50 protein-coding genes (2 of these 50 only partly in view) are annotated in these 57,671 nt (G+C 66.2%); 36 read left to right on the plus strand and 14 right to left on the minus strand.

Annotation, left to right across the window (positions count from 1 at the left end):
• The 4 genes from MPARV_RS0118110 to MPARV_RS0118125 form a co-directional block, all read left to right on the plus strand.
• Positions 1–653 carry the 3' portion of a PQQ-dependent sugar dehydrogenase gene (locus MPARV_RS0118110; RefSeq protein WP_020379257.1) on the plus strand. Its footprint begins 550 nt before the window's first position, so 653 of the gene's 1,203 nt are visible here — the last part of the coding sequence; the start codon falls outside the window, past its left edge; it ends in the stop codon at positions 651–653.
• A 230-nt stretch (positions 654–883) separates the two neighbouring features.
• Positions 884–2,563, plus strand: a complete 1,680-nt coding sequence (leuA, locus tag MPARV_RS0118115) for a 2-isopropylmalate synthase (protein WP_031279222.1) — start codon at positions 884–886, stop codon at positions 2,561–2,563.
• 59 nt (positions 2,564–2,622) lie between these two features.
• Positions 2,623–3,423, plus strand: coding sequence for a VIT1/CCC1 transporter family protein (locus MPARV_RS0118120; RefSeq protein ID WP_012228982.1), 801 nt, complete (start codon positions 2,623–2,625; stop codon positions 3,421–3,423).
• A 28-nt stretch (positions 3,424–3,451) separates the two neighbouring features.
• Entirely contained in the window at positions 3,452–8,101 is a 4,650-nt protein-coding gene (locus MPARV_RS0118125; protein WP_020379259.1) for a DEAD/DEAH box helicase, read from the plus strand.
• A 231-nt stretch (positions 8,102–8,332) separates the two neighbouring features.
• On the opposite strand, the gene MPARV_RS23115 is transcribed toward MPARV_RS0118125, so the two are convergent.
• Together MPARV_RS23115 and MPARV_RS0118135 are read right to left on the minus strand one after the other, a co-directional pair.
• Positions 8,333–8,752, minus strand: a complete 420-nt coding sequence (locus tag MPARV_RS23115) for a helix-turn-helix domain-containing protein (protein ID WP_020379260.1) — start codon at positions 8,750–8,752, stop codon at positions 8,333–8,335.
• A gap of 86 nt (positions 8,753–8,838) precedes the next feature.
• Complete coding sequence (locus tag MPARV_RS0118135; RefSeq protein ID WP_012228978.1) at positions 8,839–9,135, minus strand: Dabb family protein; 297 nt, start codon at positions 9,133–9,135, stop codon at positions 8,839–8,841.
• A gap of 14 nt (positions 9,136–9,149) precedes the next feature.
• Between MPARV_RS0118135 and MPARV_RS0118140 the strand changes: the two genes are divergently transcribed.
• Positions 9,150–9,665, plus strand: a complete 516-nt coding sequence (locus MPARV_RS0118140; RefSeq protein WP_012228977.1) for a YbaK/EbsC family protein — start codon at positions 9,150–9,152, stop codon at positions 9,663–9,665.
• 14 nt (positions 9,666–9,679) lie between these two features.
• Positions 9,680–10,093 carry an NYN domain-containing protein gene (locus tag MPARV_RS0118145; protein ID WP_051012054.1) on the plus strand — a complete coding sequence of 138 codons (414 nt, stop codon included), beginning with the start codon at positions 9,680–9,682 and terminating at the stop codon, positions 10,091–10,093.
• Between the two features lie 24 nt (positions 10,094–10,117).
• Here the strand turns inward: MPARV_RS0118145 and MPARV_RS0118150 are convergent, their stop codons facing one another.
• Positions 10,118–10,666: a DUF4916 domain-containing protein gene (locus MPARV_RS0118150; protein ID WP_202948862.1), complete on the minus strand. Its 549-nt coding sequence runs from the start codon at positions 10,664–10,666 to the stop codon at positions 10,118–10,120.
• A 47-nt stretch (positions 10,667–10,713) separates the two neighbouring features.
• Entirely contained in the window at positions 10,714–11,166 is a 453-nt protein-coding gene (locus MPARV_RS0118155) for a hypothetical protein (RefSeq protein ID WP_020379262.1), read from the minus strand.
• Positions 11,167–11,291: 125 nt separating this feature from the next.
• On the opposite strand from MPARV_RS0118155, the gene MPARV_RS0118160 reads away from it, so the two are divergent.
• The 5 genes from MPARV_RS0118160 to MPARV_RS0118180 all read left to right on the plus strand — a co-directional run bounded on the left by MPARV_RS0118160 (position 11,292) and on the right by MPARV_RS0118180 (position 16,504).
• Positions 11,292–12,077 (plus strand): DNA-formamidopyrimidine glycosylase family protein, encoded by a 786-nt coding sequence (locus MPARV_RS0118160; RefSeq protein ID WP_012228972.1) that lies wholly within the window; start codon positions 11,292–11,294, stop codon positions 12,075–12,077.
• Positions 12,078–12,102: 25 nt separating this feature from the next.
• Entirely contained in the window at positions 12,103–12,387 is a 285-nt protein-coding gene (locus tag MPARV_RS0118165) for a hypothetical protein (RefSeq protein WP_031279233.1), read from the plus strand.
• Positions 12,388–12,462: 75 nt separating this feature from the next.
• Positions 12,463–12,678: a TlpA family protein disulfide reductase gene (locus MPARV_RS0118170; protein ID WP_155852530.1), complete on the plus strand. Its 216-nt coding sequence runs from the start codon at positions 12,463–12,465 to the stop codon at positions 12,676–12,678.
• A gap of 193 nt (positions 12,679–12,871) precedes the next feature.
• Positions 12,872–14,347, plus strand: a complete 1,476-nt coding sequence (locus MPARV_RS0118175; protein ID WP_012228968.1) for a sugar transferase — start codon at positions 12,872–12,874, stop codon at positions 14,345–14,347.
• 21 nt (positions 14,348–14,368) lie between these two features.
• Positions 14,369–16,504, plus strand: coding sequence for an alpha-galactosidase (locus MPARV_RS0118180; RefSeq protein ID WP_020379264.1), 2,136 nt, complete (start codon positions 14,369–14,371; stop codon positions 16,502–16,504).
• On the opposite strand, the gene MPARV_RS0118185 is transcribed toward MPARV_RS0118180, so the two are convergent.
• Both MPARV_RS0118185 and MPARV_RS0118190 read right to left on the minus strand, forming a co-directional pair.
• Positions 16,485–17,837, minus strand: coding sequence for a geranylgeranyl reductase family protein (locus tag MPARV_RS0118185; RefSeq protein ID WP_012228965.1), 1,353 nt, complete (start codon positions 17,835–17,837; stop codon positions 16,485–16,487). The two genes, MPARV_RS0118180 and MPARV_RS0118185, sit on opposite strands and share 20 nt — an antisense overlap.
• 59 nt (positions 17,838–17,896) lie before the next feature.
• Positions 17,897–18,643, minus strand: coding sequence for a c-type cytochrome (locus MPARV_RS0118190; RefSeq protein WP_020379266.1), 747 nt, complete (start codon positions 18,641–18,643; stop codon positions 17,897–17,899).
• 273 nt (positions 18,644–18,916) lie between these two features.
• On the opposite strand from MPARV_RS0118190, the gene MPARV_RS0118195 reads away from it, so the two are divergent.
• The 11 genes from MPARV_RS0118195 to MPARV_RS0118245 all read left to right on the plus strand — a co-directional run bounded on the left by MPARV_RS0118195 (position 18,917) and on the right by MPARV_RS0118245 (position 27,556).
• Positions 18,917–19,342, plus strand: a complete 426-nt coding sequence (locus tag MPARV_RS0118195; RefSeq protein ID WP_012228961.1) for a hypothetical protein — start codon at positions 18,917–18,919, stop codon at positions 19,340–19,342.
• A gap of 4 nt (positions 19,343–19,346) precedes the next feature.
• Positions 19,347–19,763: a 4Fe-4S binding protein gene (locus MPARV_RS0118200; protein WP_012228960.1), complete on the plus strand. Its 417-nt coding sequence runs from the start codon at positions 19,347–19,349 to the stop codon at positions 19,761–19,763.
• A gap of 81 nt (positions 19,764–19,844) precedes the next feature.
• Positions 19,845–20,582: a selenite/tellurite reduction operon b-type cytochrome ExtP gene (extP, locus tag MPARV_RS0118205; RefSeq protein ID WP_051012058.1), complete on the plus strand. Its 738-nt coding sequence runs from the start codon at positions 19,845–19,847 to the stop codon at positions 20,580–20,582.
• 15 nt (positions 20,583–20,597) lie between these two features.
• Positions 20,598–21,365, plus strand: coding sequence for a cytochrome b family protein (locus tag MPARV_RS0118210; protein WP_020379268.1), 768 nt, complete (start codon positions 20,598–20,600; stop codon positions 21,363–21,365).
• A gap of 56 nt (positions 21,366–21,421) precedes the next feature.
• Complete coding sequence (locus tag MPARV_RS23120; protein ID WP_020379269.1) at positions 21,422–22,279, plus strand: QcrA and Rieske domain-containing protein; 858 nt, start codon at positions 21,422–21,424, stop codon at positions 22,277–22,279.
• A 70-nt stretch (positions 22,280–22,349) separates the two neighbouring features.
• Positions 22,350–23,732, plus strand: a complete 1,383-nt coding sequence (locus MPARV_RS0118220) for a c-type cytochrome (protein ID WP_081582428.1) — start codon at positions 22,350–22,352, stop codon at positions 23,730–23,732.
• A gap of 3 nt (positions 23,733–23,735) precedes the next feature.
• Positions 23,736–24,725, plus strand: coding sequence for a hypothetical protein (locus MPARV_RS0118225; RefSeq protein ID WP_012228952.1), 990 nt, complete (start codon positions 23,736–23,738; stop codon positions 24,723–24,725).
• A gap of 2 nt (positions 24,726–24,727) precedes the next feature.
• Positions 24,728–25,180, plus strand: a complete 453-nt coding sequence (locus MPARV_RS21675; protein ID WP_012228950.1) for an NADH-quinone oxidoreductase subunit A — start codon at positions 24,728–24,730, stop codon at positions 25,178–25,180.
• On the plus strand, positions 25,177–25,758 hold the full coding sequence (locus MPARV_RS0118235) for an NADH-quinone oxidoreductase subunit B (protein WP_012228948.1): 582 nt from the start codon (positions 25,177–25,179) through the stop codon (positions 25,756–25,758). The genes MPARV_RS21675 and MPARV_RS0118235 overlap by 4 nt, the downstream gene beginning before the upstream one ends.
• A 68-nt stretch (positions 25,759–25,826) precedes the next feature.
• Positions 25,827–26,234, plus strand: a complete 408-nt coding sequence (locus MPARV_RS0118240) for an NADH-quinone oxidoreductase subunit C (protein WP_235045356.1) — start codon at positions 25,827–25,829, stop codon at positions 26,232–26,234.
• Entirely contained in the window at positions 26,234–27,556 is a 1,323-nt protein-coding gene (locus tag MPARV_RS0118245; protein WP_020379272.1) for an NADH-quinone oxidoreductase subunit D, read from the plus strand. Before MPARV_RS0118240 ends, MPARV_RS0118245 begins: the two co-directional genes overlap by 1 nt.
• 105 nt (positions 27,557–27,661) lie before the next feature.
• Here the strand turns inward: MPARV_RS0118245 and MPARV_RS24200 are convergent, their stop codons facing one another.
• Both MPARV_RS24200 and MPARV_RS23125 read right to left on the minus strand, forming a co-directional pair.
• A complete protein-coding gene (locus MPARV_RS24200) occupies positions 27,662–29,218 on the minus strand; it encodes a hypothetical protein (protein WP_031279251.1) in 1,557 nt (518 codons plus the stop codon).
• Between the two features lie 249 nt (positions 29,219–29,467).
• Positions 29,468–29,659 carry an LPXTG cell wall anchor domain-containing protein gene (locus tag MPARV_RS23125; RefSeq protein WP_012225080.1) on the minus strand — a complete coding sequence of 64 codons (192 nt, stop codon included), beginning with the start codon at positions 29,657–29,659 and terminating at the stop codon, positions 29,468–29,470.
• Between the two features lie 49 nt (positions 29,660–29,708).
• On the opposite strand from MPARV_RS23125, the gene MPARV_RS24995 reads away from it, so the two are divergent.
• Both MPARV_RS24995 and MPARV_RS0118270 read left to right on the plus strand, forming a co-directional pair.
• A complete protein-coding gene (locus MPARV_RS24995; RefSeq protein ID WP_020379274.1) occupies positions 29,709–30,275 on the plus strand; it encodes a hypothetical protein in 567 nt (188 codons plus the stop codon).
• Positions 30,276–30,743: 468 nt separating this feature from the next.
• Positions 30,744–31,103: a hypothetical protein gene (locus tag MPARV_RS0118270; protein ID WP_020379275.1), complete on the plus strand. Its 360-nt coding sequence runs from the start codon at positions 30,744–30,746 to the stop codon at positions 31,101–31,103.
• Positions 31,104–31,279: 176 nt separating this feature from the next.
• On the opposite strand, the gene MPARV_RS0118275 is transcribed toward MPARV_RS0118270, so the two are convergent.
• On the minus strand, positions 31,280–32,224 hold the full coding sequence (locus MPARV_RS0118275) for a DMT family transporter (protein ID WP_100221366.1): 945 nt from the start codon (positions 32,222–32,224) through the stop codon (positions 31,280–31,282).
• Positions 32,225–32,305: 81 nt separating this feature from the next.
• Between MPARV_RS0118275 and MPARV_RS0118280 the strand changes: the two genes are divergently transcribed.
• The 12 genes from MPARV_RS0118280 to MPARV_RS0118335 all read left to right on the plus strand — a co-directional run bounded on the left by MPARV_RS0118280 (position 32,306) and on the right by MPARV_RS0118335 (position 49,011).
• Positions 32,306–33,877, plus strand: a complete 1,572-nt coding sequence (locus MPARV_RS0118280) for a glycoside hydrolase family 5 protein (RefSeq protein WP_020379277.1) — start codon at positions 32,306–32,308, stop codon at positions 33,875–33,877.
• A gap of 142 nt (positions 33,878–34,019) precedes the next feature.
• Complete coding sequence (locus tag MPARV_RS0118285) at positions 34,020–34,661, plus strand: NADH-quinone oxidoreductase subunit NuoE family protein (protein WP_157789718.1); 642 nt, start codon at positions 34,020–34,022, stop codon at positions 34,659–34,661.
• A complete protein-coding gene (nuoF, locus tag MPARV_RS0118290; RefSeq protein WP_020379279.1) occupies positions 34,661–36,067 on the plus strand; it encodes an NADH-quinone oxidoreductase subunit NuoF in 1,407 nt (468 codons plus the stop codon). The genes MPARV_RS0118285 and nuoF overlap by 1 nt, the downstream gene beginning before the upstream one ends.
• Entirely contained in the window at positions 36,060–38,687 is a 2,628-nt protein-coding gene (nuoG, locus tag MPARV_RS0118295) for an NADH-quinone oxidoreductase subunit NuoG (protein WP_155852371.1), read from the plus strand. Before nuoF ends, nuoG begins: the two co-directional genes overlap by 8 nt.
• Positions 38,687–39,976 (plus strand): complex I subunit 1/NuoH family protein, encoded by a 1,290-nt coding sequence (locus MPARV_RS0118300; protein ID WP_020379280.1) that lies wholly within the window; start codon positions 38,687–38,689, stop codon positions 39,974–39,976. Before nuoG ends, MPARV_RS0118300 begins: the two co-directional genes overlap by 1 nt.
• Positions 39,976–40,665, plus strand: a complete 690-nt coding sequence (nuoI, locus tag MPARV_RS0118305; protein ID WP_012225094.1) for an NADH-quinone oxidoreductase subunit NuoI — start codon at positions 39,976–39,978, stop codon at positions 40,663–40,665. Before MPARV_RS0118300 ends, nuoI begins: the two co-directional genes overlap by 1 nt.
• A complete protein-coding gene (locus MPARV_RS0118310) occupies positions 40,665–41,336 on the plus strand; it encodes an NADH-quinone oxidoreductase subunit J (RefSeq protein ID WP_020379281.1) in 672 nt (223 codons plus the stop codon). The genes nuoI and MPARV_RS0118310 overlap by 1 nt, the downstream gene beginning before the upstream one ends.
• A complete protein-coding gene (gene nuoK / locus MPARV_RS0118315; protein ID WP_012225099.1) occupies positions 41,333–41,659 on the plus strand; it encodes an NADH-quinone oxidoreductase subunit NuoK in 327 nt (108 codons plus the stop codon). The genes MPARV_RS0118310 and nuoK overlap by 4 nt, the downstream gene beginning before the upstream one ends.
• Before the next feature lie 4 nt (positions 41,660–41,663).
• The gene (gene nuoL / locus MPARV_RS0118320; protein ID WP_020379282.1) at positions 41,664–43,745 is read left to right on the plus strand and encodes an NADH-quinone oxidoreductase subunit L; all 2,082 of its coding nucleotides are present in this window, start codon (positions 41,664–41,666) and stop codon (positions 43,743–43,745) included.
• A complete protein-coding gene (locus MPARV_RS0118325) occupies positions 43,745–45,358 on the plus strand; it encodes a complex I subunit 4 family protein (protein WP_012225102.1) in 1,614 nt (537 codons plus the stop codon). Before nuoL ends, MPARV_RS0118325 begins: the two co-directional genes overlap by 1 nt.
• Positions 45,355–46,917, plus strand: a complete 1,563-nt coding sequence (locus MPARV_RS0118330; RefSeq protein ID WP_012225104.1) for an NADH-quinone oxidoreductase subunit N — start codon at positions 45,355–45,357, stop codon at positions 46,915–46,917. Before MPARV_RS0118325 ends, MPARV_RS0118330 begins: the two co-directional genes overlap by 4 nt.
• Positions 46,918–47,127: 210 nt before the next feature.
• Positions 47,128–49,011 carry an FHA domain-containing protein gene (locus MPARV_RS0118335; protein ID WP_020379283.1) on the plus strand — a complete coding sequence of 628 codons (1,884 nt, stop codon included), beginning with the start codon at positions 47,128–47,130 and terminating at the stop codon, positions 49,009–49,011.
• A gap of 106 nt (positions 49,012–49,117) precedes the next feature.
• Here the strand turns inward: MPARV_RS0118335 and MPARV_RS0118340 are convergent, their stop codons facing one another.
• The 5 genes from MPARV_RS0118340 to MPARV_RS0118365 all read right to left on the minus strand — a co-directional run.
• Positions 49,118–51,295, minus strand: coding sequence for a protein kinase domain-containing protein (locus MPARV_RS0118340; RefSeq protein WP_081582431.1), 2,178 nt, complete (start codon positions 51,293–51,295; stop codon positions 49,118–49,120).
• A 128-nt stretch (positions 51,296–51,423) separates the two neighbouring features.
• Positions 51,424–52,026, minus strand: a complete 603-nt coding sequence (locus MPARV_RS0118345; protein WP_020379284.1) for a hypothetical protein — start codon at positions 52,024–52,026, stop codon at positions 51,424–51,426.
• On the minus strand, positions 52,023–52,826 hold the full coding sequence (locus MPARV_RS21690) for a hypothetical protein (RefSeq protein WP_012225110.1): 804 nt from the start codon (positions 52,824–52,826) through the stop codon (positions 52,023–52,025). The genes MPARV_RS0118345 and MPARV_RS21690 overlap by 4 nt, the downstream gene beginning before the upstream one ends.
• Before the next feature lie 163 nt (positions 52,827–52,989).
• Positions 52,990–57,288, minus strand: a complete 4,299-nt coding sequence (locus MPARV_RS0118355) for an FtsK/SpoIIIE domain-containing protein (RefSeq protein WP_012225111.1) — start codon at positions 57,286–57,288, stop codon at positions 52,990–52,992.
• Between the two features lie 183 nt (positions 57,289–57,471).
• Positions 57,472–57,671 carry the 3' portion of a VOC family protein gene (locus tag MPARV_RS0118365; protein ID WP_031279269.1) on the minus strand. Its footprint extends 196 nt past the window's final position, so the window shows 200 of its 396 coding nt (coding positions 197–396); the start codon falls outside the window, past its right edge — the gene reads right to left on this strand; the stop codon is at positions 57,472–57,474.

The following is a 57,671-nucleotide window of genomic DNA, read 5'->3' on the forward strand; positions in this document are numbered from 1 at the left end:
GCGCCAAGAATGGTCAGGATCCGGCAACATTCCTTGGGTCGATGATCCGTATCCGTCCCACCCTCGGCGGTGATGCGCCGTACGAGGTTCCCGATGACAATCCGTTCGTGGACGGCGTCACCCCGGACGGCTCGCGTGCGGCGCCCGAAGTGTGGATGTACGGCATGCGCAACCCGTGGCGCTTCGACTTCGACCCCGAGTCCGGTGACCTGTGGGTTGCAGACGTGGGAAAGGAGGACTCCGAAGAGATCAACCTGCTGCCGGCGGATGAGGGTTTGGGGAAGGGAAAGAACCTCGGCTGGGATCTTCGGGAGGGCACCTTGCCGGTGGCTGACGGCGGTAGTGACGATCCACCCGTCGACCTGGTCGATCCCGTCTTCGAGTACGCCCACGATGAAGACCGATGCGCCGTGATCGGGGGTCTGTCGGTGCATGATGCTCCGAGTCTCCCCGACTTGAACCGCGTTTTCCTTTGGGGTGACTGGTGTGAGGGGCGACTCTTTGGGCTCGCCAACAACAAAGGCACGGTGAACGAACTGGACTTGGAGGCCTCGATTCCGAAGATCACCAGCTTTGGCCGCGGGGTCGACGGCGAGATCTATGCGGCGTCGGAGCGCAAGGACCTCGTCTGGCGACTGCAACAGGTCGGGTGAGGTTCCATTGCGCCGGCGATGTGCCTAGACTGATGGTCGTGAACACGCTCACGGGACTGCTCCTTAGTTAAGGCGGGATCTTCCAAGAGCGCGCCCGCCCGCACCCCCCGCCCTCCAGGTCGGGGGGTTTGTTGTTTTTGGCAACGTCTCCCCCCGGCCTCGTGAATTCCACCCCGAGCAACGATCCAGCCACGAGACCGCACCCGAACCCACCGCCAAGGAACCCAGCTATGCCCCCAGTAAACGTCACCCCAAAGAAGATGGCATTCGACAAGTACGAGCCGTGGATCCCCGTGCAGCTCGCCGACCGCACCTGGCCCGATCAGCGAATCGAACGGGCCCCGATCTGGTGCTCGGTCGACCTGCGCGACGGCAACCAGGCGCTGATCGACCCGATGGATCCGGTGCGCAAACTGGCCATGTTCAACGAGTTGGTCAACATGGGCTTCAAAGAGATCGAGGTTGGCTTTCCGTCGGCATCTCAGCCCGACTACGACTTCGTTCGGCAGCTGATCGAAGATGACCTGATCCCCGATGACGTCACCATCCAGGTTTTGGTGCAGTGCCGCGCCGACCTGTTGGAGCGCACATACGAATGCCTGGAGGGGGCCCCACGGGCCATCGTCCACTTCTACAACTCGACCAATCCGCTGCAACGCGAGGTGGTGTTTGGGCTGGATCAGGCCGGCATTATCGATGTGGCCACCACGGCGGCACGTATGGCCCGCAAGCTCGAGGACCGCATCCCCGACACGCAGGTGAGCTACGAGTACTCGCCGGAGAGCTTCACCCTGACCGAGCCCGACTTCGCCATCGAGATCTGCGAGGCGGTGATGGAGGTCATCGAGCCGACGCCCGAGCGGCCCATCATCCTGAACCTGCCCGCCACCGTCGAATGCTTTACCGCGAACGTGTACGGCGACTTCATCGAGTGGTTCGGCCGCACCATTTCCCGGCGTGACTCGGTGGTCATCTCGCTACACCCCCACAATGATCGGGGCACCGGCGTGGCCGCAGCCGAGTTTGGGCTGATGGCCGGTGCCGACCGTCTGGAGGGCACGCTGTTCGGTAACGGCGAGCGCACCGGAAACCTCGACCTGGTCAACGTGGCGATGAACATGTTCGCCACCGGCGTCGACCCCGAGTTGGACATCACCGACATCGACAAGCTGCGCCGCACGGCCGAGTACGCCAACCGGCTGCCGGTGCACCCTCGGCATCCCTATGCGGGCGACCTGGTGTACACGTCGTTCTCCGGCAGTCACCAGGATGCGATCAAGAAAGGCTTCGCTGCGCTGCCCGACGACTACGAAACCTGGGGTGTTCCGTACCTGCCGATCGACCCTCACCACGTTGGCCGCACCTACGAGGCGGTCATTCGGGTCAACAGTCAAAGCGGCAAGGGCGGCGTTGCCTACGTGATGTCCGAAGAACACGGGTTCAACCTGCCCCGGCGCATGCAGGTGGAGTTCTCGAAGACCATCCAGAACATCACCGAAGACTCGGGCACCGAGATTGATCCTGCGACGATGTGGGAGGCGTTCGAGCGCGAATACCTGCCGACGCAGCCCTTCTTTCAGCTGGTGAGCCACGAATTGCACACCAAGGAAGGCGTCACCAAGGTGACCGCCCAGGTGCGTCGCAACGGCGATCATCACACGGTTGTTGGTGAGGGCTCAGGCCCGGTGGGGGCGTTGGTGAAGGGGCTGCGTGCCGAGTTCGAGGTGGACCTCGATGTCGTCGACTATGCCGAGCACGCCATCGGTGCCGGATCCGGCGCACGGGCCGCCGCCTACGTCGAGTCGATAGGTGAATCCGGCCGGCCTCGATGGGGGATCGGGGTCGACGCCAACATCACCACCGCTTCGTTCAAGGCGGTACTTGGTGCCCTGGAGCGCCAGCTGCGCTGATCCGGACGGCCTGGTTAGCCTGCGGTGACAGGTGGTCAACTGACGCGTTTGGAGCATGTATGACTGCGCAACCCGCCGCACACGCACCCTCAGGTGATTCACCCGAGCACTCCGATCATCACTCCCACGCACCCGCCACCCGCTCCTCGGGACGTTCCGGGACCAACTGGCAGGTGCATCACCACCGCGACGTCTCCGGCGGCGCAGCAAGGGCGGCGGTGTTCGGCATTTCTGATGGACTGGTCTCCAATACGGCGCTCATCCTTGGCGTGGCAGGCGCCAACCCGCCCGCTAACACGGTGTTGGTGGCCGGCTTGGCCGGGTTGGTCGCAGGGGCGGTGTCGATGGCAGCCGGCGAGTATGTGTCGATGCAGGCACAGAAGGAGCTCATCCAGCGGGAGCTGAGCGTCGAGGCGGCGGCGATCAAAAACCATCCCGAGAGCGAACACCGTGAGCTGGTGAGGTTGTACCGGTCGCGTGGGGTCGATCGTCAGACCGCCGAGCGAATGTCGACCCAGGTCATGGCCGACCCCGAGCTGGCTCTTGAGGTGCACGCCATGGAGGAGTTGGGTCTGCATGCGGAGTCGATCGGCTCGCCATGGCAGGCGGCCGGGTCGTCGTTTGTCGCCTTCACGGTTGGCGCCATCGTGCCGCTGGTGCCGTGGATCATCGGCTCGGGTACGGGCGCCATCGTGGCGTCGGTGCTGGCGGCCGTGGTCTTGTCAGCAGTGGTCGGCGGGTTGCTGGCGAGGTTTACCGAGCGATCGGTGGTGCTGTCCGGCCTGCGGCAGGTGCTGATCACCGCATTCTCGTGCCTCATCACCTTCGGTATCGGCTCGGCGGTCGGTGCCAACGTCTAAGGGCCGCGACGCCCAGGGTGTTGCACCGGTGCCGTTTTCTCCGCCGGTTCGCTCCTGGTTCGAGGCTGCTTTTCCCGAACCGACGTTGGCGCAGGCTCGGGCCTGGCCGTCGATTGCCGCCGGCGAACACACGTTGTTGTGTGCCCCGACCGGGTCGGGCAAAACCCTCGCCGCGTTTCTCTGGGCCATCGACCGCATCGGATCGGCCCCGAGCCGGGAAGCCGGTGGCACCCGGGTGGTGTACCTGTCGCCCCTGCGGGCCTTGGCCGTCGACATTGAAAAGAACCTTCGCAGCCCGATCCGCGGCATCGAACTGGCGGCCCAGCGGGTGGGTGGGTCATTTGTCGCCCCTTCGGTGGGGTTGCGCACCGGCGACACGTCGCCGGAGGAACGACGCAAGATGGCCAAGCGGCCTCCCGACATTCTGGTCACCACCCCCGAGTCGCTCTACCTGCTGTTGACCTCGGCGGCGCGGGATGGCCTGGCGTCGGTGGAGACGGTGATCGTCGACGAGATCCACGCGCTGGCCCCCACCAAGCGCGGCGCCCACATGGCGCTCAGCCTGGAACGCCTTCACACCTGGGTCACGGCCCACGGGTACCCGACCCCCCAACGCATCGGCCTCTCGGCCACCCAGCGTCCGCTGGAGACCGTGGCCGACTTTCTGGGCGGGCGCGACGTGGACGGGGCGGTGTCCAAACCACGGCCGGTGCGCATCGTCGACGCGGGTATCACCAAGGAACTCGACCTGGAGGTTCGGGTCCCGGTCGAGGACATGGCGTCGCTCGGCACCATCGTCGAAGAACCCCAGGCGGGCGCTGCGGCGGCCGGACCCCAGCGGCGCAGCATCTGGCCCTCGATGCATCCGGCCTTGCTTGAACTGGTGGAGCAGCACAGATCGACGCTGATCTTCGTGAACGCTCGGCGTATGGCCGAGCGCCTGTCAAGCCGCCTCAACGAACTCCACGACGAGGCGATCGCATTGAAAGCCGAAGCGACGGATGGAACGACGGGGTCGCTTCAGCCTTCTCGGTCAGACGTGGTTGCCGCCGGGGCCGAGTCGATCGGCACGTCCAACCCGGACGGTGTCGAGCTGGTGAAGGCCCACCACGGGTCGCTGTCGCGTGAGCGTCGGCTGATGATCGAGGACGAGCTGAAACGGGGCACCCTCGCCGGGCTGGTTGCCACCTCCAGCCTGGAGCTGGGGATCGATATGGGGGCGGTCGACCTGGTGATCCAGGTGGCCTCACCAGGCTCGGTGGCCGCCGGCCTGCAACGCATCGGCCGGGCGGGCCACCAGGTGGGTGTTCCATCGCGGGGACGCATCTTTCCTCGCCATCGTGCCGACCTGCTCGAGACGGCGGTGGTGGCCGAGCGCATGCACTCCGGTGAAATCGAGCACACCAAAATCGTTCGCAACCCGTTGGACGTGCTTGCCCAGCAGTTGGTGGCCACGGTGGCGTTGGAAGACGTCAGCGTCGAAGGTTTGTACGCATTGGCTCGGGGCACGGCCAACTTTGCCGAACTTTCGGAGGTCCAGTTTCGCAACACGCTGGACCTGGTGTCGGGTCGCTACCCGGCCGAGGAGTTTGGGGGGCTGTCCCCGCGGGTGGTGTGGGACCGTACCGACGACGTGGTGCGGGCCCGGCGGGGCACCCAACGAATCGCCGTCACCTCCGGCGGCACGATCCCCGACCGTGGTCTGTTCGCCGTCGTGCTGCCCGACGGCACCCGGGTGGGTGAACTCGACGAGGAGATGGTGTACGAGAGTCGGGTTGGCGAGACCTTCCTCCTTGGTGCCACCACCTGGCGGATCGAGGACATCACGTTCCAGAAGGTCGTGGTCACGCCTTCGCCCGGAGTGCCGGGCAAAATGCCTTTTTGGCATGGTGATGGTCCAGGCCGCCCCGCGGAGCTGGGTCGGGCGGTCGGTGCGTTCGTGCGCGAGCTGCGCTCAAGTACCGAGTCTGAGGCCTCGACTCGTCTGCACGCGGCGGGGTTGGACCCGTGGGCCACCGACAACCTCCTTGGTTATCTTCGTGAACAGGCCGAGGCCACCGATGTGGTGCCCGACGACCGCACCATTGTGGTTGAGCGGTTTCGCGACGAGATTGGCGACTGGCGCGTCTGCGTGCTGTCGCCTTTCGGCGGTCGGGTGCACGCACCCTGGGCGGTGGCATTGCGTCAACGCCTGGCCGACCGCTGGGACTCAGAGCTGGGTGAGGGCGCCGTCGAGGTGATGTGGGCCGATGATGGCATCGTCATCCGACTGCCCGAGTCGGTGGACGAGCTTCCGCTTGAGGAACTGATGATCGACCCGGACGAGGCCGAGGCCCTGGTGGTGGCGGCGTTACCGTCCACTGCTGCATTCGCCTCGGCCTTCCGCGAATCTGCGGCTCGCTCGCTGCTGTTGCCCAAGCGTCGTCCAGATCGACGCACCCCGTTGTGGCAGCAGCGCCAACGGGCCGCCGACCTGTTGGGGGTTGCCGCCAAGTATCCGCAGTTTCCCATCCTGTTGGAGGCCACCCGAGAACTGTTGGAGGATCACTTCGATCTCCCGGCGCTGCGCACATTGTTGGGCGATCTGGCGCAGCGACGAACCCGCCTGGTGGCCGTCGACACCGACAGCGCCTCGCCGTTTGCTCAGTCACTCGTGTTCGGGTGGGTGGCGGTGTACCTGTACGAGGGTGACGCCCCGTTGGCCGAGCGTCGGGCCGCGGCATTGGCCCTCGACCGAGACCTACTCGCCGACCTGCTGGGCTCGGAGGAACTGCGGTCGTTGTTGGATGCCGACGTGGTGGCCGCCGTCGAGCTGGAGCGTCAGCGGTTGGCCGACGGCCGGCGCGCACGCGACGGCGACGAGGCCCACGACCTGCTGCGAGCCCTCGGGCCGCTGGCGGCCGGCGACGTCGAGGTTCGCAGCCAGGGGGATGCCGCCACGGTCGCCACGTGGATCGACGAGTTGGTGACCGCCCGACGCGTCTATGAGGTGAACGTTGCCGGCGAGGCACGCCTCGCTGCGGCCGAGGATGCGGGGCGGCTGCGCGACGCGCTCGGCGTGCCGGTGCCGCTGGGGCTACCCACTGAGTTCACCGAGGCGGGCCCCACGCCGGTGCGTGACCTGGTCGGCCGCTACGCCCGCACCCATGGGCCTTTCACCGCCGTTGAATTGGCCGCCTGGTTTGGCTTTCCACTCGACGTGGTTCGGGTCACCCTGGAGGCGCTGGCATCCGACGGCGTCGTCACCTCGGGCGAGTTTCGCCCGGGGGGTGCAGGCACCGAGTGGGTTGACTCCGAGGTGCTCCGCCAGCTGCGCCGCCGCAGCTTGGCGGCCCTGCGGCGCGAGATCGAGCCGGTCGACGGCGACGCGCTGGCTCGTTTCCTGCCCGCCTGGCAACACGTCGGCAGCCGCCGAACCGGCGCCGATGCGGTGGCCGATGCCGTCGAGACGCTGGAGGGCGCCGCCCTGGCCGTCTCGATCCTTGACGCCGACCTGCTGGGCGTGCGCGTGCGCGACTACAGCCCGTCGATGCTCGACGAGCTGTGCACGTCGGGTGAGGTGGTCTGGGCTGGTGCCGGGTCGCTGGGTGCCAGCGACGGGCGTATCAGGCTGGCGTTCCGCGACCGGGCGGCGCTGCTGTTGCCCGACCCGATCGAGGTACCCGACGAGCCCCATCACGTCGCAATCACCAATCACCTGGCCGCCTCGGGGGCGTCGTTCTGGAGCGATCTGAAAGCCGCCATCGCCACCGCCGAGTTGCCCTACGACGACCCGACCGTGCTGGAAGCGCTGTGGGATCTGGTGTGGGCAGGCGCCGTCACCAACGACTCGCTTGCGCCGGTCCGGTCGCGCGTGGCCGCCGGGCCGCGTCGCCGGGCCGCGGGCGGCGGGGCCGGGAAACGTGGTGGTCGAGCCGGGCGTCGGGGCGCTGGTCGCCCTCGGGCCGGACGCATCTCCAGGCTTGGTCCACCCGCGGCTGCGGGCCGCTGGTCGCTGGTGGCGGGGTTGACCGGCGGCGCCCGGGCAGCGGCCGGGTCGAGTTCCGTGGAGGTGCGCACCGCCCGGGCGATGAGCCTGCTCGACCGCTACGGGGTGCTCACGCGGGAGATGGCGCTGGCCGAGGGTGCCGAGGGTGGCTTCGCCGGCGTGTACCCGGTGCTCAAGTTGTTGGAGGAGCGGGGCGAGGTGCGCCGCGGCTACTTCGTCGCCGGCCTGGGGGCTGCTCAGTTCGCTCACGAGGGTGCCGCCGAACGACTGCGCACTGAACGCGAGTCGGTCCCGACCGAACCTCAGGTGCACACGCTGGCGGCGGTCGACACCGCCCAGCCCTACGGCGCAGCTCTGGCCTGGCCCGACTCGTCCGGCAGCCCGACCCGCACCGTGGGTGCCCACGTGGTGCTCATCGATGGTTTGCTTGCTGCGTATCTCGACCGTGGCGGCCGCACCCTGATCACCTTCCAGAGCGGCGACGGAAACGACAGCAGCGACAGCCGTGGGAACGCCGCTGCCCGAACCGAGCTGTGGGTGCCCGCCCTGGCCCGGTTGGTCAACGATGGCCGGGTCGCCAGGATCGAGTTGGGCACCATCGATGGCGAGCCGTCGTCGTCGCACCCGCTCGCCAACACCTTCAAAGCGGCTGGCTTCCAGACCGGCTATCGGGGCCTCACCCTCCGCTGATACGTCAGGTTGGTCAGTGTGGTGGCCGATCTGGGTTGGCTCTGCGTCCAAGAGTTGCCTCCAGGAGTGCCCACATGGGGGGCTCAGAGCTGCCTGCCCGGGCTCCAACGAGGTCGGTGTGATTTCAAGCCAAGTGCGCCTCCTCAGGAACAAGTTGTGCCACCCCTGTTTCCATCGATCAGGCGTGACACGGCATCGTCAACGGAGACGGCAGACCGGATGGAGGTCGCATCAGGATTCCGGTGAAGCCATGATCGTACCGCTTCGAATCGCCGTTGGACCTTGGCAGCGCCAGATCAGGTCGATCAGCGGTGACGTTTCGCTGGGCTCGGTGAGGATCACGTCGCTGACGACCGGCCGCCCAAGTAGTTGTGTCGAACTGGCGGTCAGCATGAAGTCACCTACCCGGATCGGGTAGAGCGCATCAGCGGTCGCAGCGAGTTCGTCGGGTGCTTGGCGACACCGGACGATGTCGGCGCGCAGGTAGCTGAGTGCAGCGACGCGAGAGACCCGACGGTGACCGTGAGCGCCCTGCGTCCGCCGAAACGGGATCTCGCCACTCTTGAGGAGCCGAATCAGGGTCGGCCTCGACCCACCGATCAGGCGCGCGGCCTCCTCGGCCGTGAGGCCATCGCGGCGGTCTTCCGACAAGAGGACTGCCCTCCAGGCCGCAGTAGACCGACAGCTTCGGAGAGGTTCGATGGGTCGAAGGTGGTCAACCCCTTCGGGGGACAGGATCAGTCGGCGATGAACTGGACCGATTGACGGGCGGCCACCACCGGTTCGACGTGCTCGGTAACCACCGCACGGTGTGCGGGGTGTGCAAGGTAGGTGCGCCACGCGCGCTCGTCGGCGAACTCTCCGACCAGCGCCAGGGTGGCGTTGTCGTCGCGCAGGCCGAGGTCCTCGCCCACCCGATACGAGAGAATCTCAGGAATCTGGGCGGGGAGCCCACGTAGGGCCTCGACCAGGCCCTTGACCTCGGCCGGGCGGGCGTCGGGGCGGACCGTCATCAACAGCACGTGGCGGAACATGGGAACATCCTTCCATGACCAACGAAACCTCTGCGACCGCCGACGCGTCTGGAACTGCGACGTCAGGCAGCCTTGCTCGGGTGGCACGGGCTCTTGAGGCTGCCGGTATCGACGCCGAAGTTCGGCACTTCGACGAATCGACACGCACCGCAGCGGATGCTGCCGCGGCGCTCGGAGTGCATCAGGCCCAAATTGCCAAGACACTGGTGTTTTTGGCCGACGGTGAACCCATGGTGGTGGTGATGGGCGGGGATGATCGGGTGGATACTGCGGCGTTGGGCACGGTGCTGAACGGGGCGATGATCGGCCGGGCGGACGCGGACGCTGTGCGCCGCGGCACCGGCTTCGCCATTGGTGGGGTGAGCCCTGCCGGACTGCCCGGTGGCCTCACCGTGCTGGTCGACCGCTCGTTGAGCGACATCGGGGAGATCTGGGCGGCCGCGGGCACCCCAACGAGCGTGTACCGCACCAGTTTCACCGAACTGCTGATGGTGACCCGCGGGCGAGAGGTGTCGGTGGCCCAGCAATGACCGAAGGCCCAGCAATGATTGATGATCCGGTGAGCGCAGCGGTGCCGCTGTGGGTGATCGACGGCAACAACGTGATGGGTTCGGCCGCCGACGGCTGGTGGAACGACCCTGCCGCTGCTGCGGCACGGCTGGCCGAACGGGTTGGGCGCTGGGCCCGGTCGACCGACGCCTCGCTGGTGCTGGTGTTCGACGGGGCACCCAACGACGCGATCTCTGCAGCGGCCGGCGGCAACCTGGAGGTGCTGTTTGCCCGCCGGAAGGGTCGTGATGCGGCCGATGACCGCATCGTCGAGGAGGTGGCGGCCCGCTACGCCGAACATCCCCAGACCACCGTGGTCACGTCCGATCGCGGGCTGATTGCCCGTCTGCCCCCCGGCGTGATCACTGCGGGTGCCGGGCGGTTTTTGCGTTCGCTCACCGAGTTGTAGGTACTCGTAGAGGTCGGTACGGCTTCAGGGAAGAGCGGCACCGAAGGCCAGTGCCATTCGAACCAGGCGTCCTTGACCGCCCGTCATTTCTCCACCGAGTGCCACCGAGATCGCCTCCTCCGGGGTCACCCACGCAAGGTCGAGCGCGTCCTGAGATGGCGAGCACGGCCCGTCGACCGGAACGACGTAGGCCAGGCTGACTGCGTGCTGGCGAGGATCGTGAAACCCGGTGATCTCGTGGTCGGGGAAATACTCGACCACCGTGAAGGGCACCACCGACACCGGTAGCAGCGGCTCTGCGTCCGGGCCCAGGTCCTTGGCCAGATGCCGCAACAGTGCGTCTCGCACCCGTTCGCCGAAGAGCACCCGGCCCGACACCACGGCGCGGCTCATCGAACCGTCGGGCAGCATGCGCAGCAGCAGGCCCACCTCGACCACCTCGCCCACTGGGTTCACCCGCACGGGCACCGCGTCGACGTACACCATGGGCACCGAATCGCGCGCCGCACCCAAACGTTCCGGGCTGAGCCACCCCGACTCGGCCAACGGGCTGCCATGAGCCGAGGGGTGGATCACATCCACCTCCTTGAACGAACCGCCGTCACGAACCGCACCTTCGTTCACAGCTCCGGGGAGTCCTCGAAGACCTGATCCCGGTCCTCCTCGATGAGTTCCAAAACCTCCTCGTCGGCGGGCATGACCGCCGGTGCGGCTTGCTGGTGCGGTTCGACTGCATCTTGCGCCAAAAGGTCGGGCACCTCGGTCAGGCCCAGTTCCTCCCGAACAGAACGCACCACCTCGGCGTCGTCGAGGAGTCCGGGCTCGAAGTCGTCCTCCAAGACGAAGTACTCGACTGCACCACGCAGAAGTGCACGTTGGTCGTCGTCGAGCTCCTCGGCGTGATCCAGCAGCGCAGAGATCTGCTTGGCCAACCGGTGGGCACGCGCCGACTCCGGGCTGGCCTCCAATTCGGCCAGTCTGGTGGCGACGCGTTCGCGCAGTTCGGGGATCTGGGAGACCATCAGGTCATCGGCCAACATCCTGGCTCGGGCGAGTGCAACTTCGGTGGGCATGGGTGCTCCTGAGTCGGGCCACGCGCTGGCCTCAGTGGTACCCGCAGTGCGTCCAGCGCATACGGAGATCTCCAGTTTGTCACGACCGAGGTGGCACGCGTCGCTGTTGCGGGCAGTCTGTTGGGATGCCTGAGGGTGACACTCTGTACAAGGCGGCTGCGCGCCTCGCCCCGGCACTCGTCGGTCGGGAACTGACGCGGTTCGAGGCCCCCCGGCTGCAGGGCCTTCGGCCGCGTCCGGGCGAACGGATTGAGTGGGTGAGGTCTCGGGGTAAGCACCTGCTCATCGCATGCGCCGGGGGGCTGGTGGTGGAAACCCACCTGCAGATGGCAGGGACGTGGCAGCTGGTGCGCACCGGGGACCGGTGGCCACGTCCCGCCCACCTGCTGCGGTGCCGTCTCGATGTCGACGGGTGGCAGGCGTTGTGCTTCTCGGCCCCTCAGGTCCGTACCTGGCCGGCAGCCGACGTGGACACTCACCGTTCGCCGTTGGCTCACCTGGGGCCGGACCTGTGTCGGGTCGACGCCGACCTGGACGCAGTCGTGGGGTTGATGTCCCGATTGGTGGGACCGACCGATGTCGTGGGCGACGTCTTGTTGGACCAGCGCATGTTCTGCGGGGTCGGCAACGTCTACCGAAACGAGGTGTGTTGGGCTTTGAGGCTGCACCCCACCACGCCGATGACGCAGCTCGACGACCCCATGCGAAAACGCTCGGTGGCAACATCGGCCCGGCAACTTCGCTCAAACCTGGGCGCCGGGCCGAGGCGGACCGTGCGTGGAGGGCTGGCGGTCTACGACCGGGCCGGGGCACCGTGTCGACGATGCCAGAGTCGCGTCCAGACGGGTCGCAGCGGCCTCGGTGATCGGGTGACGTTCTGGTGTCCGTCCTGTCAGCCGACACACCGGTAACCCCCTGTGTCGTTACCCTGACACGGTGACGTACGTGACCGTTGAGGAATCCCGGCCGCTCCGATCGTTGAGGCATCGAGCCGTTTTCGGACTGCTGGCCGTGGGTGCCCTCCTCGTTGCCGGATGCGGGGGTGGTGATCCCACCGGAGCCGGATCGGCCGCCACCGCCGATCAAGGTGGCGCGCCACTGGCGGATGAGGCGACGAGTTCGTTGCTGCTCACCAAGGTCGTCGACGGCTCCGAGGTGGCCCTGGGTGACGCGGTGGCAAGCGACCGGCCCACGTTGCTGTGGTTTTGGGCACCGCATTGACCGGCGTGTCGGGCTGAGGCGCCCGAGATCGAGCAGTTGGCTCGAGATCATGGGAATGAGTTGAAGGTGGTGGGGTTGGGCACCCAGGACAGCCTCCCGGAGGCCAAAGAGTTCCAGGAGGAGTTCAACATCAGCTCCACCGAGCTCCTTTGGGAGGACGGGTTCGATTCGTGGCAGGCCTTGGGTATCAGCGCCCAGCCGGCCGGCATCCTGCTCGACGCCGATGGCGAGGTGGTGCGGTCGTGGCAGGGGCCGGTGCCGCCTGACGAGGTGCTGGCCGCCCTGGCCTGAACTGCTGGTTCGTCGGCTGCAACCGCTGCCCTACCGAGCGACGGCGTGCCGAAACGCATGGGTCGGATGGGTCGCAGATCGAGTTGCTTGACCTACCCGTTTCCCCTGGGTTTTCGTTACGTGTTCGGTACACTCGCCTCAGCGTTTTCCAAGAGGAACCGCTGAGGCGAACCACCCTGGCGGGACGGCGAACATGACATTTACCATCGGCGCGCGGGCGCCGGATTCTGTTGATCGGCTGGTCGACTTCGACTTTGATACGCGGCCGTTGCGTCCCTCCGGCTTTGGCGCCAAGGTTTCGTTGGCGACAGCCGATTCGATCACGATGCTGGTGACCTCCCTCCTGGTGATGGGATTGGTTGCCTGCTTCGGTGACTGGGGGCCGACCTCCTGGCGCAATCATCTGCTGGTGTTGGGCATCTCAGTGCCCATCTGGCCCACCGTGTTTGTGCAGCACAAGCTGTACACCACCCGCTTTGTCACCCGGCTTTTGGACGAGACGCGGCGAGTGACACACGCCATCTTCATCGGCGTCGTCGCATTGGTGGTCGTCGCGTCGCTGGCAAAGCTGGACGTTTCGCGGGCCTATCTGGTGGGGCTGCTGGTACTGGGCAACGTGTTCCTTGTCTCAGAAAGGTTTGCGGCGCGTCGGATCTTTGCCCGTCGCCGCTCGGGTGGGGCGTCGATGAAGCGGGTGCTGGTGGTGGGCACCAGCACGGAGGCGGTCGCGCTGCATCAGATGTTCAAGGTCGAGAAGCACCTGGGTTATGAGGCGGTGGCCTTCGTTGACGACGATCTGGGTGCCTCCCCTGAGATCGACGGCATTCCGGTGTTCCGAGACATTGAGGACCTGGTCCCGCTTGCGGATGCCACGTCGGCTCAGGGCGTCGTTATCGCTGCGACGGCGCTGAGCCTGGAACGATCCAACCATCTGGTGCGTGAGCTGTCCGAGGCCGGGTTGCACGTCGAGATCACCTGGCCCTTGCGCGACATCGCTTCGCACCGTCTCACGGTTCGGCCGCTCGGCCGCTTCCCCGTTGCGTATGTGGAGCCGGTGGCCCGCTACGGGTGGCGTCGAGTGGCAAAGCGAACGTTCGACCTGCTGGTGGCCGGCACGGGCCTGATCGTGGTCTCGCCCGTGCTGGCGGCTGCTGCGATCGCGGTGAAGCTCACCTCGCCCGGGCCGGTGCTGTTTCGTCAAACCCGGGTTGGTCAGTACGCCAGACCGTTTGAGGTGCTCAAGCTGCGCACGATGGTGCTTGACGCCGAGGCCCGCCTGGCGGCCCTCGGCGAGTTGAACGAGGCCGATGGTCCCATGTTCAAGATGGCACACGATCCCCGGATCACTCGGGTTGGCGGGTTTCTGCGGCGCACCTCCCTTGACGAACTCCCGCAGCTGTGGAACGTCGCGCGGGGCCAGATGAGCCTGGTCGGCCCTCGCCCGGCGCTGCCGTCCGAGATGGTCGAGTGGGACTCGGAGTTGTACAACCGCCTCCGGGTCAAGCCCGGCATCACCGGCATGTGGCAGGTGAACGGCCGCAGCGGGTCGTCGTTCGCCGACTATCAGCGCCTGGACCTGTATTACGTCGACAACTGGTCGATCCTGGTGGATGTCGGGATTTTGGCAAAGACCTTGCCCGCCGTGTTGTCGTCGAGGGGTGCCATGTAGCGAGGTTCGCTACCGTGCCGCATGGCAGATGACAACGCGGTGGTGGATGGAAGCGCTGTTCGGGTGGATGCGGGCGGCTGGGGGTTGACCTGGGCCGCCGATGATGCAGGGTGTCTGCGTCAGGTGGGCCTTGGGCCGGAGGGTGCCACGGCCCAACTCGGCGAGATCCCCCTTGCCCTGTTCCCCGACGCCTACCCGACCTATGGGGGAGGGGACGCCCTCCGCCCGCCCGCCCTGCGAATCACCCACGCCGACGGCAGCCTCACCACCCGGCTGGTGGTGGAGCACGTGTCCCGCATGGTGGAGCCGGGCGGTGAACACGTGACGATGAGATGCCGCGATGAGCGCTTCCACCTGCACGTCGAGCATCACCTGCGTACCCATCCGGCGTCGGGTGTGCTGGAGCAGTGGGTGGAGATCCTTCACGAGGAGCCGGGCCCGGTACGGCTGATGAGCTACGACTCGATGTCTCCGTTGCTCCTTGCAAGCCCTGACGCAGAGGTGGTGCAGTTTGTTGGCGGCGGTTGGGCCGATGAGTGGCGTTGGAACGAAGAGGGCTTGTCACCGGGTACCAAGTCGTTGGCGAGCTTCGGTGGGGTGCAACCCCACCTGCAGGCTGCACCGATGCTGTTGTTATCACCGTCTGGGCCTGGTTCCGAGCGGTCTGGGGACTCGTTGGGGTGTTCCATCCAGTGGGGGGGCAACACCAGGTTCGACCTGGATGTGCGGCCGAAGGGCGACCTCGCGGCGCCGTCAGAACTGCGTTTGCGCTGTGGGGCAAACCCGCTTGGTGCCGAGTACCTGCTGGATCCCGGTGTGCGGTTTGTTGCTCCAGCGGTCGCATGGACCTGGGCGACGACCGGTCGGGCGGAGGTGACGCGCCGCTTCCACATCTGGACCCGGGAGCGGGTTCTGCGCGACCCCAACCGGGTTCGGCCAGTGGTTGCGAACAACTGGGAGGCCACCTTCTTCGACTTCGACGAGGCACGCATTCTTGATCTGATCGATCAGTCCGGCGAGCTTGGCGCCGAAGTGTTTCTGCTGGACGACGGATGGTTTGGTACCAACCATCCCCGTGACGATGACACCGCAGGGCTTGGTGACTGGGATGTCGACCGGGCAAAGCTTCCCAACGGCCTGGCGCCACTCGCCGACGCAGCCGCCGCCCGTGGCCTGCGCTTTGGTATCTGGGTGGAGCCGGAGATGGTGAACCCGCTCAGCGAGTTGTATGTCGACCATCCCGACTGGGTGGTGCGGGACAGCCGAGAGCCCGCCGAGCACCGCAACCAGTTGGTCCTCGACCCGCTGATCGACGAGGTGCGGGAGTTTGAGGCGTCGGTGGTCGACCGGGCACTGTGCGACCCGGGCATCAGCTACGTGAAATGGGACGCCAATCGGCCGATCACCGACCCGGGATCGACCCAACTGGGGCCAGACCGGCAGGCGAACCTGTGGGTCGATCAGGTGCATGCCACCTGGGCGGTGATGGACGAGGTGGTGCGACGCCACCCGGAGGTCGAGCTGATGCTGTGCGCCTCAGGTGGTGGCCGTACCGATCACGCCACACTCCGTCGCTTTCATGAGTTTTGGACGTCCGACAACACCGATCCGGTGACCCGGGTGCGCATGCAATGGGCCTGCTCGCACTTCTTTCCTGCCGCTGCGATGGCGGCGCACGTGACCCGTTGGGGAGGTCGGCCAATTCATTTTGGGTGCGCCGTGGCGTTGTCTGGCCGGTTTGGCCTCGATCTCGACCTGTTGGCGCTCAGCTCCGATGAGTGGGCCGCATGTCGCTCAGCGGTGGCGTTGGCCAAGCGCACCCAACGCCTGGTGCAGCAGGGCCGGCTGGTGCGTCTGGTTTCGCCGATGGATCGCGCCGATCGTTCTCGTGCCGCACTTGCCTGTATCGATCCTGGCAGCGACGAGACGGTGTTGTTCGCCTACCAGCTGGAGGCATCAAACAGGCCGGGCCCGTCGCTGATGCTGGACTGGTTGGATCCTGACGCGACCTACACGGTGACCGAGACCGATCTGGCTGTGGCGGGTGGGGCCGCGGTCACCCAACGATCAGGGCGCGAGCTGATCGACGGGTTGGATTGGCAGCTCACCGAGCCTGAGACGGCCAGAGTCTGGGAGATCACACCCGTTCGGGGATGACCCTGGCGATGGTGGCGGCCGATTTGTAGGCCAGTTCGGCCGCACCCAACTCGTCGGGCCGGAGCAGGTTGGCCATGATCGCCAGCACCCACTCCATCAGTGTGCGGCTGCGCATCCCAACACGGGTCAACTCCCGCATCAGTACGGGACGGCCGATGATCTTGGCGAAGAGCCGGGCGACCTTGAAGTACAGCCCGTACTCCTCGTCGAGGAGCGACGGGTACCGTTGCAGCGGAATGGCCGAGCCGCCCTCGATGCACTCTCGCAGCAGTCGGGCGGCCATGCGTCCGGTCTCGTAGGCGTAGTCGATGCCTTCACCGTTGAACGGGTTGATCGAACCGCCGGCGTCGCCAACCACCAGCCAGTTGGGACCGACCTTGGGGTTGACCGAGCTTCCCATCGGCAGGCGGCCGCCGGTGGGTGCGGCGATGGGAGCGGTGGGATCGATGCCCCAGTAGTCGGGCAGGGTGTGGGCCCATTCGGTCATCAGGTGGCTGGTGTTCACCGACTTGAAGCCCGAAAACGTGGACAGCAATCCGATGCCCACGTTGATGGTGCCGTCCCCGACCGGAAAGATCCAGCCATAACCGGGCACCGAATTGCCTTGTCGGTCGCGCACATCCAGCGCAGATTCGATCCACGGTTCGTTGTGCAGCGGGCTTTCGAAGTAGCCACGAATGGCCATGCCCATGGGCATGGCCCGATTGCGTGCGGTGCCGATGGCCCGGCCGAATCGGCTGTTGGCGCCGTCGGCGATCACCACGAAGTCGCTTCGCAGCTCGTAGGTCTGTCCCGAGGCCTTGTGCTTGACGGTGGCGCCCATCAACTGGCCACCCTCCATGATCGGAGCGACCGCCTCGGTGCCGGTCAGCAGCACGGCACCCTGGGTGACGGCATTGTTGGCGACGAAGTTGTCGAGGTCGCAGCGCCGCACCACGTAGCCGTAGTTGGGGTGAATCGGATGGTCGGGCCAGGCGAGTTCCAGCGTGCGGCCGTGGGCAACGGTGCGCAACCCGTCGTACTTGTGAAACTCCTCGAGCTTGGAGGCCAGACCCATGTCCTGAAGCTGGGTGACCGCTCTTGGGGTCAGGCCGTCACCGCAGGTCTTTTCGCGGGGAAAGTCCTTCTTTTCCACTATTGCGACATCCACCCCGGCTTTGGCCAGCCAGTAACCGGTTGCCGCCCCGGCAGGGCCACCGCCGATCACCAACACACTGTGACGCCGGCCGCCCTCCCGGGGGATGGCATCGAGATGCGCTGTGTCGCCCACCGATGGTGTTTCAGGCGTGGGAGTGCCGTCCGCAACGTCCTGCGGGGTAAGCGTGGCGGTCATGGGATGCTCCAGGCGTCGGGGGAGTGCTCAGCCTGCCTCGGCGGGCGAGTCGAACGCGGTCACTCGACCGGTGGCTCGGCCTCCCAGGCGTCGAGCACCTCGGTGAACTCGGCCTGCTTGTCGGCGAGCAGCGGATCGTCGAGGATCGGCTTCCAGTCGTCGATGTTGAACTCCTCGCCCGATTGGGTGCTGCGTTCGTGCAGGACCACGGTGAGGAGTTCGTCGCCGGTCAGGCTGTTCCACGCCGGCATGCCGCCGGCGCCAACGTCCTTGTTGCCGGCGCCGTACGTGGCGCCCACCTGGCTCTTCCAGCCCTCGGAGCCCAGGAACACCCACTTCACCTGATCAGACGCCTTTGGGAAGGTTGCGAGTACCGCGCCGCCCGCCATCGCGGGTCCGCTTCCGCCGCCACCGCTTGCTCCGTGACATCCCGCACAGTTGGTGCCGTAGACCTGGGCGCCTTCGGCGAGAGGGGTGAGCTCGTCCGAGGTGGGCACGTCGTTGGTGAAGGCGAAGATCAGGGCCCAGAGGGGAAGTCCCACCAGCATCACCTGTGCGAAGGCGGGCACCTTGCGGCGACGCTTTGCTGCGGCCACCCAAGGAAGGTCGGGCTTTGGTGGCTTCGGCGGCGCAGGTGGAGCGGCGGCCGGAATTGGTGCAGGGGATGCCGCCGAGGAGGTGGCGGGCTGAGCCGTCGCCGTCGGCACGGGGGTGGCGGCTGCGTCGCCTCCGCCGTCGCCACCCAGGCCGAGGGCGGATCGGCGTTCGCGGCTGCGGGCCAGCAGGTGTTCGGGAATCTCGGTCACGGTGGGCCATGTTAGGACCGGTTCCAGAGTCCCACCAATACAGCAGATGGCTGAGAGCGCCAGACGCCATGCCTCGGAGGTGGCGCCGCCGGACGGCTCCGGGCGCCATCTGGTGCGGCGGACGCCCACGGTGGTAGACCGACGGGCCATACGTCAGCGCCAACGGTGCTCTTGTGAGACGATTCACGAAGAGCGTCACCGATCGCTAACATGGCCTCGCGCCATCCCTGTCCCACCTCGTTGAACCCCCACCCTGCCGAACAAGGAGCATCAGTGGTTGCATTCATCTCCACCATCGTGATCCTGGTGCTGCTGATCGCTCCGGTGTTTCCGTACGCCAAGCGTCGACCCGAGGGCACGCCGCTGACCTGGGGCGAGGCGATGGTCGGCGCCACCTATGTCTTCTTCGTGTTCTTCTGGGCCTACGCGGTGGTTCCCCACCAGTGGCTGACCTACGCCGATGCAGAACTGGGATGGCGTTCCGACCTGGTGTGGATCGGGCCCAAGGGAACGCTGCTCACGTGGTTCCCGATCGATATTCCGGCCGTGGTGGCCCGCGATGTCATCGCCACCCTCATCTATGTGGTCGGACTCGGGTTCAACATTTGGATCTGGGCCTGGTGGCAGAATCGTTCCCAGCGCGAGACCAAGCCGGTGCCCGTGTCCACGTACGGTCGTCCGCTGGTGAAGAAGGCATGACCTCATGGCCGTGACCGACGCCAATCCACCACTTCCCGAGTTCGTTGACGACTACGTGCTCCAGGAGGTCGACGCCGACTACCTGGGTCGGGCCGTCAAACCCAAGCAGTTCATTCACATCGATCAGTCCGAGTGCATCCTCTGCGAGGGTTGCGTGGACATCTGTCCGTGGAAGTGCATCCACCTGGTCACCCCGAATGCCATCGAAGAGGCAATCGACACCGAACAGCCCGGCCAGGATCCCTCCGACCAGGTGATGTTCCTTATTGACGATGACGTGTGCACGCGTTGCGCACTCTGCGTTGACCGATGCCCGACCGGCGTCATCATCCTCGGCAAGATCGGGGCTCCCGCCGCCGGCGGCGACCAACATCAGCGAACCAACGCCCATGGCTACGGCTATGGGATGCGGTTGGGCTGAACACCAACGACGACTGAGATCAGGGAGACCTTCGTGGCAAAGACCATGTCCTCCGGCGGCAATCAAAAGCTCCAAGAGCGGATGACCAAGCTGTGGGCCGACACCCAGGGTTCCCAGGCGTGGAACTCCATCTTCCGCCCGGGCTCAATTTTTCGAAAGGGCTACTCCGACAGCCCGAGGAACCGCAGCTATGTGGTGATGAACTCGGTGCTCTATCACCTGCACCCTGTGAAGGTGAAGCGTCACGCCGTCAAGGTCAGCTACACACTGTGCCTCGGAGGCCTCAGCTTTTTCCTCTTCATCCTGCTGACGGTGACCGGCATCTTCCTGATGTTCTTCTACCGTCCCACCGCCGCTCAGGCCTGGGGCGACATCTACCAGCTTCAGACTTCGGTCACGTTCGGCCTGCTGGTGAGAAACATGCACAGGTGGGGCGCTCACCTCATGGTGTTGTCGGTCTTCCTGCACATGGCACGTGTCTTCTACCACGGCGCGTACAAGGCGCCCCGTGAGTTCAACTGGGTGATTGGCGTCATCTTGTTGACCCTGACCCTGCTGCTCAGCTTCACCGGCTACCTGTTGCCGTGGGACCAGCTGGCGCTGTGGGCCGTGACGGTGGGCACCAACATGATGGGCTATACCCCGGTGTTTGGTCAGCAGGTGCGCTTCGTGCTGCTGGGTGGGGGCGAGATCGGCTCCAATACGCTGCTTCGATGGTACGTATTGCACGTATTATTCTTCCCATTCGTCACGGTCATCTTCATGGCCATTCACTTCTGGAGAGTCCGCAAGGACGGCGGCATCTCCGGGCCGCTGTAGGGAAGGGATCCACACATGACCGAAGTTCCCGAACATCTCCTGAAGCGGGCACAGGCTGCCCGCGACAAGGCCAAGGCCGAAGCGCCCGCCCCTGCCGCAGACGCAGGCGGCGCCGCCGAGCCTGCGGGCGACCCGCGTATTCCAGCGCATTTGCTGGAGCGATCGAAGGCGGCCAAGGCGAAAAAGGCGGGTGGCGAGCAGGCGGCCGCAGCGGTTGCCACCACCGGTGGTGGCACGGCTGTAGCCACGGCCCCTCCGCCCGGTCCACCTACTGCTGCCGGCCCTGGTGGGCACACGCAGCGCCTGCTGACCGTGGTGAAGTCAGGTTCGATCCAGGACGTCAAGGCCAAGCCGATCGATAAAGTGCACACGTGGCCGCACCTGCTGATCATCGAGTTTGTCGCAGCGCTTCTCGTCACGGCGTTTCTGTTGATCTTTTCGTGGGTGGTCAATGCGCCGCTGCAGGACCTGGCCAACTTCAACTCGACGCCCAACCCGTCCAAGGCGCCCTGGTATTTCCTCGGGCTCCAGGAACTGCTGACCATGTTTCACCCGATGGTGGCCGGGGTGACCATTCCAGGCATGGGTATCTTCCTTCTGATCCTGGCGCCTTACATCGACAAGAATCCGTCGAACAAGCCGGAGTTCCGCAAGTTCGCGATCGCGCTCATGACCGTGCACTTGATGTTCTGGGGGGTGCTGACCATCATCGGTTCGTTCTTCCGGGGCCCGGGCTTCAACTTCACGCTGCCATGGCGTGACGGCATCTTCTTCGAGTTCTAAGCCAGGGTCCCCATCATCGACAGCCCTGAAGCCATCCAGAGAAAGCGAGTGACGCCATGGGCGTAGTACTAATCGCAATCATCATCTTGGTCGTCTTGGCAGCCGTCATGGTGTTGGCGACGGCGCTGCGACGCAACGGCGACCGGGCCATCGGCGATGTCAGTGGTGAGACGCTGCGTTCGGACCGTCGTGGTCGCAAGGCAAAGCACGAGCAGGGGATCCCGGCGGGTCGAATGGTCGAGCAAAGCGCCGAGATCGAGCGAATCAGCAAGGATCTCGTGCCGTCCTCCAAGGGAGAGGTGGCCGTGTTCACCCCGCCCGACCCCGAGACGATCGGCGTCAACCGCCGGCAGTTCCTCAACCGGTCGGCGGTCACGCTGACAGCCTTCAGCGCTGCAACCTTCGGCGCGGCGTCCTTGGTCGCCTACCTGTGGCCGACCGGATCCAGCGGGTTCGGCTCGAAGATCAACATGGGCAAAATCGCCGACCTGGAGTCAGCCATCGACAGCGGTGGAGGTTTCCTGTACAAGCCCGAGGCTCGGGCATGGTTGGTGCGCTACCCCCCCGCCGCGCTCCAAAAGGCTCGTTCCGTGTACAGCGCCCCGGAGTTGGCGGGCATGGAGGACGGGTTGTTGGCCCTGTACCAAAAGTGTCCGCACCTCGGCTGCCGCGTGCCCGAGTGCGGTACGTCCAAGTGGTTCGAATGCCCCTGCCACGGCAGTCAGTACAACCAGGTTGGCGAGAAGAAGGGCGGTCCTGCGCCTCGGGGTATGGACCGCTTCGCCATGGAGGTGACCGGCGGCAACTTTATCGTCAACACCGGCGCCATCATCGAGGGCCCTCCCATCGGCACCAACACGACCGGCCAGGAGGCCGAGGGCCCACACTGCATCGGCGCCGCCGTCGAGCACTGATTTTGCGCAGCGAGGTCCGCTGCCAACAGGCTGTCCCTGATTCCCCTCACGAGCACGAAAGCACTCACACATGACGATGCTGCTAGCCCAGCAGACGACGCAACGATCTATCGGCCTCATTGTGCTGGTAATCGTCGCGCTCGGCGGCGTGGCCTACCTGGTGATCTCGGCACGCAAGGGTCGGGCGGAGGTCGGTTCCGAACTCGAACTGGCCGCCAACCGCAAGCCGTACCTCGACGATGATGAGCTTGAGACCACGAAGCTCGACCGGTCCCTCTTGGCAGCCGTCGGCCTGCTCCTGCTGATCGCAGTGGCCTTGCCGCTGTACTGGTTGGCAGAGCCGGGCCGTCAGGCCGGGGCGGTCAAGGCGTTCGACGAAAAGTTCGTCGAAGCTGGGAGCGTCATCTACACCGAAACCGCTCAGTGCGTCAACTGTCACGCAGCTGAGGGCGTGGGCGGTGTGGCCTCGTTCGTGGTCACCAACGAGAACGGCGACTTTGTCGACCAGGTGCAGTGGAATGCCCCGGCGCTCAACACGGTGCTGTGGCGCTTCTCCGTTGAGGAAGTGCGCTACGTCCTCGACTATGGACGACCCGGTACGCCGATGGCGGCCTGGGGACTGCCTGGTGGTGGCCCCCTGACCGAGCAGCAGATCGACCAGATCATTGATTATCTCTGGTCGGTGCAGCTCACGCCGCAAGAGATGACCGCTGAGGTGGACGATGCGGTCAAGCAGGTGGATGCAGGTCTGGCCAAGCGGATGGTTGATGTTCGCGCTGAGAACGTGACGAAGGCCAAAGCGTTCAGCAAGGCCGCCGGTACCCAGAAGACCGTTGCCGACCTGCCGGTCGAGAAGGCCGTGGCGGGTGCCTCGAAGGAGAACGATGCCTTTGTCACGTCACGCCTGAACGAAGCGGACGAGTTGCAACTGGGCGAGATCCTCTTCAACCTGCCGACGGCAAGTGGCGCGTACAACTGCGCACGGTGCCACGTTCCCGGCGCCGCCTATGGGCAGGCCGGCAAACCTTTCGAAAAGCTTGAATACGGAGCCATGGGGCCAAGGTTGCAGGGGATCGAAACCAGGTCCACGCCGCGTGAGCACTTCGAGTTCATCATGTCCGGGTCTGAGAACGGCGTGAAGTACTTCAGCCGTTCCATCGGCTCTGGCAAGATGCCCGGCTTCGGCCTCAATCCAAATGCCGATGCCGAGGGCGTGCCGCAACTGGGCCCACTGGGTATGTACGACCCGGCGCAGGTCTGGTCGATCGTCACGTACGAACGCAACCTCGACCGCATCCCAAGCGCCAACCCGGATAAGGCGCCCCAAGCTTCACCTGACGATCTGGCGGTCGTGAACACCGAGCCACCTCAGGACGCTGCGCCAACCATTGAGGCTGCGCCGGCCCCGGGCGGCGAGCCCGGACCGACCACCGAACCCAACCAAGAGGGCTGATCCATGTTCTCGCTGATCGCTGCGATCACCTTCGACCCGACCATCCGCGGCATCCTTGTGGTTGCCGTTGCGGTCACCGTGCTACCCGGATCGATCTTTATGATCGTCTCCACAAATACCGGCGTGAAGCTGGGCATTTTGATCACCCTTGCTGGTCTCTTTGGCTGGATGTTCCTCATGAGCTCGGTGTGGTGGATGTATGGCATCGGCTTGAAGGGGCGCGATCCGTCCTGGCAGGCGATCGAAGTCAACATGTCCAGGGACAACGAGCCAAAGACCGATGGGGTGGGCTCGCTTCCCAGAGAGGAAGACCTGCCGGACCCGCTGGAACTACTGAACCGCTATCCGGATATCAAGGCCGAGGCGATGAAGGATCCAGCGTTTAAGGCGCTGGTCGATGGGCAGTCCACCGAGCACCGCCTCACGCTGACCAAGGTGGTCTCGCTCGATTCGCAAATCCGCGATGACCTCAACGAGGAACTCGGGGGCTGGCGCATCCTGTCCGAACAGGACACCCGACGTGGTGAGACCACTGCGGCGGCGGATTCAGTCCTTGCCTCGGATCGGTCCACCAGCCTGACCGGCTTCACCGGCACTGCCGACTACTTCGTCGAGGACGTGTTCTACCTCGGTGGCAAGCCGGCGGACGAGCCGATCCTGCCCGGGGACGAGCAGTCCCTGATCAGTCAGGGCTGGACGCGGTTCCTCTCGATCTTTGAAGTGAAGCACCCCGAGTTGTACTCGGTGGTGACTCTTCGGCAGGCCAAGAACTTTGAGGTCGACCCTGCCAAACCCCCACCGCCCACGCAGCCTCGCACCGACGTCGATGCCATCTCGGTGGTTCAACTGCGCAACCTTGGTGATAAGCGGTTCGTGCCGTTCCTGTTCACCATCGTGACCTTCGTGCTCTTCGTGTCTTTCGCCTACCTGCTGCATCATCGAGACAAGGTGGAGATGGCGATGGTGGAAGCACACGAGAAGGAGAAGAGCTAACCATGGGCCAGTTCCTTCCGGTGCTGGCCCTGGTGGTGCTCGGTGCGCTGTTTGCGGGTGTCTCGTCGCTTATGGGCAGGCTGCTGAACCCGCCCCAGCCCAATCCACGAAAGAACGCTCCTTACGAGTGCGGCATTGTGGATCAGGTCGATACGCCGTCACGCTTTCCAGTGAAGTTCTATCTGGTCGCCATGATCTTCATCGTCTTCGACATCGAGATCATCTTTCTCTTCCCATTTACTCAGATCTTCAAGGAACTGGGGGGCTTTGGCCTGGGTGACATCTTGCTGTTTTCAGCCACGCTGTTTATCCCGTTCCTGTTCCTTGTTTCCAACGGGGCGTTGGACTGGGGCCCGCTGAAGCGGCGTGGTCACTCCGACATTCGGGTTGGAGCCCATCGGACCACCAACACCACCGTGCGCAGGGTTGGCACCGAGGGTCGAGAGGCCGCATGAGCGACAAACTGACGTTTCGCAACGACGGTATTGCCGGACTGGAACACAACTTCCTGACAGGAAAGTTGGAGGATCTGGTGCAGTGGACACGTACCCGTTCCTCCTGGCCGGCCACCTTCGGCCTCGCCTGCTGTGCCATCGAGATGATGGCCACAGGCGGCAGCCATTACGACCTGGCTCGATACGGCATGGAGGTGTTCCGGGCGTCTCCCCGGCAGGCCGACATCATGATCGTTGCCGGTCGGGTGAGCCAGAAGATGGCCCCTGTCCTTCGCGAGATCTATGACCAGATGATGAACCCCAAATGGGTCATCTCCATGGGTGTGTGTGCGTCCACCGGCGGCATGTTTAACAACTATGCGCTGGTTCAGGGCGTTGATCAGGTGGTGCCGGTCGACGTCTACGTGCCCGGTTGCCCGCCCGGACCCGAAACGCTGATGCACGGCATCGAAACCCTCCACGCGTCGATCCGCGCCGGAGAGATCCTGGGCCGACGAGAGCGATACAACGGTGGAGCCAACATTCATATCGATGGGCCCAACCTGCCGCAGGCCGTCACCGTGGCCCCCCGTTCATGAGCGACAGCGCCTCGACCTCTCATCTCGATTGCCCGGTTGCGGGGACGGGCCGGCAACAGGTGATCTTCGTGCCCCGTGATCGCCTTCTCGAGGTGGCCAACGCCTTGCGCTCCGAGGGCTACTGGATGTGTGTCGACCTGTGTGGAGTCGACTATTTGTTGCACTTCGACCGGCAGCTGCCCGTCGAGGTTGTGCCCGAGCGGTTCGAGATGGTGGTCTCGCTGCTCAACCACACCACAGGCACCCGGTTGCGAATGCGCGTGCAGGTTCCCGAAGACGACCTGGCTGTGCCGAGCCTGATCCGCGTGTGGCCGTCGGTCGACTTTCCCGAGCGTGAAATGTGGGACTTCTTCGGCATTGAGCCCCAAGGTCACCCAGGCCTCGATCGCATCCTCATGCCAGACAACTGGGAGGGGCACCCGTTGCGTAAGGACTACGCGGTGGGTGATATCCCCGTGCAATTCAAGGAGGCCTGATGACCGCCATCACACCGACGGCTCCGCCGCCCGAGGCCGACAATGCGGGCGGTACCGATCTGGATCACCTGGACGCGGCCCGCGCCGAACTGCTTGAGGACGCCTACGTACTGCGCATGACCGAGACGCAGGCCGAGCAGCACTCGGGCCTGACCGACGACCAGCACATGATCATGAACCTCGGGCCGCAGCACCCGTCCACCCACGGGGTGTTGCGAGTGGTGCTCGAGTTGGAGGGTGAGATCATTCGTCGCTCCCGTCCGGTGATCGGCTACCTCCACACCGGCATGGAGAAGACCGGCGAACAGCTCACCTACCTGCAGGGCCCCACCAACGTCACGCGCATGGACTATGCAAGTCCGCTCTTTAACGAGACCGTGTTTTCTCTCGCCACCGAGGAACTGCTGGGCATCGAGGTGCCCGAGCGGGCCACCTGGATCCGGACGTTGCTGTGCGAGGTCAACCGGCTCAGCTCCCACATGCTGTTTCTCGCCACCAACGGGATGGACCTTGGCGCCGTCGGCATGATGCTGTATGGCTGGCGCGAACGCGAAGAAACCCTTCGCTTCCTTGAGTTCGTCACCGGACTGCGCATGAACCACAACTTCATCCGCCCGGGCGGTGTAGCGGCTGACCTGCCCGATGGCTGGCAGGCCGAGCTGGAGTCTGTGCTCGACCTCATCCCCGGTCGGCTCCAAGAGTTCGACAAGCTGATGACCGGCCAGCCGATTTGGCGTGAGCGCTTGCAGGGCGTTGGTGTGATCACCGCTGAAGAGGCGGTCACCCTGGGTGCCACGGGCCCCATCCTGCGTTCCACCGGCTACGCATGGGACCTCCGGCGCGAGCAGCCGTACCTGGCCTACGAGCAACTCGATTTTGATGTGATCGTCGGCAGTTATGGGGATTGCTTCGATCGATACGCCATTCGAGTGAACGAAATCCGAGAGTCGATCAAGATTCTCCGCCAGTGCATCGACATGATGCCCAAGGGCAACTACAAGGTGCAGAACAAGAAGGTGACCCCGCCGCCCCGGGCCCGAATCGACGAGTCGATGGAAGCGTTGATTCACCACTTCAAGATCTACACCGAGGGCTTCAAAGTGCCCGAGGGCGAGGTCTACTGCGCGGTCGAGAGTCCTCGTGGCGAACTGGGTTGCTACCTGGTGTCGGATGGTTCGGGCACGCCCTATCGAATGCACATTCGAGGACCTTCCTTCCACAACCTGCAGTCGCTCCCGCACCTGATGGGCGACTCGATGATCGCCGACACCGTGGCGATTATCTCGTCCGTCGACCCGATTATGGGCGAGGTCGACCGCTAACTCGCAGGGACGAACCCGTGTTGGGGGCATCAGCGAGACCTGGCGACCGGATGTCGCGGCGGAGCCGCCCGCACGTCGTGCCAGGAGCTGCTCTGAGCCTGGCGGTCAGTTCCGGCGGCGTGCGCCGGCCACCAGCAGCAGGCCGACAAACAAGAGCGCCACTCCGGCAGCCAGCGCGGCTCCGGCTGAAATGCCGGTATTGGCCAACGCCGAGTTGCCGGCGGTGCCTGCGCTCCCGGCATTCGTTGGCAGCTGGGCGCCCTGGTTGGCGTAGTTGCTTTGGGCAACGTTGCCGGAAGGTGTCGGTGAGACCGTGGGGGCCGCCGCCGTCATCGGCGCACTGTTGAGGGTCTGCGTCGACGCCGCGGCTGAAGTGGTGGTGGCGGTGCTGCTGTCTGCCGGTAGTGCCCCTCCCGGTGCCGTCGTTGGTGATGGAAGCGTGGTGGCGGCCAGGCTCGTGGGCGCGATCGGCGCGGTGGTGGGCACCGTGGGGTCTGTCGGTGGAGCGACAGGAGCGACCGTCGTGGTGCTGCTTGTTGTGTCGACGCTGCTGCTCGTTGTAGCCACCGAGTTGGTGGTGGTGCTGACGCTGCTGGTCGTTGTATCCACCGAACTGGTGGTGGTGCTGACGGTGCTGGACGTACTGGACGGGGGCGTCGTTGTCGGCACTGTCGTGACCGCATCGCCCTGTGTCCGGAAGGTCACCAGAATCTGGCCGGTGCGCCCGGCTGCCTCTGCCGCCTGACTGCTGGTGGCAGTGTCCTTGACCCAGGAGGAGCCGCCGCCGCCGCCACCGGCGCCGTTGCATTGCTCGAAGAACGAGCCGTTGTAGTTGGCACCTCGGGCGCCGCCCTCGTAACCGCCACCACCGCCGCCACCGGCGGTGGAAGTGCTGCCCGAAGCGATCGAGGTACCTGATTCGCCGTTGGGCCCGCGGGCCGCTGTGGAGTTCACGCCGCCGTCGCCCCCGATACCCCCGGTCGACAATCCGGCGGTTACCTGACCGTTTCCGCCCTTGGAGCCGGACGGGCCGGACCCGCCGCTCTCTGACGTTGACGACCCATTGCCGCCGACGCCGCCACTGCCGGCCTTGGTGGCGGCGCAGGCTGAGATGCCGCCGCCTCCGCCACCCGCGGCAACGACCAGGGCTGATGACCGATCGGCACCAGTGCATGCTGGGCCAATGCACACTCCTGATGCGCCGCCGCCGGTGCCGGCGCTGGCGCCGGCACTCTTTACCAGCGTCCACCCGGTACCGGCGCCGCCACCCTTGCTCCAGCCGCCGGTCGGGCCGACTGGCGATGCACCCGGCCCGTTCTTCCCGTTGGCGCCGGTGCAGCCGGTTGTTGCTGAAACTGTGGTGCCGGGCGACACCGGGAAGGAAGCAGTGACCGCTCCGCCCGCGCGGCCTTTGCCGGAGTCGCCAGAACTACCTTGGGCGCCGGCGTCGCCACCCCCTCCACCAACGGCGATGATGTCCAGAGCCACGGTACCGGCAGGCGCAGTGGTGGAATCCATGACGCCGCAGAGCGTGAGTGGAGTCCACTGCGTGGCCGCTCCGGCTGGTGACACGCCACCAAGGGCCGTGGCAACCAACAGGCCGCCGATCAGCGTGAGGGCCGCCCCGAGCCTGGAGAGGAACTTGTGACCGGGCTTGTGCATGGTTGCTTCCTCAACGACGAGCACGTGAGTGAGTGACGGGCGCCACGTGCGCTCAGGCCTGAAGGTAGCGCACAACCCTTGGGTCGTGCCTGGTCGAAGCGGACTTCAAGTGGACCAGCACGGCTGGGATGAGTTCGTCCACCCTGTGTTCCTCATGAGAGGCGACGCGGCTGCACCCAGAAGTGGGAAGAGCACCGAGGTGAACTCACTGGTCCACATCGATGCTCTTCAGTACAAGAGTCCAGCTGGCTAGCGGCGGCGTCGCTGCGCCCCCGCCAGCAGCAACCCGGCCAGAAGCAGCGCCAAGCCTGCGAGGAGGGTGGTGGCGGTTGAATTGCCGGTGTTGGCCAACGCCGGGCTGCCGTAACTTCCCGGGCTGCCACCGTTGGATGGCAACTGGGCACTGCCGCCTGCCTGCGGAATGTTGTTGGCAGGCGCCACGTAGTTGTCCGCTGCCGGTGAGGCGGCACCAGGGGGAGTAGGCGACGGCGTGGCCGTGCCCGGTGTGGGTGGGGGTGTGGGTGTGGGCGTGGGCGTGCTCGGTGAGGGTGTCGGCGTCGAGGAGGTGCTCGGTGGCCCGTTCCTCTCGGACGGTGAACCGGCGACGGTGGTGGTGCTCTCATCGATCGGGAGTACCGACGGGTCGAGTGCCGACGTGGCTCCCGGTTGGGTGGTGCTGGTGGTTGGTTCGGTGGTGCTGGTGGTTGGTTCGGTGGTGCTGGTGGTTGGTTCGGTGGTGCTGGTGGTTGCTTGGGTGGTGCTGGTGGTTGCTTGGGTGGTGCTGGTGGTGCTGGTGGTGCTGGTGGTTGCTTGGGTGGTGCTGGTGGTGCTGGTGGTGCTGGTGGTTGCTTGGGTGGTGCTGGTGGTTGCTTGGGTGGTGCTGGTGGTTGCTTGGGACGAGGTGGTGGTTACCTGCGGGTCGGCGAAAATCACCGCCACGGCGCCTGTGCCGTTCAACGCGCTCGTCGCAAACGACACGGCGGTGTTGGAACTCTTGGACCACGACGAGCCACCGCCGGCGCCGCCCCCGGAGCTGCAGCCGAAGTTGGCGCTTTGACCCGCTGCCCCGCCGCGCCATCCGCCTCCGCCGGCACCACTGGACGCATTCACGCCCAAGCCTCCGGTGCCGTCGTTGGCATTGCCGCCATTGGCTGAACCGGCCGCAGAGTTGACTCCACCCGCCCCGCCTGCGGCGCTCCCGCCGGCAGCACCATGGGCACTCTCTCCGTCGACCCCGGAGGGGCCTGATCCGCCTCCGGCTGCGGTTGCGCTGCCACTCCCACCGTCACCGCCGCGGCCTGCTGCTGCAGCACCGGAGCACTTGTCCAGTCCGGCGCTTCCGCCGCCGCCCGCGACGACCGCGGCCGTAGACGGGTCGAGTGCCGAGCAGGTACCGCCAACGCACACGGCGCTGGAAGCCCCGCCTGCCCCGGTACCGACGTCGTCCGGGCAGAAGGCGGTGTCGTCAGCGAGCCCCCCGGCGCCGCCCTTGGACCAACCTGCAGAGGAGGCTGGACGTGTTGGATTGCCGCCGCAATTCGAGCTGGGGAAGTTTCCGCCTTGGCAGCCCACCACAGCGCTGATCGTGGCTCCCGGGGCGACGGCCACTGTGGCTGTCACCTTCCCCCCGAAACCGGGGTCGGACTTCTCGGTTCCCGATGAGGTGCCCGACCCCGCCGCGCCCGCGCGGGCGCCCTCAACCTTGATCGTCATCGAGGTGACCCCCGCCGGAACAGTGGTGGTGTCGAACACGCCGCAGGCGGTGGTTGGAGCCCAGAGTGTGACGGCCCCGGCCGGCACCACGCCGACGAGTGCAGTGGCGGCGAGCAGGCCGCCGATGAGCGCCATCGATGCTCCGACGGCCGACAAGATTTTGCGACGATGAACGCCCATGGGTGATTCCCTCCAGCATTGGCGAACTCCAACGGCCCACCGTGCAACATTCACGGTAGTGGTGCGTTTGCATCCAGTCCACCAAGAAATTCAGCGAGCACGTCTCCAAGCAGCGGTGCCGCAGCCGTACCCGTAGCAAAACTCGATCTCCGGGAAGGACGGAGTCGCTCAGCCAGGATGGTGATCAGCCGGCAACTGTGCTTGACGGTCGGTCTCGGCCCGACCCGCCAGGAGGGCGCCACCGATCACCAGTACCACTCCGCCCACTGCCAAAGCGTCGACGTGGTCGCCTTGAACCACGACTCCCAAACCGAGCGCCACCACGGGGATCAGGTAGGTGATGAACGAGGCTCGAGTGGAGCCGACCCGGCCGACCAGGGTGCCCATAATGAGGAAGGCCAGGCCGGTTCCAACCAGGCCCAAGACGGCGATGGAGAGGGCTGGAACTACCGCAACGTCGGAGGATGGTAGGCCGACCAAGCCAAATGGGAGCGTCCAGAGGGTGGCCAAGGCAAGCATTCTGGCCATCAGGGGACGTGAGCCGTAGCGGGCCTGAAGTGGTGCAGCCAGGTTGATCGCCAGCCCGTAACACATGGTGGCAATGACCACGAGGGCCACCCCCCAGGCCCTGGTGCCGCCGTCGCCCGCCGATGGGATGCTGATGGCCACGACGCCTGCGAACCCGACGGCGACTCCCAACAGTTGCGCGCCGGAGGTGCGGGTTCGAAAGAAGAGCACCCCGAAGAGCGCCGTGAAGATCGGCATGGCGCCGTTGAGCATGCCGGTGACCGCCGAGTTGATGTGCTGCTCGGCGATGGGAAACAACGTGAAAGGTATGGCCACCCACAACAACGAAAGTGCCATGACCCGAACCCGATCGCCTGGCTGGGTCCTCATGCGCGGCCCGGGGAGCAGGTTGAGTATCAGCGCGCCGAGTCCGACTCGGAGGAGGGTGAGCGTGCCGGGACTGACGGCTTCGAGGCCGATGGAGATGAACAGGAACGATGCGCCCCAGATACCTGCAATCGAGAGGAACAGCGCCCAGTCGGTGGCGACGAAGGCTTGACCTGATGACCCGGGTGGGGCCGGCTCGTTGGGGGGTGGTTGGGGCATCGGCCCATTCTGCCTGCAGCCCTGAGGCCACCACGCCGACCGGATGCTCAGCGTGGGCATCAGGCGGTCGATGGGGTTCTCATGAAGGCATGGATGCGGCGGACGATTGACCGGCGGCGGCCGGGGCGGCGCGCCGGGTGGGCGGTTGCGCTGGTGACACTGGGACTGTCGGCTGCCTGCACGCCGGGCATCTTGGAGCAGGGCGAGGCCGGTACCGGCAAGCCGGCACGGGGTGGCGAGCCGACAACGGGCGCCGCGAATCAGGTGCCAGGTGCCGCAACGGATTGTCCTGCCACCGATGAGCTTTTCTGCGCAGTGGCGCCTCATGCATTCATCCAGACAGGCGCTCATGGCGATGAGGTAAGCCCCCTGGCGTTGGGGGCCGGAGCCAAGCCGACGGCTGAGGTGCCGGTGACCCTGAACGGGGTGAACCTGAAGCAGGGCCCATACCGCGAACGTGGGCGGTGGACCGATGACCTGGTGAACAGCGAACTGCAGTCGATGGGTGCCGACGGCGCTCCGGCCTTTTCGTTGGTGCGGGTGGCGCTGGACTGGCCCCGCTTTCAGTACCGGGCGCCTGACGGAACGATCAGAATCGATCCTGACGGCTTGGCCGCACTCGATGACCTGATCGACGTTGCCGCCAAGGCCGATATCCACGTGATTCTGGATCTGATCCACGTGCGAACGCCCGATGGTCCGTGTACAGCGGACCATCGGCTGGCCGGGGCGAAGTGGAATGTGCCCGCGTGGGCGTGGGAAGAGGTCACCGGTGTGGCGCAGGACGACGACTGCAAGGCCCGTCCCAATGAACTGGGTGACCTGATGGATGAGGTGCTGGTGTTACCCGAGACCACTCGGTTCATCCGCACCATCCTGAAGCGCTACGACGCGTCGACGGCTCGTGGCCGCAACGTGGTGGCGGTGGAACCGGTGAGCGAGGCGGAGGCGTCTGGCGATGAGACCGGCTCGGCCACCTCGCGTACCCAACGACTGATCGATGCCGTGTACACCAGGTGGTTGGCGTCGGAGGGCCAGGCGTCGCTGCGCAGTGCCAACTCCACCAAGATCCTCATCCTCAGCCCTGACAAGGGCGATGCCAGCCTGCAGGGCGTCAACCTGGCACCCATCGCCCTACCAAACGTCGTTTGGTCGCACCACGACTACACGCTTGCTGTGATCGCCGGATCGGCCGCAGGTCAGGGCTACACCGAGGACGGCTGGGCCAGCTCCCAGATGCAGGACCGATCTGAGGTTCGACGTCCTGGTCGCCCCACCTACGACCCCGACCTGGTGTCCTTCGGGCGGCGACTGACCGAGCGGCGCGGCTACCTGGCCCAGATGCAGCGCTGGGCCGCAGCCGGAGGGTTGCCGATCTTCGTCGGGGAGTACGGCATCCTCACCACGTGTGCGCCCGACGGCAACCTGGCGACGGCCCAGGCCTACGCCAAGGCCAGTCAGGAACTGTACGACGGAGCCCTCGTTGAGGGGAGAGCCGCGCCGGTGTCGCGCACCTGGTGGCAGCTGTCGATCGGTGGCACATTCGGTGGTGAGTTTGCACTGCTCGCCATCGATGGCCGCACCTGTCCCGGAATCGACGATGCCGGCTGGATGCCGGCTGCATTCGACCTCACCGCGGGCCGCATCCGTTAGACCGAAGACGTCTCGAAGCACGGTGTCGCTGCCGGCGGTTTTGGTGGGTCGCGATGGCGTCAGTAGCCTTCGACTCAATGCAACCCGACCCGTGGCGGCGCACTCCTTCCTCTCCCGCGACCGGGCAGAGGCGGGCAACATCGTGAGCCGTTTGAGCCCTGAGAACGAGGCGTTGGCGCGAGAGATCATCGCCCGCTACCCACGCCCCAAGTCGGCCGTGATCCCGCTGTGCCATCTGGTGCAGGAGGAGCACGGCCACCTGACCGACGACGGTATGGCCCACGTCGCCGAACTGGTGGGGGTCACCGCCGCGCAGGTGCAGGGCACGGCCAGCTTCTACGAGATGTTCAAGCGCCACGAGACCGGTCGTTATGTGTTGGGTATCTGCACCAACATCAGCTGCCTGGTGCTCGGTGGGGCCGAGCTTTTGGCCCGTGCCGAGGAGCGCCTGGGTATCCGCGCAGGCTCGACCACGGCCGATGGCAGGGTCACGCTGGAAGACACCGAATGTCTGGCGGCGTGCACGGATGCGCCGATGTGTCAGGTGAACTACCGCTACTTCGGCCAACTTTCGGATGCAGACTTCGACGAACTGCTTGACGACATCGCCTCGGGCGCAATCGACGAGGTGGTGCCCGCGCACGGCACCCTCGCCCTGGTGCGCCAGCACATCCCCGACGACCGCGTGGCCAACATCGGGCCGCCGGAAATCCAGGTGGCACCGCAGTGGTTCACCCGCCGCGAGGCCGACCTGGCCCCAACCGATGTCGAGGGTGGCGCCTGATGGGCTACCGCAATCACCACTCCACATTCGGTGCGGCCGACGGCACCCCCCTGGTGGTGTCGTCCCGTTTCGGTGAGCTCAACGGCCACACGCTTGACGGCTACAAGGACACCGGCAGCTACACCGGCTACGCCGCGCTCAACCAGATTCTCTCGATGGCCCCGTCGCAGGTGCTCAGCACCGTGCGCGACGCCACACTGCTGGGGCGAGGAGGCGCCGGGTTTCCCGCGGGCGTCAAATGGGGCTTCCTGCCCCCCGACGTGCAGCCCCGCTACATCGTGGTCAACGGCGACGAGTCCGAACCGGGCACCTATAAGGATCGCCTCCTCATGGAGCGCGACCCACATCAACTGATCGAGGGTTGCCTCATCGCCGCCTATGCGGTGGGGGCCTCGCAGGTCTTTCTGTACGTCCGGGGCGAAATGGCCCATGCGCAGGAGCGCATCGCCGCCGCCCTCAATGAGGCGTATGCCGCCGGTCTGGTTGGCCGCAACATCGCCGGAACCGACTACTCGGTTGACATCGTCATGGCATGGGGCGCCGGCGCCTACATCGTCGGCGAGGAGACCGCGCTGATCGAGTCGCTCGAGGGCGAACGGGGTATGCCCCGCTTGAAGCCGCCCTATTTTCCGGCCGCCAAGGGGCTCTACATGGCTCCGACGATCGTCAACAACGTCGAGACGCTGTCGAACCTGCCGTGGTTGTTCAACCACGGGGTGGAGAACTACCTCAAGACCGGCACCGAGGCCAGCCCCGGCACCCGCCTGATCGCACTGTCAGGGCACGTGAATCGGCCCGGCGTGTACGAGATACCACAGGGCACGACCACGTTCGAGGACCTGTTCTACGGCGAGGATTACGGGCAGGGCATCCGCGACGGCAACCAGTTGAAGATGTTCATCCCCGGCGGTGGCTCCGCTCCCTGGTTCTACCCCGAACAGGTGGGCATGGCGTTGGAAGGCAGGGCCATCGGCGGCGCCGGGTCGATGCTGGGCTCGGGTGCGATCGTGGTGATGGACGACACCACCGATGCGGTGGCCGCGTGTTTGCGGCTGGTCCGCTTCTACGCACGCGAGAGTTGCGGCAAGTGCACGCCGTGCCGCGAGGGGACCACCTGGCTGGAACGCATCCTCCGCCGCATCATCGAGGGTTACGGCCGCCCTTCCGACATCGGGCTGCTCGAGGACGTCGGCGACAACATCTCGCCGGGCCCCTACCCCAATGCGGCATGGGAGGCGGAGGGCCTGGAGGCCATCCCGTTCCCCCCGAGACAGACCACCATCTGCCCGCTCGGCCCCTCGGCCGTTGCGCCGATCACCTCGGCGCTGCGGCGCTTCCGAGGAGAGTTCGACGCCTATATCGCTGCTGCGCAGAACGAGTCGCAAGGTGGAGGTGCCCGTGTCTGAGGACCCCAAGGCCGAGGCCGTCGAGGGCTTGGAGGAGGTCCCGGTTCAGTTGGGTCGTCAACGCCCCACACTGACCCGGTTCGCCCCGGAGAACCCCAAGCCGATCGAGATTACCGACCCGGTGGAGATCACCGTCGACGGGCGCACGATGACCGTGCAGAACGGCGACCTGCTGATCGACGCGGTCGAGCGCCACGGCGTTTACATCCCCCGGTTCTGCTACCACCCGCGCATGGAGCCGGTGGGTATGTGCCGTATGTGCCTGGTGGAGATCGAGGGCCCGCGCGGCACGGCGCTGCTGCCCAGCTGTATGCAGCGGGTGTCCGACGGCATGGTGGTGAACGCCGAGAGCCCCGGAGCGCTGAAGGCCCAGGACGGGGTGATCGAGTACCTCCTGATCAATCACCCGCTCGACTGCCCGGTGTGCGACAAGGGCGGCGAGTGCCCACTGCAGGACCAGTCGATGGCCTACGGCCCTGGTGAGAGCCGGTTCGTGGAGGAGAAGCGGCACTACGAGAAGCCGATCTCGCTCTCGGAAACCGTGTATCTCGATCGCGAGCGTTGCATTCTGTGCGACCGCTGCACGCGGTTTGCCGATGAGGTCGCCGGCGACCCCCTGATCACCTTCATGAACCGGGGCAACAACACCGAGATCGCCACGTTCCCCGACGAACCTTTTGCGTCGTACTTCTCGGGCAACACGGTGCAGATCTGCCCGGTCGGTGCGCTGACCGCCAAGCCATACCGATTCAAGGCCCGTCCGTGGGATCTGACCGAGGTGGAGAGCACCTGCACGTCATGCTCGGTGGGCTGCCGCGTCACCGTGCAGTCAAGCCGAGACGAACTGCTGCGCCTTCAAGGCGTCGATTCGGACCCCGTCAACTGGGGTTGGCTGTGTGACCGGGGCCGGTTCGGCTTCGAGGCCAACAAGACCGACCGAATCCTCCAACCGATGGCGCGTAGCGGTGGCGAACTGGCGCCGGTGCGCTGGTCGGAGGCCTATTCGGCCGCTGTCGCAGCCATCAAATCGTCCCTTGACCATGGCGGCCCTGACTCGATCGGGGTGCTCGGAGGTGCCCGGCTGACCAACGAGGCCGCCTACGCCTGGACCAAGCTGGCCAAGGGGGTCTGGGGTACGGACAACGTCGACGCACAGTTGGGCGATGGCCTACCCGCAGAGCTGGCACTGGGTCTACCCGCCGCCACCATCGACGACGTGTGCGAGCCCGGCGGCACCGTGCTGTACCTGGGCCCCGACCCCCGCGAGGAACTGCCGGTGCTGTACCTGCGGTTGCGCCACGCGGTCACCACCGATCGTGTCACGCTGATCAACGCAGCGGCGGTTCCCGGCAGCCTCGATGGGTTGGCTCGGGTCAGCCTTGGCGTGCCGATGGGTGAGCTGGGCCGCGCCGTTGCCGCACTGCTGGGCGTGGGTTCCGAACCGTCAGGATCGGTGAATCCCCAACTGCTGAGCGAAGCGGCCAAGCTGATCGAGGGCGAGGGTCCGCTGCGCGTGGTACTTGGTCGTCGTTCCCTGTCCGAGGGATACGGCCCGGTCGCCGACGCCGTTGCTGCAATCCGCGAGGCCCGACCTGACGCCACCTTCCTCACTGCGTTGCGGCGTAGCAACGTGCGAGGGGCACTCGAGCTGGGCATGGCCCCGGGGTTGTTGCCCGGGCGCATGACGCTTGACGCCGGCCGGGACTACTTCTCCGGCTACTGGCACACGGTGCCTGCGACCGCGGGCCTGGATGCGGCGGGCATCGTGGAGGCCGCAGCCGATGGCCGGATCAGCACGCTGATCCTGCTGGGGGCCGACCCGATCTCCGACCTGGTTGCCGACGTGGATGCTGTGGCCGCCCTGGAGCGGGCCACCGTGATCAGCCTTGCCACACACCACTCCGATTCGACGTTGGTGAGCGACGTCGTGCTGCCGGTTTCGGCACACGGGGAGGTGGGTGGAACCACCGTCAACATGGAGGGCCGGGTGACCGCTCTTGGCCGGCGGGTCACCACTCCCGGGTCCACCAGGGCCGACTGGGTGATCGCCGCCGAACTTTCTGAGCGCCTGGGCACCGACCTCGGGCTCACCTCGATCGAGGCCATCGATTCAGAGATCGAACACGCCGTGCCCACCTTTGCGGGGGCCGACCTGGGCAAGCTTGAGGATCCGGGGCGACAGGACGGCGTGGTGGTGCCCATCCTCGATGATGTGGCGTGGACCGAGGCCGGATTGCCCGACCGCCTGAGCTTTGAGCCGGGCGATCCAACCCAGGTTCCGGCCATCTCCAGTTACTCGTTGCGCCTGGTGCTCGTGCGGCGGCTCTACGATTCGGGAACCATGCTGGATTCCATGCCCTCCAGCCGTCCTCTGACGGTCGCTCCCGAGGCTCGACTGAACCCCGCTGACTTCTCGCCGCTTGGAGTGGACGAGGGCGCCAACCTCACGCTGAGGACGCCGTCCGGGGCGATCACGGTTCCGGCTCGAAGCGACGAAGCGGTTGCCCGCGGCAACCTGGAGTTGAGCGGAGCAGCGCAGGCTGGAGCGCTGGCGCTGTGCGATCCGGATGCGCCCCTCACCGAGGTGCGCATCGAAACCGTCGACGGGGGGTTGAGCTAATGGACCCCCTCCTCTCCGGCAGCTTCGGCTGGGGTGCCGTTGGCATCGTGGCGCTCAAGGCCGTGCTGGCGTTTACGGCGCTTCTGGTGGCCGTGATCCTCATGGTGTGGTTCGAGCGCAAGTTCATCGGCGACATGCAGAACCGCATCGGTCCCAACAAGGCCGGGCCGTTCGGCCTGCTGCAAACCCTCGCCGATGGCCTCAAGTTGGCCTTCAAGGAAGATCTACTGCCCGATCGGGCCGATCGCTTCGTCTTTCGCCTGGCCCCGTTTCTGGCGGTGATTCCCGCATTTGGGACGTTCGCGATCGTGCCCCTGGCCGGAAATTTCAATGACAACAGCGACGGGGTGGTGTCGGTCTTCGGCCAGAAGACGCTGGTCCAGGTGGCCGACCCGCAGTTCGGCATCCTGTTGATGCTCGCCTTTTCCGGCATCGCCGTGTACGGCGTCATGTTGGCGGGCTGGTCATCCGGCTCGAAGTACCCGTTGCTCGGTTCGGTGCGAGCCTCCGCCCAGATGGTGTCCTACGAGGCGGCACTGGGTCTCACCGTCGCGTCGGTGCTGCTGATGTCAGGCGTGTTGTCCACCAACGGCATCGTCGCCGGGCAGGCCACCTGGAACTGGAACCTGTGGGCCACGGGCGTGGTGCCGTTTGTGGTCTTCCTGATCGCAGTGACCGCCGAGCTCAACCGACCGCCTTTCGATTTCGTCGAGGCCGAACAGGAACTGGTCGGCGGGTTCAACACCGAGTACTCGTCGATGCGCTTCGCCATGTTCTATCTGTCCGAGTTCATGAACACGGTCACGATGTCGGCCATCATCGTCACCCTGTTCTTCGGTGGCCCGGCAGGACCCACCTTCGGGCTCACCGGCTTTCTTGGATCCTGGCTGATCCCCTTTGCTTGGTTCTTTGCCAAGCTCGCCGTGTTCCTGTGCGTGTTCGTGTGGTTCCGGGCGACGCTGCCCAGGTTCCGCTACGACCAACTGATGGAGATTGGCTGGAAGCGGATGATCCCGCTTGCCTTGGGTTGGTTCCTGGTGCTCACCGCAGTGAAGGTGGGCCAGGATCAGGGCTGGAATCTGGTGTCGGTGATAGCTGCCGTGTCGGTGCTGTTGCTGCTGGGTTGGAGTTCGATCATGGTCGCCTCCAGGGCCGCGTCGGCCCGGCGGGAGGCCGGTCGTCACGACCTGCTTGCCGACTCCGAGGTGGCGCCGCCCGGCGTCGATCCGTTGGCTGCCGCCCGCAAGCTGAATGCGGTGGGATCCCCGAGTTCGACCGGGAGGCGCTGATGGGGTACCTCGACGGGTTCGCCGTCACCTTCAAGAAGCTGTTCAAGCGCAGCGATACCGGTCGCATCCTCACGGTGGACTTCCCCAAGGAGAAGACGGCTCGGCCCAACCGGCTTCACGGCCGCCACGTACTCAACCGGTACGAGGACGGCATGGAGAAGTGCATCGGCTGCGAACTGTGCGCCGGGGTGTGTCCCGCCAACTGCATTTACGTGCGCGGAGCCGACAATGACCCGGACGACCCGACGTCTCCGGGTGAGCGTTTCGGGTTCGTCTACGAGATCAACTATCTGCGCTGCATTCACTGCGATCTGTGCGTCGAGGCCTGCCCCACCGAGGCGATCACCGAAACCAAGCAGTTCGCGTTCTCCTTCAGCCAGCGTGGCGACGCCATCTACACCAAAGCCGAGCTGTTGACCGACGATAAGGGCAGGGCACAGCGCCAGCCGTGGGAACTGTGGTCGGGTGAGGAGGACGAGCACACCTCGGCGTGGATGCGTGCCACGTCCCCACAGGGCGATGCCAACTTCGAGGGCGTGGTCGCCTGGTCGGGCGAGCTTGGCTTCGGAGTGCGTGCACCCGAGCGAGGCCAAGTCGCAGATCGGTCGTCGGGCGAGGACGAGTCCACCGTTGGCAACCCTGCTTCAGAGGGTCCGGCTGCATCCCACGACGCGGATGGGGCCCACTGATGGTGGAGTTCGTCGTCTTCGCAATTTCTGCCGCCATCGTGTTGGGCGGTGCGCTCGGAGTGATCGGCTTCCGCAATCCGGTCCACAACGCGCTGTCGCTCATTGCCACCTTGTTTGGCGTAGCCGTGTTGTTCATCGCCCAGGAGGCCTACTTTCTGGCCGCGGTGCAGATCATCGTCTACGCAGGCGCAATCGTGGTGCTGTTTCTCTTCGTCATCATGCTGGTGGGCGTTGACCGGTTGGAACGTTTGGACGCCGACACGTTGAAGGGGCAGCAGGTGGCCGCTGCCGTGGTGGGCGGCGCCGTTGCGGTGCTGTCGGTCCTCGTGTTGTTCGCAGGGAAGGCGGGAGCGCCCCTTGACGCGGCCGTCACCCGGTCGCTCTCGGGTGAACGTGACGTTGAAGGACTCGCGCGTCTGGTGTTCACCGACTATGTGTGGGCATTTGAGATCACCTCGGCGTTGCTGGGTATCGCCGTGGTGGCGGCGGTGCTGCTGTCCCGTCGCTCCACAGAGACGCCTCTTGACGCCGCCGACTATCCGGATGTGATCGATATCTTTGAAGATGACGTGCCGGAGAATCGCCTGGAAGAACTGGGCGATGTTGACGGGAGTCGGTCCGGGGCGGCTGGTTCGGACAACCTCGTGAGCGACGCGGAGGATCCCCGATGACGCCGTTGGCCGCCGATCTCGCCATTGGACAGGACGCCTACCTGCTGCTGGGTGCCGGGTTGTTTGCGATCGGGCTGGTGGGCCTGATGGTTCGCAAGAGCGCGCTGATCATGTTGATGTGCGTCGAGCTGATGCTGAATGCAGTTAATCTCACGCTCGTTTCGTTCAGTCAAACCTTGAACGACCGGGTGGGACAGATGGTGGTGTTCTTCGTGATGGTGGTGGCTGCCGCCGAGGTGACGGTTGGCCTGGGCTTGATCGTGGCGCTGATGCGTCGACGTCCAAACGCCACCGCCGATGACGTCGCGGTATTGCGGGGTTGAGCTGATGGAACTTGCCGAGCTGATCTGGCTCATTCCCGCCTTCCCGCTGCTGGGTGTGCTGCTCCTGCTGGCGTTCGGCCCCAAGCTGGGCGAACCACGCTCCGGTTGGCTGGCCACCGTGATGATGGCCGGGTCCTTCGGAGCCACGGTGTTGGTCTTCGTTGGGCTGTTCGGCATGGACGAGGCGGACCGGTCGGTGACCGTCAACCTGTTCCGTTGGATCCCAGCCGGATCCTTCAGCGTCGATGTTGGTTTTCTGGCCGACCCGCTGTCGATCACGATGTGTCTGTTCGTTACCGGGGTCGCCACGCTGATCCACCTGTACTCCATCGGGTACATGCATGGAGACCCGAAGTTCTCCAAGTTCTTCCTCTACCTCAACCTGTTCGCCTTCTCGATGCTGATGCTGGTCACCGGGTCCAACCTGTTGATCACCTTCCTCGGCTGGGAGGGTGTGGGTGCGTGCTCGTACTTCCTCGTGTCGTTCTGGCACCGCAGTGAGGTCAACGCTGCGGCCGGTAAGAAGGCGTTCGTGACCAACCGGGTGGGCGACGTTGGCTTCATGCTGGGCACGTTCCTGGTGTTCACCACCATCGGATCGTTGAACTACCTCGATATCTCGGCAGCGGCGTCCGGTATTGCCGGTACGACGGCGGTGGCGATCGGCCTCCTGTTTTTTCTCGGCGCCGCCGGCAAGTCGGCCCAGTTGCCGCTGCTGGTGTGGCTTCCCGACGCGATGGCAGGCCCCACTCCGGTGTCCGCGCTGATCCACGCCGCCACCATGGTCACCTCCGGCGTGTACCTGCTGGTGCGGCTCAACCCGGTGTTGGTCAATGCCGCCCTGGCCAACGAGGTCATTGCCTGGGTCGGCGCCCTGACCGCCCTCTGGGCCGCCACCGTGGCCCTGGCGCAGAACGACATCAAAAAAGTGCTGGCGTACTCCACCATCTCTCAGCTGGGTTACACCTTCTTGGCCGTGGGCACTGGCGCCTACGGCGCAGCGATCTTCCACGTGGTCACCCACGCGTTCTTCAAGGGCCTGCTCTTCCTGGGCGCCGGCTCGGTGATCCACTCGCTCAACGGTGACCAGGACATGCGTCGCATGGGTGGGTTGCGTAAGTACCTGCCGATCACGTCGACCACCTTCATCATCGGTTGGCTCGCGATCGCAGGCGTACCGCCGTTCTCCGGTTTCTGGAGTAAGGACGACATCCTCGCCGGCGCATGGGAGTTTGACGCAGGGGGTAAGGCGCTCTGGGCCATTGGCCTGCTGACCGCACTGCTCACCGCGTTCTACATGACCCGTCAGGTGATCCTGGTGTTCTTCGGCCCCGAGCGCTTCCGCCCGGAAACCGTCGAGGCAACCGTTGCCGTCGCCGCCACGGTGGGCGCCGCCGATGCGGGCGCCGCCGAAGGCGCCCAGACCACAGCGTCAGGCGTTTCTCCGACCATCCCGGCCTCTGTTGGGGCTTCGCTCGGAGCTGATGCCGAGTGGGGCCTGGTGCCAATCACCGAGCCGCGCGCCGAAGGCATCGGCCTCGGCCCAGACGAGGATCCACATGAATCGCCGCCACTGATGCTGATACCCCTGGTGGTGTTGGCAGGCCTTGCGGTCGTCGGAGGGTTACTCAGCCTTCCGTTCACCGAGAACACCCGCTACCTCGAGCGTTGGCTTGAGCCGGCGCTGGCCCACGGCCATGAGGCGCCGGGTGTCCCAACGCTGATCGCTCTCGCCGGCGGTGCCATCATCACGGCGTTGCTCGGCATCGCCGGAGGCTTTGGGGTGTACCTGCTCCGTAAGGCCGACCCGCGTCGGCTCGAGTTGGGGTTCTTCCGCTCTGCCTGGCACTACGACGAGGGCCTGTCTTCGTTTGTCGCCGGACCGGGTCGTCGATTCTTCGATGGCCTGGCGGAGTTCGACCGGCAGATCATCGATGGCGCCGTCAACGGTCTTGGCCGTCTATCACTGCGTAACGGACGGTTGCTTGGCCTGCTGCAGACCGGCCAGTTGCGCCGATACGTGCTGGGTATGTCGGTTGGTGCCGTTGCCGTATTGCTGTACTTCGTGACGAGGATGTCGCTCTGATGGCCCCGATGTTTGCCACCTCGACCGTACTCGCCTCGGGTACCGCTGCTCTGCCGGCGCTACTGCCGGCGTTGGTGCTGGTGCCCCTGCTGACCGCAGTGATCGTCATGCTGCTGCCGTCCAAGGACGAATCCACGCCCCGCCAGGTGGCGCTGATGGGTGCGATGGTCACCGCCGCCCTGTCGATCTACCTGCTCACCCAGTTCCAGCGGGGCGAGGCGGGCTACCAGTTTGAGGTGCAGGCCACCTGGGTCGCCGACTGGGGTATGTCATGGCATTTGGGTGTGGACGGCATTTCGCTGTTCATGGTGGTGCTCACCGCGGTGCTGTACCCAATGAGCATCCTGGGGGCCCGCGCAGGTCACGCACCCAAGGCGTACTACGCCTGGATGTCGCTCTTGATGGCAGCTTCAATCGGCGCTTTCGTCTCGCTCGACCTGCTGTTGTTCTTCCTCTGCTTCGAGATGGTGCTCGTGCCGATGTACTTCCTCATCGGACGATGGGGCCACGGCAACGCCACCTACTCGGCCAACAAGTTTTTCCTCTACACCATGTTTGGCTCGGCCTTCATGCTGGTTGGCCTTCTGTCGCTGGTGTTCCTCAATTCCCAGGCCACCGGTCGTATGACCTTCGACCTGGTCGAACTCACCGCCAGCCAGGCCATCTCCACCGATGCAGCCCGGTGGATCTTTGCCAGCTTCGCCATTGCATTTGCGGTGAAGGTGCCCATGTTCCCGGTGCACACCTGGCTACCCGATGCGCACACCGATGCGCCCGTCGCCGGGTCGGTCATCCTGGCGGGTGTGCTCTTGAAGTTGGGCGCCTACGGCCTGATTCGCTTTGGTCTGGAACTGTTCCCCGAGGCCGCCCACTGGGCAACCCCGGTGATCATGACGCTGGCGGTCATCGGCATCATCTACGGCGCGATCGTGGCTGCCATGCAGACCGACTTGAAACGTCTCGTGGCGTATTCGTCGGTGGCCCACATGGGCTTCATCGTCCTCGGTGTGTTCTCACTCACGGTCATTGGGGTCAACGGCGGCGTGCTGCAGATGTTGAACCATGGCATCTCCACGCCCGCGCTGTTCCTCCTCGTCGGCTACATCTACGAGCGCCGCCACACGCGCGATATGAACGAGCTCGGTGGCCTGCAGGTCAAGGCGCCGGTCCTGGCCGGGTTCTTTATGATCGTGATGCTGAGCTCGGTTGGGCTTCCCGGCCTGAACGGATTCGTCGGCGAGTACCTGTCGATGCTCGGCGCATGGCAGACCCATCGATGGTGGGCCGTGGTGGCGGTGTTTGGCGTCATCCTCGCCGCCCTCTACCTCCTCTGGGGCTACCAGCGCGTGTTCCACGGTGAACCGGTTGGAGACAACGACACCATGACCGACCTGAAGCTGGGTGAGCGGGGCCTGATGGCCGCCTTCGTCGCCGTGATCGTATTTCTGGGTGTGTACCCCCAACCAGTGCTGGATCGCATCAGTCCATCGGTGGAGCGGGTGGTGGTGCAGGTGGAGCGGCACGCCGACTACCGCGCGCCGAAGCCACCTGAGGCGCCTCAGGTCGCCGACGCACCACAGCACTCCGGCCAGGCCGGGGAGGGTGAAGGATGATTGCCACCGTGCTACAAGGGCTACCCGGTGCAGCAACATCGGCCACCCAGGCCGGAGCGCCTGCGGTGACGCCCAACGTCACCTGGGGATATCTGGCACCGATCCTGATCATGTTTGGCGGCGCCCTGCTGCTGCTGCTCCTCGGTGCGCTGATGCCCAACGGGGTACCTCGCCACGTGGCGTCCTTTGGCACCGTCGTCGTGGGCCTTGCGTCGATGGCATCCGGTGTGCCGCTCTGGCTGCGCATCATCGACCCCACCCGTGGCCCCACCTCGGCGGTCGCCGGGGCGGTGGGCGTCGACGGATTCTCGGTGTTTGCCTACTGGGTGATCGCTGCCGCAGTGGTGCTGGTGGCCTTGCTGTTCCACGGTTATCTGGCTCGAGAGGGCCTCGAAGGCGTCGAGCCCTATGCGCTCATGATGTTCTCGGCGGCGGGCGCCATGGTGATGGCATCGGCCAATGACCTGGTGGTTTTGTTCATCGGTCTGGAAATCCTGTCGCTTGCCGCGTACACGCTCGCCGCCATGCATCGCCGCCGCATCGGCTCGCTCGAGGCGGGTCTGAAGTACTTCATCCTTGGTGCCGCCGCATCGGCCTTTCTGTTGTACGGCATCGCACTGCTCTACGGCGCCACCGGTACCACCAGCCTCGGTGCTATGCGCACCTACCTCGACGGTCAGGGGCTGGTCTCCGACAACCTGTTGTTGGGTGGTATTGCCATGGTGATCATCGGGCTCGGTTTCAAGGTGGCGGCGGTGCCGTTCCACTGGTGGGCGCCCGACGTGTACCAGGGAAGCCCCACCCCGGTGACCGCCTTCATGGCCTCGGCCATCAAGGCGGGTGCGTTTGCAGGGCTGTTGCGGCTTCTGGTGGTGGCGCTTCCGGCTTACCGGGGCGACTGGCGTCCGGTGATTGAGGTGTTGGCGCTGCTGTCGCTCTTTGGTGGTGCGTTTGGCGCAATCGTGCAGACCGATGTCAAGCGCATGCTGGCGTACTCGTCGATCAACCACGCCGGGTTCATCCTGGTCGCCGTCGACGCGGCCTCCGCCCAGGGCATTTCGGCGGCGTTGTTCTACCTGGCCGTGTACTCCCTGATGACCATCGGCGCCTTCGCCGTCGTCACGGTTATCAGCCGTGAGGGCGACGGACACACCTCGCTGGCCGACCTTCGGGGACTTCCGACGGCTCGACCTGCGTTGGCGTTGGCCTTGGTGGTGTTCGTCCTTGCGCAGGCAGGCGTCCCCTTCACCGGCGGCTTCTTCGCCAAGTTTGGTGTGATCACTGCGGCAGTCGATGCCGGTCATTGGTGGATGGGGGTGGCCGCCATGGTTTCCGCCGTCGTTTCGGCGTTCCTCTACCTGCGCATAGTCGGTGCCATGTATTGGCCCTCCGATGAGGCAGAGGACGGCGCGACCCCAGCGGTCACCCGGGCACAGTTGCCGTTTCCCCGCACCGCCGGCATCGCGCTTGGTCTCTGCCTGGTGGGCGTGTTGATCATCGGCATCTTCCCGGGTTTGATCACCAACCTCACCCGCCAGGCAACCGTCATCCTCGGCTGAGTAGCCGGGGGTGCGTGCCCGATATCGACGAAATTGAGACCGTTGCAGTTGTCCGTCGTCGCACGCTGCATCTTCGGCGCATCCTCGCTGAGGTAAGTGCACCACGGGGGGTGGTGGGCCCGGTAGGTTGAAGTAGCCACGTTGGTGTCCGTCGGGAATCTTTCGGTGGGCGAAGCGTGGACGATATTTCTCACGAGAGGGGCATCTCATATGGCGATCAACGGCTATCGCACCATCCCAACCGATGGTGCCGGCGAATTGTTTTCATGGCCTGGATGTGTCGTCCTGGTCAATCAGGGTTGGGTCGACGGACCGGCATTTGCAGAACGCGTGGCGGCCACCGACCACGAGGACGCAGCCCTCGCATTCCGCGACCTGGCCGGTTGGCTGCTTGCGCGATCCGGTGATCAGGTGGCCGACTTCGCCGCGGTGCTTCAGACCGGATCGTCGCTGCTGTGCATGGCAGCCGGTGCAGCGGAGGTGGCCCTTGACGACGGACGGCGGGTTGCAGCCGACGTGTCCGGCATGTGGGCCCAGTTGGTTTTGCCCAATCGGCCCAGTCAGATTCAGCTTGGCGTCAGTGCCGGCGCCGCTCCCGATCGGATTGACCTCGAGCACGGGGTGGTGCCGGCGACCGGCGCCATCCTGATCCCGAGGGGCGACGGGCCCACCGTCGACATCGCCGGCGAGAGCGCATCCCAAGCCGGCGAAACCGACGCCGGCAATGCCAACCGCCCGGCGGAGCCTGGGGACGGGGAACCCGCAAGCGTGACGTCATCGGCGACCGCTCCGGAGGGTGGCGTCAGCCGACCGCAGGCCGGCGGCGCCCCGAGCGTTGCAGAGGAGGCTCCCATTGACGAGCCCAACCCGACTTTGGCCGTAGCGAGTCCCGTCCCGGCTCCTGGCAACCTGAGCGAGCCCTCCTCCGGCATGTCGGGTGGTGTCGCTGAGGTCGATTTGGCGGCCATGCCTGCGCCTGACGCAGACGTGACCGGCGATCCACGCGGTTCGCCCAGGGCGTCCACCGGAACGGACACCGAACGCGGCCGACATCAGTTGCCCTTCGATGGCGAACTCGATGAGGGTCAGCCCACCGACGCCGATGGTCTGATCGGCATCGTGAGCGAGGAGCCGGAGTCATCGGGCGGCTCCGGCTCCGCAGCCGTCGAATCCGCCCGACCTGGTCACCCCCTTGATGGGCCAGAACCAACCGGCGAGCATCGAGCAGCCTCCTCGTTTGGCGAGGAGACGGCGTCGGTGGTCGACGAGCCGTCAAACGCGCCTCCTGAGCCCGCCGCTGCACCGGCTGCCGGCGAGGCCACAGGTTTGGTCCCCATCGTGACCACCCCGGATGTGCCTGGTTCGGGTATGCCCTCCTCGATGCCCGCCGAGCCCGAGGTGGCTCCGTCAGCAGGTGACCGCAGCCCTCGCGGGGCCGCAGCGCTCAACAATGAGGCCGACTGGCCACCACCCCCGGCCTGGGCAGGTGGTGCCCGTGACGACGCGCCGGAAGACGTCGAGCAGCCGGACGACCCCGAGTCCGCCGGGGATTCCGACGCATCAGACGCCTGGGAGGATGATTCATGGTCCACCGGTGCCGGCGCCTTTGACGGCGTTGGCGGCGCAGACGCCGATCTGGTCACCTCCAGCGAGGATTCCGGTGACGATTCGAGCGATGCCTCAGGTGACGACACCAACGAGCGCGAGTGGGACGCCGATGGTGGCGATGACGACCAGTCGATCCCGCTCCTCCTGTTCGATGACGGCGTGGCCGTGGAGTTGCCCGGCGACGTGCTGATTGGTCGTCGGCCCGACCCTGGGGTTCGCGACGACCCGACCAGGCTTCATACCTTGACCATGACCGATGATTCCCAAGCGGTGTCCCGCAACCACGTGGAGTTGCGTCGCCGCGACGACGAGGTGTCCATTGTGGACTGCGGCTCGGCCAACGGCACGTTCGTCGAGGCAACCCCGGGCGAACTCACCCGCCTCGACGCCGAGTCGCCGCACATGCTTCGAGACGGCGAACGGGTGGTGTTTGGCAAGCGGTGGTTTGAATACCGCGCCCCGAGGGGCGCCAACGACGCCGACTAACCCGAATCATCCACAGGCCGAGGGGTGAGCGCCTGGAAACCTGTGGTGGAGCGAAGTGCAGGTGAGGCGTGCCTGGGGTGTGTGCGTCCACCACCGCCGCTGCGACTCAGCGGCTCCAACACAGGGCGGGTGACGGGTCGTCTGGGAGGTCGATGCCGATCACCCGGACGCATGAGGTGACGGCGGCGCCGTCCGATCGTTCGCCGGGCGGCAGCCGAAGTGAGGCCTGGTTGGATCGGATGAGTGCTGAATGCGTTGGTCCCGCAATGGAGCCTTTGGGGCCGACGACGCCGAACGCGAACGGCCGGTCATCCACCAGCCCTTCGGTGACCGCAAAATCGTCTCGCCGAACCAACCAAGGCCGTCCTTCAAAGCGTCCCGTCACGCGGAGCACGGCGGACCCCGAGGGGGCGGCACTCAGCGACGCATCCGTCGGACGTGACTCGCTCAGGGGATCGGGAGGCGGGAGCGCCATGGCCGCACGAAGCCCCGCCCGAGTTTGTGGATCGCTGAGCTCCGGGGGAGCGGGGGATGGGCCCGCCCAGGCCCGAGATACGAGAACGCTCGCCAGGAGCAGCGACGCGACCAGCGACCCCAAGGCGGTCAGGGCTGTTCCGGAGCGAGGCAACGTTGGCCAGGCAAAGCGCTTGGTAGCGAGTCGAGCCCGGAGATCGACCTGGCCGTGCCCCGTCGGGTGAGCGGGTGCGTCGTTGTCGTTGAGATGGCAGGGAGTCGGGCGGACCAGCGCTCGAAGGGTGGCGGCGGCCACCGCGGCCCCACCGTTGGGCCGGTCGCAGGGGTCGGGCGAGAGTTGCGCCATGACCCAGGTCGAGAGTCCGGGGAGGGAGGCCATCGATTGTGGCAACGCAGGCTTGACGCCGCTGAGACGTCGGGCCACCAACGCCTCGGTGCCATCGCCGCGCTCCAGAGGTGGGTAACCCTCACCGAGGTGATAGAGCGTTGCGGCAAGGGCGGCCAGGTCGGCGGCCGGGGTGAGCGCTCCGCCGTCGAGTTGCTCGGGCGGCGCATGTCGAGGTGAACACTCGGGTGAACCCCTCGCTCCGTCCGCACCGGTGACCGAGAAGTCGGCGAGCCGGACGGCGCCCCAACGGTCAGCCAACAGATTCTGGGGCTTGACGTCGCCATGAACCAACCCTCGGCCATGAAGCACCCCGAGTGCGTCGGCGACCTGGGCACCCAGATGGGCCAGTTCGGTGGGACTCCACGGATGATCGGATGCCAATGCTCCGCCCTCGCACCAGCCCAAGACGATCGCCGGTGGTGCGGGCGCCGAGCCATGCGCGAACAGGTAGCGCTCAACCGAGGCCCGATGCCCGTCGAGGTGCCCCAAAGCCCGCAGTTCACGTTCGAGCGCATCGTTGTTGCGATACTGCTTCACCACAACGTCACGGGCCAACAGGTGATCCCGTGCCAGCCACACATCGCCGTGGCCGCCTCGAGCCAACCGGCGCAATGGAACGAACCCCTTGGGGAGCTCGCACCCCGGAGTTGGCTGCAACTCATCGCCCAGGATGGCGGTTCGATCCTCGGCGGTGAGACAGGTGGAGTGGCCGTTCACCCGATCGGCCGCACCCGCTTCCGTGCCGGTGCTTGAAACCGCGCTGGAGCCGGGTGGGAGGAACCCGTGGCCCTGCCATGAGAGGGTCGACAGTGCCTGGGCCAGTTCCCGAGCTCCCAACGCCCCACCGGCCGTCGCAGCTGTGGCCCTGCTGAGAAATTGCCGGACCTTGCCGTCGCTCTCGTGCTGGTCGGTGCGGAGCAGCCGGTGGAGCATGCCGAGCAGCGCGTTCACGTCATCTGGCGGCGTGGCAGTGAGGTGCCCGTGGCACCCGGCGCCAAATGCATCCAGGCGTGTCTTGCCCCAGCGGTCGAGACGAATGACGGTGTGGTCGATGGCGCCGTGGACGAGAGGTGGTCGCATCCCGTGGGCATCGGCGAGTACGGATGCAACCTCGGCCCCGATCTGGGCGACGTCGGCTCCGGCCAGGCCGCCACATGACGCCCCACGCCGAGCGATCAGGCCGGTCAGGGTCGACCCGGCCCAACCCAGCTGAACAGACCCTCGACCGTCGGAGTCGAGGTGCGCGCTGTGGATGGAAACCACACCCGGGTGTCCATCCAGACGCGCCTGAGCCCGGGCGGCCGCCACCAGCCCGGGCCCGTCGGGTGAGCATCGAAGCTCCACCGAGTACGGCTCGTCGACGGCCCGATTACGACCCGTGGGCGCGGGCTGATCCGGGACCGGCGCCCTTGGTGCCTCCATGCACCGCCACCTGGTCCAGTTGGGCGTCGCCTTGATTGCGAGCGGTTCGTTCAGCCGCGTTGGACGTAGATGGCCCGGCGGAGGGGACGGTTCCCAGGCCGGTTGGGCTGATGTGGAGGACCCGGAGGTCACCGTGGGGCCGGTGGAAGGTCGGACAACGCCACCCGAAGCGCCTCGGCTGCCCGCTCACCTCCGGCCCGGGCGCTCACCCGGCAGTGGGGACCAGCCTGCTCGAAGCGAATTTCGACCACCTCCAGCCGCGTGTGGGACCGACGGAAGGCCCACCTGAGCATTCGAACCACCGCTCGTTCCGGCGGCGCCGGCAGCAGACCCTTGATCAGCGTTTCGTTGGCCTCGATGACGTCCACCCCAAATCGACGCAGGGTGTGCTCGAGTGTTCTGGAGGCGCCAACCGGGTTCTCGGTGGTCTCCACCGTGACCGGATGGGGCCCACCCAGGTCGGCCATCCACCACTGCAGCCGATCGGCCCGTCGGTCCCAGTCATCGGCCGGTTCGGCATCGTCCGGGTCGGGAAACGGGATGAAAGTGACGGCAGGCCCTGGCGGCACCGGCTTGATTCGACGGCGCACCAGCGGAGTGGCGCCCGATGGGACGCATGGCCCGATGCGGGGCCGTTGGAAGTCGCGGCCCCCAACGGCCGTCCTGGTGCAGTCGGCATCGGGGTCGGGCACGTTCGACCCGAGGGTGGAAGTGGTCAGGAGGTCGGTCACGGTCGGGTTCCTGTCGGTTCGTCGAGTAGGGCCAAATCGTCGGGATTCACCAATCGGTGGGTGAGGGCGTGGTTCACCAGGTTCTGTCGGCGTTTGGAGGCGGTGGTGTCGAGCCCCCCTTGAAGCCCACGTACCCCGTGGCGTGCCAGGCGACCACAGAGGTGATCGAGCTTGCGATTGAACTTTGAGAGCGTCCACCCAAGACGCAAGGCCGCCTGTCGGTTGGGTGGCACGGCCACGGGTTCGGCCAGGGGGTCTCTGAGGCGGGGTTCGGCCAGCGCCGCCAGCAGCGCCCGTTGGTCGTCGTTCAGCGCGAAGACGGCCCACCGCGCGGTGTGGTCCGCCTCGTCGGCCACCGGCTCCGGAGCGATGGGGGACCTGCCGGTGGTGTCTCCGCCGGCTGGATCGGGACAGGTACCGCGTAGTTCGTAGCGAGCGGGACCGGCCTCCAGGATGACGGCGAAGTCGCCTGGCCACAACGTGGTCTCAACCCCTGGCGGGAGGACCACCATGGGGCGGCCGACCGCCTCCAAGACCATCAGCGGCAGGTGGGCGCCTTCGTTTTGCAGCCACCAGTGACCGGCCTCGTGACGAAACCGCCCGGCGACCCGATGCAGGTATCGGTTGGCGTCATCGATGACGCAGTCCGAGTCGCGCCCGAACCCCAGTGATTCGTCACGACCGAGCATCCAGGTTTGACCGCAGAACTCCACCTCCAGCCGCAGCTCGGACGTCGCCGTCGAGTGTTCGCAAGGGACGTGCTGGTCGCATCGTCCGGTCGTGACTGCCCCGCCTGTCATGGTGCCCCCGCTCTTGCTCACTCGCGAGACCCGCCGTCCCGCCGTCGATGGGTCCCACCCCGCGCCGACACATGCATCACATCACGAGAACGACCGATGGTCCATGGGTCGCGCAACCCGGGGACAGGGGTTGACCCTCGACCGGTGCGATGGTTCGACCTGCTCAGGCGCGTGGCCAGGCCACCTGCACCGGCCGTGGCTGTGATCCCCTCGAAATGAGGTAGCCGCGGCCCGCCGGCATTGTGAACGGCCGAGCGCGGGGAAGCTCACCGCCCAGGAGCCGGCCGTCCTCGTCCGGCCCGGGGGCCAGTATCAACCCATGTCCGTGGCCGAGCAGGGAGGTGACCACCGGGTTCCAGCGATCCAGCGATACAGGATCGGCCGCAAGCGCCACCAGCGGCTTGGAGCCTTGGCTGTGCAGCGTCTCCAGCCACCGGGCGAGCGTCGCCCACCCGTCGTCGTTCAGACGGTGCGCATCGTCCACTGCCACCAAGGAGACGGCCTGGTCACAGGGATCGGGTGTCGAGCTGTCCGGTGGGAAGGCCAAGACCATGTTCCACAGCGCCGACGGGTCGTTGGGGTGGGCGTGCCCGATGAGCACCTTGGACCCACCGGTGGCGCCCGGCATGCCGGATGCGTGGGGCATTCCGGCGGCCAGGGCGGTCAGGACGGTCGATCGGCCGCTCCGAGCTCGACCCAGCACCCAGAATGGGCCGTGGGCGGGCGCAGCAACCGGATGGTCGCGTTCCAGGTCGATTCCCAACATCACACCTTGAATCGTCCCGAGACGTGCAGAACCTGGGGACCTGTCCGTGTCGACCGGTGCGGAGTCCCAACCGGTCCCAGGCCGCCCCGGTGATGGCAGCCGAAGCTTGGGCGGAAGAGGCGACACCAGCGGTGCGCCGCCGGCTGCGCCGTGGCGCGGGTCATTTCCCGACTGGTCTCCTCGAAGCCGATCGGGGGCGACCCAGCGCACCTGCACCATGGGGCCCTCGTTCGGGTCTGCCTCGCCGCCCAACAGGTGGGCCGCGACGGTGACCAGCCGGCCTCGGCCTGGCGGGGCGTCGGTGGGTGGAGGTCGGCTGAGCCCCAGGTCCACCTCGGCCTCGGCGCCGGGGAGCGCCAGCAACGACGTGCGTGCTGCACGAACCTCCGGTGGTAGCGCGCCCGGTCGGTTGGCGCTGATGGCGACGGTCAGCCGGCGGCTTCGTGCCGTGCGGATCACCTCGACCAAACGGGCGAGCCACCCTGAACCTCCCGCCTGTTCCGCCCGGTCCCACACGCCTTCCCAACCGTCGATCAACAACAGGCGGGGCGTGGGGTTGCCCTGCTCAAGCCACCAGATCAGCCTGGTCAGCCGCTCGACGTCGCGCACCGCCACCATCGCCCCCAAACCAAGGTCGGTCTCGGTGTGCGCGTTGAAGGCACCGACCTGTGATGGCCTGCGGAGAACCGAAGCATCCAACGCAGCCAGGTGCCCGCCCGCCCCGTCGATGCCCACCACGGCTGCGCCGTCGGAGGCAGCGGTACACGCCAGGGCGCGCAGCGTGGACGTGCGTCCGGAGCCGCCGCCGCCCAGCACCACCAGTACGGCCCCGCCTGGGTTCACCGACCACACCGCCCGACGTCGCCTGCGAGGCAGGTCGGCCAACGCCAGCGGCCAGCCTTGAACGGGCCCTGGGTCATCTCGGCCGCCCAGTTCGCGGTGAGGGTCGCTCAGTTTGTGGGGAAGGGGCTGCAACCACAGGCGTTCGGCGTGCCCGGCGCCGGCCGCGATCAAGGTGGATCGCACCACGGCGTCAGCCTCGGTTTCGGCCCCCGGGGAGGTGGTCGGCCCTGCGGCGCTCAGGCTGGGTGGCCCATCCAGTGTGAGCGGCAGCACCGTCACCGGCGGGCGGCGACCCACCGTCGTCCCCGTGAATGCCACCTGCACGGGTGTGGGTGCTGCGGCACCGATCCGCATGAGTACCCGGCCGGGGGTTCCGGTCGCCAGGTGCGCGGCAGCCGGGTCGTCCAAAACGTCGATCGATTCCTCTTCGTTGGCCATGCGGGCCACCAGGCGCAGGTTGGTGTTGGCGCGGATGGCTTCGGAGATGACGCCTCGGGGTCGCTGCGTGGCCAGCACCAGGTGAATGCCCAGGCTTCTGCCCCGCTGGGCGAGATCGATCAACCCGTCGAGCACCGCGGGCGCCTGGCGGGCCAGCGCAGCAAACTCGTCGATCACCAAAACGATCGCCGGGGGAGCCGCCGCCGGGTCCCGAACCTCCAGGGCGGCCAGGTTCTCAAGCCCGGCACCGGCGAGGATTCGGAGCCGCCGCTCCACCTCGGCCTCCAATCCCAGGCGCAACCGCTGAGCCTCACCCACATCCAGGTCGGTGATCATGCCTGCCACGTGGGGTAGCTCGGCGAGGGGACCGATGCCGGTGCCGCCCTTGAAGTCCACGATCACGAAGTTGAGACGCCTGGGTGAATGAGCCATCGCCAGACCGGCCACCAGCGTGCGCAGGAGCTCACTCTTACCGGCGCCGGTCGTGCCCGCCACCAGCACATGGGGCCCGTCCCGCCGGAGGTCGATTGTGACCGGCCCGTCCGGGCCGAGCCCGATCGACGCCGCCAGGGTTCCTTCGATGGCCGCCGGAATCGCCAGCGCCGCCAGCGATACAGCGGCCGGAAGCCCCGCGCCGGTTCCGGCCCGGTCGCCGTCGCGTCGGGGCGCCAGGTGGTGTGCCAGCCGTTCCAGGCGATCGTCGGGCAGCGACTCCCAACGCACCTGCTTGGGCTCCGCGCCGGGCACCGACACCACGGTGGCCATGCCCTTCCGAACGGTCGTGACGGTGGCGCTGCATCCAAGCGGGGTGTGGGACGGTCGGCGCTCCAGCCACAGCACGTGGATGCCGACAGCGCCCAACCGGCACAACTCGGCCAGGCGGCGCGTCTCGATCAGTCCGCCGACTTCGCCGTCGAGCACGAGCACCAGCGGAACCCTGCTGGGTGGCCGATCACCGGGCGAAGTGGTGTTGTGCTGTCGAGCGGCACCGAGCGCGCTCACCGCCGCCACCAGGGTGTGATGTCCGCCGGCGCCCGCTGTGGCCGGGCCGTCCAACAGTTCGGCAGCCGATCGGACGTGGGGCAGCGCGGCGACCCATCGCCATTGTCCGGCCCGGTTCGGTTGTACGACGACCGCCAGTGCCACGTCCTCGGGGCCGACGGCGGAGGCGAGCTGGGCCACCAACGTTGAGGCCAGGTGGTGGGCGTCGGGGCCGTGCAGCCCGATCGAGCCCACCTCTGCCAGGTCCAGGGTGGACACCACGTCCTGACGCCATCGAACGTGAGCGACGGCGTCTCGCGCCTCGTCAAGCAACTCGTTGGGGCCACTCGTCGGCAGCTCACCGCTGACGGCAGCGTGGGCGTGGGTCAGCCCCAATCTCAGGCGGAGGGCGTCGGGATGCTCGCGCCGTCGCTCCCACAGACGTGCTGACCCCACCTCGGCCGCCAGCTCCCACTCCGATGGTGGGGGAGCGGCGTGGGCTTCTCGGCGCGCCTCGTCATCAAGTGCTTCGCCCAACTCGACGCAACACCCGATCAGGTCGGCCCGCCAGGTCTTCCGGGCCCGGCGATATCCCCGTCGCGCCGACAGGGCGTACTCGAGCGTTCCGGAGGCAAGCAGCAGCGGCGTAAAGAACCAGATGAGGTTGCCACTGATACCCCCGCCAAATCCGCCGCCCATCACCATCACCATGGCGAACGCGGCGGTCAGCCCGATGGACAGCCATGGCACCGTGCCCACCCCGGTGCGCCTCGGTGGTTCCGGTAGGTCCAACACGGGCGGGTTGGGTGTCCAGGAAGGTCGGGGTGGTCGTTGGTGCGACACCGGCGAGGCTCCCGCAGGCACTTGTCGTGTGGGTGCCACGACCACGAGCTCGCTGTCGCCAATTCGGATGGGAGTTCCCGGCTCGACCGGCACCGACGTCCGGAGCGGCCTGCCGTCAACCACCACGGCGGCGTCGCCGAGCGTCTCGACCTCCACCAGCGCGTCCCTGCGGGTCAGGCGGACGTGCCGGCGCGACGTTGCAAGGTCGTTCAGCCGCAGGCCGCAGTCGGCGGCCCGCCCCACCACCAGCGATGCGCCCAGGGGCTCGCGCCTCCCTCGGTCGGGTCCGCGTCGCACCAACACGGTGGTGGCAGTACCGGCCAGTTTCGGTGGTGGCCGATCCGGGCCGGCCAGTGTCACCACCTGGCCACGGCGCAGGCCGCTTCGCTCCAACGGTGCGTCGGCGGGAAGTACTCCGGTTGGCGGCTCGATGCCGACGAGTGCAATGTGCCCTTCGTGGTGATGGCCGGGGTTGTCGAGTGCTCGGGCCAACTCGCGCACGGTGGTGCCGGGCGAGTAGCCCACTCGCAGCGGCTCCGGCCGGGCGCCGTCGTTGCGGTCAAGCCACAGTTCGATCCAGTCCCGGTTCATGACCAGCCGACCCGTTCCGTGCCCACTCGCTCGGTGCCCACTCGCTCGGTGCCCCCTCGCCGCCACATCCCGTCCAGGGTGATGGCATCGACGACGAAACGCACCGGGTCGCGCGGCCCGCTGGAGGTTTGCTGGTGCGATGGTCGGCCAACCGGCGCCCATGGACGCGCAGAACGCCGGCAATCAGAAGGCGGTGCCGGTGCGCCAAGGCATCTCCTGGAGGGTCAGGGTGTTGCCGTCGGGGTCGGCGAACTGGGCGTAGCGCACCCCGCCACCGACATCGTCGATCCGGCCCATCTCGACGCCTCGATCGACCATCTCCGCTCTGGATGCCTCGATGTCGTTCACCACCAGGTGGAGGCCTCTGATACTGCCCGGCGTCA

This window comes from Candidatus Microthrix parvicella Bio17-1, from assembly GCF_000299415.1.
Classification (GTDB): Bacteria; Actinomycetota; Acidimicrobiia; order Acidimicrobiales; family Microtrichaceae; genus Microthrix; species Microthrix parvicella.

Bases quoted from the DNA above. Each gene is read 5' to 3' on its own strand.
- leuA (WP_031279222.1), top strand. From the start codon at position 884: ATGCCCCCAGTAAACGTCACCCCAAAGAAGATGGCATTCGACAAGTAC.
- MPARV_RS0118120 (WP_012228982.1), top strand. From the start codon at position 2,623: ATGACTGCGCAACCCGCCGCACACGCACCCTCAGGTGATTCACCCGAG.
- MPARV_RS0118135 (WP_012228978.1), bottom strand. From the start codon at position 9,135: ATGTTCCGCCACGTGCTGTTGATGACGGTCCGCCCCGACGCCCGCCCG.
- MPARV_RS0118140 (WP_012228977.1), top strand. From the start codon at position 9,150: ATGACCAACGAAACCTCTGCGACCGCCGACGCGTCTGGAACTGCGACG.
- MPARV_RS0118145 (WP_051012054.1), top strand. From the start codon at position 9,680: ATGATTGATGATCCGGTGAGCGCAGCGGTGCCGCTGTGGGTGATCGAC.
- MPARV_RS0118155 (WP_020379262.1), bottom strand. From the start codon at position 11,166: ATGCCCACCGAAGTTGCACTCGCCCGAGCCAGGATGTTGGCCGATGAC.
- MPARV_RS0118160 (WP_012228972.1), top strand. From the start codon at position 11,292: ATGCCTGAGGGTGACACTCTGTACAAGGCGGCTGCGCGCCTCGCCCCG.
- MPARV_RS0118175 (WP_012228968.1), top strand. From the start codon at position 12,872: ATGACATTTACCATCGGCGCGCGGGCGCCGGATTCTGTTGATCGGCTG.
- MPARV_RS0118180 (WP_020379264.1), top strand. From the start codon at position 14,369: ATGGCAGATGACAACGCGGTGGTGGATGGAAGCGCTGTTCGGGTGGAT.
- MPARV_RS0118185 (WP_012228965.1), bottom strand. From the start codon at position 17,837: ATGACCGCCACGCTTACCCCGCAGGACGTTGCGGACGGCACTCCCACG.
- MPARV_RS0118200 (WP_012228960.1), top strand. From the start codon at position 19,347: ATGGCCGTGACCGACGCCAATCCACCACTTCCCGAGTTCGTTGACGAC.
- extP (WP_051012058.1), top strand. From the start codon at position 19,845: ATGACCAAGCTGTGGGCCGACACCCAGGGTTCCCAGGCGTGGAACTCC.
- MPARV_RS0118210 (WP_020379268.1), top strand. From the start codon at position 20,598: ATGACCGAAGTTCCCGAACATCTCCTGAAGCGGGCACAGGCTGCCCGC.
- MPARV_RS23120 (WP_020379269.1), top strand. From the start codon at position 21,422: ATGGGCGTAGTACTAATCGCAATCATCATCTTGGTCGTCTTGGCAGCC.
- MPARV_RS0118220 (WP_081582428.1), top strand. From the start codon at position 22,350: ATGACGATGCTGCTAGCCCAGCAGACGACGCAACGATCTATCGGCCTC.
- MPARV_RS0118225 (WP_012228952.1), top strand. From the start codon at position 23,736: ATGTTCTCGCTGATCGCTGCGATCACCTTCGACCCGACCATCCGCGGC.
- MPARV_RS21675 (WP_012228950.1), top strand. From the start codon at position 24,728: ATGGGCCAGTTCCTTCCGGTGCTGGCCCTGGTGGTGCTCGGTGCGCTG.
- MPARV_RS0118235 (WP_012228948.1), top strand. From the start codon at position 25,177: ATGAGCGACAAACTGACGTTTCGCAACGACGGTATTGCCGGACTGGAA.
- MPARV_RS0118245 (WP_020379272.1), top strand. From the start codon at position 26,234: ATGACCGCCATCACACCGACGGCTCCGCCGCCCGAGGCCGACAATGCG.
- MPARV_RS24200 (WP_031279251.1), bottom strand. From the start codon at position 29,218: ATGCACAAGCCCGGTCACAAGTTCCTCTCCAGGCTCGGGGCGGCCCTC.
- MPARV_RS0118275 (WP_100221366.1), bottom strand. From the start codon at position 32,224: ATGCCCCAACCACCCCCCAACGAGCCGGCCCCACCCGGGTCATCAGGT.
- MPARV_RS0118280 (WP_020379277.1), top strand. From the start codon at position 32,306: ATGAAGGCATGGATGCGGCGGACGATTGACCGGCGGCGGCCGGGGCGG.
- nuoF (WP_020379279.1), top strand. From the start codon at position 34,661: ATGGGCTACCGCAATCACCACTCCACATTCGGTGCGGCCGACGGCACC.
- MPARV_RS0118300 (WP_020379280.1), top strand. From the start codon at position 38,687: ATGGACCCCCTCCTCTCCGGCAGCTTCGGCTGGGGTGCCGTTGGCATC.
- nuoI (WP_012225094.1), top strand. From the start codon at position 39,976: ATGGGGTACCTCGACGGGTTCGCCGTCACCTTCAAGAAGCTGTTCAAG.
- MPARV_RS0118310 (WP_020379281.1), top strand. From the start codon at position 40,665: ATGGTGGAGTTCGTCGTCTTCGCAATTTCTGCCGCCATCGTGTTGGGC.
- nuoK (WP_012225099.1), top strand. From the start codon at position 41,333: ATGACGCCGTTGGCCGCCGATCTCGCCATTGGACAGGACGCCTACCTG.
- nuoL (WP_020379282.1), top strand. From the start codon at position 41,664: ATGGAACTTGCCGAGCTGATCTGGCTCATTCCCGCCTTCCCGCTGCTG.
- MPARV_RS0118325 (WP_012225102.1), top strand. From the start codon at position 43,745: ATGGCCCCGATGTTTGCCACCTCGACCGTACTCGCCTCGGGTACCGCT.
- MPARV_RS0118330 (WP_012225104.1), top strand. From the start codon at position 45,355: ATGATTGCCACCGTGCTACAAGGGCTACCCGGTGCAGCAACATCGGCC.
- MPARV_RS0118335 (WP_020379283.1), top strand. From the start codon at position 47,128: ATGGCGATCAACGGCTATCGCACCATCCCAACCGATGGTGCCGGCGAA.
- MPARV_RS0118340 (WP_081582431.1), bottom strand. From the start codon at position 51,295: ATGGAGGCACCAAGGGCGCCGGTCCCGGATCAGCCCGCGCCCACGGGT.
- MPARV_RS21690 (WP_012225110.1), bottom strand. From the start codon at position 52,826: ATGACAGGCGGGGCAGTCACGACCGGACGATGCGACCAGCACGTCCCT.
- MPARV_RS0118355 (WP_012225111.1), bottom strand. From the start codon at position 57,288: ATGAACCGGGACTGGATCGAACTGTGGCTTGACCGCAACGACGGCGCC.